Raw genomic sequence first — 56543 nt, forward strand, 5'->3', positions numbered from 1 at the left:
GCCGACGCCGCTGCTGCGCGCGAGGCCAACGAGGCCGACAAGCGCGAGAAGCTGGCGTCGGGCGTGCTCGGCCTCGACATGTACAAGATGCGCGAGCCGCTGGCGAAGGCCGGGCTCAAATACATCGATTGAGCATGACCGCGGCGTCCAACCCAAATCCTTCGAACCGATGGCATGTCGGGCTGATCGGCTACGGCGAGGTCGGCAAGATCCTCGCCGAGGATCTGCGCAAGGACGGCGTGCGCGTCTCGGCCTATGACGTCAAGCTGGCCGACTCGCGCGGCGACGCGATGCGTGGCCACGCCGACAGCATCGGCGTGACGCTGGCCGCATCGCATGCGGAGCTGGCGGCGGAGGCCGACTTCATCGTCTCCGCCGTGACCGCCAGCCAGGACGTGGCCGTCGCCGAGGCCTGCGCTGCAGCCATCAAGCCTGGCGCGTGGTTCCTCGACTTCAACTCGGCCTCGCCCGGCGCCAAGCAGCGCGCCGCCGCGCTGATCGACGGCGCCGGCGGCCGCTATGTCGAGGGCGCGGTCATGACCTCGGTGCCGCCCTATCGCATCAAGGTGCCGCTGCTGCTCGGCGGCGCGGGCGCGCGCGAGTTGGCGCCGCTGCTCAACGATCTCGGCTTCGCCGCCAAGCCTGCCAGCGACAAGCTCGGCGTCGCCTCGGCGACCAAGATGTGCCGCAGCATCATGATCAAGGGGCTCGAGGCGATGGTGATCGAGAGCTTCACCACCGCGCGCGCCTATGGCGTCGAGGACGCGGTGCTGGCTTCGCTGAAGGAAACATTCCCCGGCATCGACTGGGAGAAGCAGGGCGCCTATTTCTTTCAGCGCGTGATCGAGCATGGCCGCCGCCGCGCCGAGGAGGTGAGGGAGGTTGCCGAGACCGTGCGCGACATCGGGCTGACGCCGTGGTCGGCGGAAGGCACCGCCGAGCGCCAGGCCTGGGTCGCCGATCTCGCCGATGAGGGCCTGTTCGGTACGCGCGGCACCAAGGAATTCGCGCGCAGCCCGGACTGGCGCACCGAGGCCGATCGCATTCTCAACAAGATCAAGTCCAAGGAGTAGGGAACCTCATGGAGTTCCAGAAGACCCCGGGATGGCTCGATTGGTATGACGGCCCGTCGAAGCCGCGCTTCAAGGTGCCGGCCGGCAGTGTCGACGCGCACTGCCACGTGTTCGGCCCCGGCGCCGAATTCCCTTATGCGCCCGAGCGCAAATACACGCCCTGTGACGCCTCGAAGCATCAGCTCTATGCGTTGCGCGACCATCTCGGCTTCGCCCGCAACGTCGTGGTGCAGGCGACCTGCCACGGCGCCAACAACCGCGCCATGGTCGATGCGCTGGTGCATTCGAACGGCAAGGCCCGCGGCGTCGCCACCGTCAAGCGCAGCGTCGGCGACGCCGAGCTGCAGGCGATGCACGACGCCGGCGTGCGCGGCGTCCGCTTCAATTTCGTCAAGCGCCTCGTCGACTTCACGCCGAAGGACGAGCTGATCGAGATCGCCAACCGCATCAACAAGCTCGGCTGGCACGTCGTGATCTACTTCGAAGCCGTTGATCTGCCTGAGTTGTGGGACTTCTTCACGTCCCTGCCGACCACGGTCGTCGTCGACCACATGGGCCGTCCTGATGTGACCAAGCCGGTCGATGGTCCCGAGTTCGAGCTGTTCGTGAAGTTCATGCGCGAGCACGGCAACGTCTGGTCCAAGGTGAGCTGCCCGGAGCGTCTCTCGGTCAAGGGACCGCCGGCGCTGAATGGCGAGCAGAACGCCTATCGCGACGTGGTGCCGTTTGCGAAGCGCATCGTCGAGACCTTCCCGGATCGCGTGCTGTGGGGCACCGACTGGCCGCATCCGAACCTGAAGGACCACATGCCCGACGACGGCCTGCTGGTCGACTTCATTCCGCATATCGCCGTCACCGCGGAGCTGCAGCACAAGCTCCTGGTCGACAATCCGATGCGGCTGTACTGGCCCGACGAATCCTGAAGGAGGGAAGCGATGTCGCTCGACAAACCCTATACCGACGTTCCCGGCACGACCATCTTCGACGCGGACATGTCGCGGATGGGCTATCACCTCAACCAGTTCTGCATGTCGCTGATGAAGGCGGAGAACCGCGCCCGCTTCAAGGCCAATGAGCGCGCCTATCTCGACGAATGGCCGATGAGCGAGGAGCAGAAGCAGGCGGTGCTCGACCGCGACCTCAACCGCTGCATTGCGCTCGGCGGCAACATCTACTTTCTCGCCAAGATCGGCGCGACTGACGGCAAGAGCTTTCAGCAGATGGCCGGCAGCATGACCGGCATGACCGAAGACCAGTACCGCGAGATGATGATCAAGGGCGGCCGCTCGGTCGAGGGCAACCGCTACACCGGGGAGAAGAAGTAAATGGCCCATATCTCCGCAAGCGTCTTCACCTCGCACGTCCCGGCGATCGGCGCAGCCCTCGACCTCGGCAAGACCGGCGAGGATTATTGGAAGCCGGTCTTCGCCGGCTACGACTTCGCCAAGCAGTGGGAGAAGGAGCAGAAGCCGGACGTCGTATTCCTGGTCTTCAACGACCATGCGACCGCCTTCAGCCTGGACATGATTCCCACGTTCGCGATCGGCACCGCGGCTGAATATCAGCCGGCCGACGAGGGCTGGGGCCCGCGCCCGGTCCCCAAGGTGATCGGGCATCCGAAGCTCGCCGCGCACATCGCGCAGTCGGTGATCCAGGACGATTTCGACCTCACCATCGTCAACAAGATGGACGTCGATCACGGCCTCACCGTGCCGCTCAGCCTGATCTTCGGCCAGGTCGATGCCTGGCCGTGCCCGGTGATCCCGTTCGCCGTCAACGTCGTGCAATATCCGGTGCCGTCCGGCCGCCGCTGCTTCATGCTCGGCAAGGCGATCCGCAAGGCGATCGAGAGCTATGACGAGCCGCTCAACGTGCAGATCTGGGGCACCGGCGGCATGAGCCACCAGCTGCAGGGGCCGCGCGCCGGCCTGATCAATCGCGAATGGGACAACATGTTCCTGGACAAGCTGATCAACGATCCGGAAGGCCTGTCCAAGGTGCCGCATATCGAGTACGTCCGCGAGGCCGGCAGCGAGGGCATCGAGCTCGTGATGTGGCTGATCGCGCGCGGCGCCATGAGCGACGTCAACGAGACCAAGAAGGGCAACGCGCCGACCGTGCGTCACCGCTTCTATCATGTGCCGGCGAGCAACACGGCCGTCGGCCATCTGATCCTGGAGAACAACTGATATGGTCAAGACCATCAAGGTCGCGCTCGCCGGCGCCGGCGCCTTCGGCATCAAGCATCTCGACGGCATCAAGAACATCGACGGGGTCGAGGTGGTGTCGCTGGTCGGCCGCCGCTTCGACCAGACCAAGGAAGTCGCCGACAAATACGGCATCAAGCACGTCTCGACCGAGCTCGCCGACAGCCTCAAGCTGCCGGAGGTCGATGCCGTCATCCTCTGCACGCCGACCCAGATGCATGCGGCGCAGGCGATCGACTGCCTCAGGGCCGGCAAGCATGTCCAGGTCGAGATTCCGCTCGCCGACTCGCTGAAGGACGCGCAGCAGGTGGTGGAGCTGCAGAAGGAGACCAAGCTGGTCGCGATGTGCGGCCACACCCGCCGCTTCAATCCCAGCCACCAGTTCGTGCACAAGAAGATCAAGGCCGGCGAATTCCACATCCAGCAGATGGATGTGCAGACCTACTTCTTCCGCCGCACCAACATGAACGCGCTGGGCCAGCCACGCAGCTGGACCGACCATCTGCTGTGGCACCACGCCGCCCACACCGTCGACCTGTTCGCCTATCAGGCGGGCTCGCCGATCGTGAAGGCCAATGCGATCCAGGGTCCGATCCACCCGACCCTGGGCATCGCCATGGACATGTCGATCCAGCTCAAGGCCGCCAATGGCGCGATCTGCACGCTGTCGCTGTCGTTCAACAATGACGGCCCGCTCGGCACCTTCTTCCGCTACATCGGCGACACCGGCACCTACATTGCCCGCTACGACGATCTGGTGAACGGCAAGGAAGAGAAGATCGACGTCTCCAAGGTCGACGTCTCCATGAACGGGATCGAGCTGCAGGACCGCGAGTTCTTCGCCGCGATCCGCGAGGGCCGCGAGCCCAACGCCTCCGTGGCCCAGGTGCTGCCCTGCTACCAGGTGCTGCACGATCTCGACGTGCAGCTCGCCAAGGGCTGATACTTCTTCCCTCCTCGCGCGCGTTGCGCGTGAGGAGGTTTCTAAGATGGCGCAGATCTACGGCGCCTTGGACGGCTTCAGCTTCGGCAGCGTCGCGACGATCTTCTGCTTGCCGTCGACGATCTCGGCCAGGAAGCTCTCACGGTCGATGTCGCCGTTCTGGTCCCAGCTTGCCTCCATCAGCATGCCCGGCGCCTTGTCCGGCGTCAGCGTCAATCCCTTCATGGTGGCGCCGAAAGCGTGGCCGTCGAACTTGCCGATCATCTCGGTCACGTATTTGACGAGATAGACCGCGGTATAGCCCTTGATGCCGTTATGGTCGGGCCAGTAGCGGTAGCGCTCGTTGAACTTCTTCGCAAAGGCCTGGATGGCAGGAATGGGCGCATCCGCGCTCAGGCCGACATGGCCGCGCACGCCGTTGGCGGCGGGGCCTGCGAGCTCCACGACCTTCTGGCTGAGCAGCGTTGTCTCTCCGAACAGCGGCACCGACAATCCCTGACGTTTGGCCTCGATCAGGAAACGCGCGCTTTCTTCCTCGTTGGTGTAGACGAAGATCGCGTCGGCCTTGACGTTCTTCAGCTTGATGACGTCGGAGCCGAAATCGACCTGGCCCTGTTCGGTCGAGATGTCCGACACCACCTCGATGCCGCGGGCCTTCATCTCCTTGACGAAGCTGTCGCGGCCGCCTTTGCCGAAATCGTTGTTCACCCAGACCACCGCGACGGACTTCACGTTCAGCTGGTCATGCAGATAGTTGGCGATCTTCGGCATGCTGAACTGCTGGCCGAAGGCGGTGCGGAAGATCCAGGGATTGCCTTGCGTCGTGATATCGGCGGCCTCGGCGCCGACGATCTGCGGCACCTCGGCCTGCTGCGTCAGCGCCATGTTGACCTTGACCGAGCCCGAATAGATCGGCCCCAGCACTACATAGGGCTCGCGGTCGAGCACCTTCTGCACCTGGGCCCGGGAGACGCCGGGATTGCTCTGGGTGTCGAGGTGCTCGGTCGCAATCTTGCGGCCGAGAATGCCTCCGGCATTGTTGATCTCGTCGACCGCCAGGGCGACGCCATCGCGCCAGTTCGTGCCCGACACGGCTCCGGGGCCGGACAGCTCGACGACATCGGGAATGTAGACGGTGTTCTCTGCCCAGGCCAAACCCGCCCACAGTGCCATGGCGGCCGCCAAGCCGCTCAATCTTCCCAGATGCCTCATGACGTCCTCCCGATTGTTTTTTGCTTATGATGATGAACTTGCGGGTGCCTCTGCAAAACCCAGTAGTCGCGACGGCGTTCGCCATAGCAGCCGGTGCTGATCGTCCGGGTCCGGAAAGATCTCGGTAATGCCGGCCAGCAGCGGCCCGTAGTCGAGGCGTTCGGGCGCGCGCAGGAACGGCCAATCGGAGCCCCACACGCAGCGATCGAGCGTGAAGGCCTCGACCAGCGCGGCGATGAATGGCCACGTGTCGGCGTACGGATAGGGCTGGCGCGCGAATTTGTAGTAGCCGGACAGCTTCACATGCGCGTCGCGGTCGCGGCCGAGCGCGAGCAGGGCCTGGAAGGATGGGCGTCGCAGCCCATGCTCCACGGCAGGCCGGCCGCAGTGATCGAACACGAGGCGGACCGTCGACCGCTCGATGAGGGGCAGCAGGTCGAGCAACTGATCCTGCTCGACCTGGACCTGCAGAAACAGATCGAGGTCGGTCAGCTTGTCCAGCAGCGGCGCGGCGTCACGGTAATAGTCGGTGCCATGAAACGGCACGTTGAAGGCGACGCCGATGACGCCTGCGGCCTTCAACCGCTCCAGTTCTCCGATGTCGACGTCCTTCTCGACGACCGCGACGCCCTTGAACCTGCCATCTCCGAGCCTGAGCGTGTCGAGCAGGATGCGGCTGTCGGAGCCATAGCCGGAATTGGTTGCGACGATCAGCGCGTGCCGGACGTCGAAGACGTCGAGCACGCGAATGAGATGCGCGGCGGGCGCGATTTCCTGGCCGGTCGGACGATAGGGCGTATCCGGCGCGTAGGGGAAGCGCGCGGGATCGATGGCGTGGATGTGGCAATCGATCCTGGGGCCTGCCGGAAGTGCCATGGTCGAGCCCTCTCTGACCGACGTTCAGAACGTCGCCTGAACCGCCTTGATCAGTTCGGGCGTGACGTCGGGCAGCACGCCGAACCAGGCCTGGAAAGCGAGACGCGCCTGGTTGAGCAGCAGGCCGAGCCCGTTGACCGTCGTGCAGCCGCGCGCGCGCGCATCCGCGAGGAAGGGCGTTTCGAACGGTGTGTAGATCAGGTCTGCGACGAGCGTCTTCGCGGACAGCCGCCCCAGGTCGATCTCCAGTGCGGGCTTTCCGATCATGCCGCGATCGGTGCTGTTGATGAGCAGGGCGACATCGGCGACTGCCGCCGAACGATCATCCCACGCCACCGTGCTGATGGCCGTCCCGAATTCGGCTGCGATGGACTGCGCCTTCTCGGTGGTGCGGTTGCTGATGCGGATGTCGCGGGCGCCATTCTCCAGCAGCGCCACAACGACCGCGCGCGCTGCACCGCCGGCCCCTAGCAAGAGAACAGGGCCTTCGTCGGCGCGCCAGTTCGGCCTGGCATCGCGCAGGCTCTGGACAAAGCCGTTGCCGTCATTGTTGAAGCCGCTCAGCGTGCCATCCGCTTCGACCACGATCGTGTTCACGGCGCCGATGCGTCGTGCGGTGTCGTTGACCCGGTGCAGCAGCGGCATCGCCGTCTGCTTGTGCGGCATGGTCACGTTGCAGCCGCGGAATCCGAGCGCCACCAGCCCAGCCAGCGCATCCTTCAGCCGCTCCGGCTGAACCGCAAGCGGGACGTAGGCGCCGCGCAGGCCGTGCGCGTTGAGCCAGAAATTGTGGATCGTGGGCGAGCGGGAATGAGCGACGGGCATGCCGATGACGCCAGCCAATCCGAATCCATTCGCTTGCGACATGCTGCGCGATGACCTCCCTTTTCAGATATCGACCTGTTCCGGCCAATGTGAAACCGTCTTATGAGCAATGACGCGCACAGGCAATTGAAACATTCGGCCACAAATCCTTGTCGCAATGCAGCGCATCATGGCTCAACGTCCAGTTCATGGGCGTCGTCGCGTGACCCGCCCCCTGGGCAAAGCCAGGGGTGATTTCTATGATTGCGCAAGTCTGCCTCGACGACCGTCCGCCGGATACAAAGGATCGCCATTGACTGTCCAATCTCCGCCACCCGTGGCAACAGAAACCTTCACCGACGCGGCCGCCGCGGTGGCCCGGCTCGAAGAGATCTACGAGCGCAATACCGCTTTCCTGCGCGGCCATTTCGAGGCCTATGCCAACGGCGTCGTGCCGGCGACACGGATCCGCGCGACCTATCCCTTCGTGCGGCTGACCACCGCAAGTCACGCCCGGCTCGACTCGCGTCTCGCCTATGGCTTCGTCGCGGGGCCCGGCGTGCACGAGACCAGCGTCACGCGGCCGGACCTGTTCCGCTCGTACCTGACCAAGCAGATCCGTCTGTTGATCGAGAATCATGGCGTGCCGGTCGAGATCGGCGAGTCGGCCGAGCCGATCCCGGTGCATTTCGCCTACCGCCGCGACATCAACATCGAGACGGCGCTTCCGCACCACGAGAGCCCGCTGGTGACGCGCTCGCTGCGCGACGTGTTCGACGCTCCGGATCTCGCGACCATGGACGATGCGATCGCCGACGGCACGCTCGGACTGAAGCCCGGCATGCCCGAGCCGCTGTCGCTGTTTCGCGCCGCGCGCGTCGACTACTCGCTGCGCCGGCTCTATCACTATACGGGCACCGACCCGGACCATTTCCAGAACTTCGTGATCTTCACGAACTATCAGTTCTATGTCGACGCCTTCGCGGATTGGGGCCGCCAGCAACTGGCGGCCGGGCAGGGCGCAGCCGAGGCCTTCGTCGAGCCGGGCAACGTCATCACCCGCAATGCCCGTCTCGGCGGCGGCACCACCGGCTCCGCGCCGGCGCGCACGCCGCAGATGCCGGCGCTTCATCTCGTCGAGCCGGGGCACCAGGGCATCACGCTGATCAACATCGGTACCGGTCCGTCGAACGCGCGTAACGTCACCGACCACATCGCGGTGCTGCGGCCGCATGCCTGGCTGATGGTCGGCCACTGCGCGGGGCTGCGCAACACGCAGCGGCTCGGCGATTACGTGCTGGCGCACGGCTATGTCCGCGAGGACCATGTGCTCGACCAGGAATTGCCACCCTGGGTGCCGATCCCGGCGCTCGCCGAGGTGCAGGTCGCGCTCGAGGAGGCCGTGGAGACGGTCACCGGCTATTCCGGGTTCGAGCTGAAGCGGGTGATGCGCACGGGCACGGTGGCCAGCGTCGACAACCGCAATTGGGAAATCTCCGGCCCGGCCGTGATCCATCGCCTCTCGCAGTCGCGCGCCATCGCGCTCGACATGGAGTCGGCCACAATCGCCGCCAACGGCTATCGTTTCCGCGTGCCCTACGGCACCTTGCTCTGCGTCTCCGACAAGCCGCTGCATGGCGAGATCAAGCTCGCCGGCATGGCGAGCGACTTCTATCGCCAGCGTGTCGGCCAGCATCTCCAGATCGGGCTGAAGGCGCTGGAGCTCTTGAAGCATCAGGAGTCGGAGCGGCTGCATTCGCGCAAGCTGCGCAGCTTCGCGGAGGTGGCCTTCCAGTAGCGGCCTTTGGCCGCCTGGGATTAGCGACTCCGGCGCTCGTCGAAGGCCTGCCGGGCCTGCTCGACCTCCGGCATCTTGGCGATGGTCCAGGCATAGAGCGCGCGGAACGGGGGCTGCAGGGTACGGCCGAGCGGCGTGATCTCGTACTGAACCGCGACCGGCGAGTCCGCGATCACCTCGCGGGCGACGAGGCCGTTGCGCTCGAGCCGACGCAGGCATTGCGTCAGCGCCTTCTGGGTGACGCCCTCGAGCTGCTTCTTGATCGCGTTGAAGCGCAGTGGACCGGAGTCCAGCACGGCCAGCACCATCATCGACCATTTGTCGGCGATCTGGTCGATCAGCACCCGGCTCGGGCATTCCGACGAGAAGTGCTGCGGCTTGCAGCGGAGCGGGGCGGTCTGTGATGTCGATGCGGCGGTCACGACAGCAGTTTCCTCCGATATACCTGAGCGACTTCGGGTGCCTGATTGACTTCAGGTTTACGAAGTATACTGGAGCGGTTCCGAACGCAATGGAGCCCCCTGAATGTCCGACCTCGATACCAGCGTGCTGTTTCGTCCGTTTCGCCTGAAGTCGCTGGAGCTGAAGAACCGCATCGTCATGGCGCCGATGACCCGCAACGCCGCGCCGAACGGCGTTCCCGGCGAGGCCAACGCTGCCTATTACCGCCGCCGCGCCGAAGGTGGCGTGGGGCTGATCCTCACCGAGGGCACGGTCGTCAACCGCCCGGCCTCGCGCAACGAGCCCAATATTCCCTTCTTCCACGGCGATGCCGCGCTGGCCGGCTGGCAGAACGTGGCGAGCGCCGTGCACACCGCCGGCGGCCGCATCGCGCCACAGATCTGGCACACCGGCTCGACCAAGGGCATGAGCCGCTGGGAGCCCGATGCGCCGGTCGAGAGCCCATCCGGGCTGGTTGCGCCCGGCAAGCCGCGCGGCAACGCGATGACCGAGAACGACATCGCCGACACCGTTGCCGCATTCGCGCAAGCCGCGGCCGACGCCAAGCGCACGGGCTTCGACGCCGTCGAGATCCATGGTGCGCACGGCTATCTGGTCGACGAGTTCTTCTGGTCCGGCACCAACCAGCGCGAGGACCGCTATGGCGGCGCCACCATCAAGGAGCGCTCCCGCTTTGCCGGCGAGATCGTCGCCGCGATCCGCAAGGCGGTGGGTCCCGATTTCCCGATCATCCTGCGCGTCAGCCAGTGGAAGCAGCAGGACTATGCGGCGCGCCTCGCCGAGACGCCGGCGCTGATGGCCGACTGGCTGCAGCCGCTGGTCGCGGCCGGCGTCGACATCCTGCACTGCTCGCAGCGCCGCTTCTGGGAGCCGGAATTCCCGGACGTCGACGGCGAGAAGGGCCTGAACTTCGCCGGCTGGGCCAAGAAGATCACGGGCGCCGCGACCATCAGCGTCGGCTCGGTCGGCTTGTCCGATGAATTCTTCTCGGCCTTCGCCGGCAAGCCGTCGACGACGGCCGATCTCGATGCGCTGCTGGAGCGCATGGCCAGGGAGGAGTTCGACCTGATCGCGGTCGGCCGCGCGCTGATCAGCGATGCCGAATGGGTCGCCAAGATCAAGGCCGGCGACAAGGCGGGCCTGAAGGGCTTCAGCGCAGCGGATCTCGGCGCGCTGGTTTGAGCTGTTGTAGACCCATTGGTGCCCCTCGTCCGGCGTAAGCGGGGCGAGGGGGGCGTACCGTCAGCGAGGCGCGAGCGCGAGCCTGCCATTAGTCCTCGCGATGACTAATGCACCGTCAGCTCGAGATACATCGGGCTGCGGAAGGTCGAAGACGGCATCCAGGGCAGTTGCTCCTGGGTGCGGCGATAGTCCGGCACGACCTTGTGCAGCTCGTCGAACGCGATCTTGATCGCCATGCGCGCGATCGCCGATCCCAGACAGGCGTGCACGCCGCCGCCGAAGCCGAGATGGCCGCGTGGCTTGCGCCTGATGTCATAAACATCCGGATTGGGAAACTGCCGCTCGTCGCGGTTGGCGGAGCCGTAGGCGAGGCAGACGAAATCGCCCTCGCGCATGGTCTGGCCGTGCAGGGTGACGTCCTTCTGCAGGCAGCGGCGGAAGCGCTGCGCCGAGGTGTTGTAGCGCAGTGACTCTTCCACGGCGTCCGCCATCAGGTCGGGATTGGCGACGACCGCCCGGCGCGCCTCCGCGTGATCGGCGAGATTATACGCCAGCATCGTCATGAAACCGCCGAGCGACTCGATGCCGGCCATGATCAGCGTGGTCGTCGTCAGCAGCACCTCGCGCTCGTCGAGCTTGTCGCCGTCGATCTCGGCCATGCTGAAGTGCGAGATCAGGTCGTTCTGCGGCCGCGCGCGGCGCTCCGCGATGATGCCGGCCGCATAGTCCTGCATCCAGTTGTAGGCTGCGATGTGCTGCGGTCCCTTGGCGCGGCTCACCGGATCGCTCTGCACCATCAGCACCGCCTTGTCGCGCACCGTCTGCTCGTCGCCGAGCGGCAGGCCGAGCGCGGCGAACAACACGCGCACGGTGAATTTCGACGAGAATGCCTCGATGAAGTCGAACCGGTCCTGGCCGCGCAGCGCCTCGGCGCAGTCGCGCGCGATGTCGCGGATCGGGCCTGACAGGCTCTCCAGATTGCGCTTCATGAAGGCATGCTGGACGAGGCCGCGCAGCCGGTCGTGGCGCGGCGGGTCGGTGGTGCCGAGCGTCGCGCCGGCACGGTTCGGCAGCTCGGTCATCAGGTTGCCCTTGGCCGACGAATAGGTCTGCCAGTTCGTTCCGGCCGCCGCCACATCGGCATAGCGCGACAGGATCCACACCTGGGCCTGCGGGCTCCAGAAGCAGGGGTGTTCGTCGCGCAGCGTCTTGTAGAACGGGAACGGGTCGGCATCGACCGCAGGCGAATACGGGTCGAACGCGAACATCTTGGGCCTCCTCTCCATTGAGTGTGGTCGTTGTTGTTCTTTTCATTGATCTAGCCGAGCCGTGGCCGCGGCGTGAGACACGAAAGCCGGCCAAGACTTGTACTTTTCCGACATTCAGGGTTAGCTCTCGCTCATGCCCCGCTTTCGCACCAAGCCGTCGATCCCCGCGTTCGCGCTGTACGGCGAAGCGTCGGCCGCGCAGCCGGACATGCTGCATGTCGAGCCGATCCAGGTGCGCAGCAAGCTGTATCGCTGGGAGATCGAGGCGCACACCCATCAGGGCCTGCACCAGATCCTCTGGGTCGGCTCCGGCCCGGCCGAGATCGCCTTGGACGAAAGCCGCGAGCGCTGTGCCGGCCCGGTCGCCGTGATCATTCCCCCCGGCGTCGTCCATGCCTTCCGCTTCTCGCGCGACACTGACGGCTATGTGCTGACGTTCAATCCGCGGGCGGTGGTCGAGGGCGACGTCCCGGCGACCGGCGAGGCGCTGCGCGACTTGTTTGCAGCGCCGCAAATCCTGCATCTGGAGCCGCAAGCCGTTGCGACGCGGCGCATCGCCGCGCTGTTCGTCGACCTCGCCGACGAGTTCGCCGCCGCCGATTCCGCGGCCTCGCCGGTTCCGCACTGGCTCGGTCGCTCGATCGTGTGGCGGCTGGCGCAGCAGAGCGCGCGGCAGTCGCAAGGCGCGCGGCGCGGCAGCGGGCATGCCGCGCTGTTCACCCGCTTCATCGTGCTGGTCGAGGCGCATCACCGCGATCACTGGTCGGTGGCGCGCTACGCCGACGAACTCGGCATGACGCCGGAGCGGCTCAATCGGTTGACGCGGGCCGAGACCGGTCAGTCCGCGCTCGACATCGTGCATGCGCGGCTCGCGCGCGAGGCGTGCCGGCGGCTCACCTATATTGCGGCGCCGGTGTCGAAGCTGGCGTTCGAGCTCGGTTTCAAGGACCCGGCCTATTTCTGCCGCTTCTTCAAGCGGCACACCGGGGCGAGCCCGCGCGACTATCGGCGTGCGATGGGCGTCGGAGACGACGCGGCGCCGCCGGCAGGCTGATCGGCGCCGCCCCATGCCATTGCAGCGTTCGTTGTGCATCGCGGCATGGTGTCGGAAAAGTGCAAGAGAATGCCGCGTCCATCCAAGTGATCCCTGCGCATTCCTTGCTAAAATCCGCGACTGAAAAGCATACCCAACAAGCCTGCGTCTGCGAATCCGGGAGAACACGCCCATGAAAGTCCAAGTCTGCATCATCGGCGGAGGCCCGTCGGGCCTGATGCTGTCGCAGCTCCTGCATCTGCAGGGCATCGATACGATCATCCTGGAGAAATCCAGCCGCGACTACGTGCTGTCGCGCATCCGTGCCGGCGTGCTCGAGCACGGCTTTGCCGAGCTGATGCGCGAGGCGCAGTGCGGCGAGCGCATGGACCGCGAGGGCGAGATCCATCACGGTTTCTACATAGCCCATGACGGCAAGCTCGATCGCGTCGACCTGCACAAATATTCCGGCGGCAACTCGGTGATGGTCTATGGCCAGACCGAGTTGACGCGCGATCTCTACGAGGCCCGCGACAAGCTCGGCGGCAAGGTCGTGCACAACGCGGCCGACGTGACGCCGCACGACATCGCTTCCGACAAGCCCTTCGTCACCTACCGTCAGGACGAGGAGGTCGTCCGCATCGACTGCGACTACATCATCGGCGCCGACGGCTTTCATGGCGTCAGCCGCAAGTCGATCCCGCACGACAAGCTGACCGAATACGAGCGGGTGTACCCGTTCGGCTGGCTCGGCGTGCTGTCGCGCACCAAGCCGGTGTCGCCGGAGCTGATCTATGCCAAGCACGAGCGCGGCTTCGCGCTGTGCTCGCTGCGCTCGCAGGTGCTGAGCCGGTACTATGTCCAGGTGCCGCTCACCGACAAGGTCGAGGACTGGAGCGACGACGCGTTCTGGGAGGAGCTGAAGCGCCGGCTGCCGGCGGAGATCGCTGGCCGTCTGATGACCGGGCCCTCGATCGAGAAGAGCATCGCGCCGCTGCGCAGCTTCGTCGCCGAGCCGATGCGCTACGGCAGGCTGTTCCTGGCCGGCGACGCCGCCCATATCGTGCCGCCGACCGGCGCGCGCGGGCTGAACTCGGCTGCGTCCGACATCTACTATCTCTATCATGCGCTGCTCGACCACTACAAGAAAGGCGACGATCGCGGCATCGACGGCTACTCGCAGCGGGCGCTGGCGCGGATCTGGAAGGCGCAGCGCTTCTCCTGGTGGATGACGACGCTCTTGCATCGTTTCCCCGACCGGCTGTCCTACGACGACAGACTGCAGGACACTGAGCTCGCCTATCTGTTCTCGTCCGAGGCCGCGCAGCGGTCGCTGGCAGAGAACTATGTCGGGCTGCCGTTTTGAGCGGGGTCATCGCGACGCGTTTCGCCTGCGCTGCTTGATGGCATCACGCATCGATAGCCTCGCTGTGGTTCCGGCGAACGCCGGGACCCATACCCAGGGAGCGGTTTGAGGCAGGCTGGCGATTGGCTTTGTGCCCATCCGCCTGCGGCTGCTTCGGCTGGTGCAACTTCGCTCAGCTCGAGATGGAGGGGGCAGACGATCGGGGACGCGCTGTCGGGATTGGCGCCGGCTGCCTCAGTCTGTCGGCTTCCCCGCCCGCCCTCAAAAATGAGTTGCGTACCTCAAAAACCGCGCTATGGTCCTCAACCCAAAGGGGAGGAGCATGAACGCGCCGCTGACATTGCGGGATATTGCGCGGCAGGCGGGCGTGAGCCTCGCCACTGTGGATCGCGTGCTGCACAACCGGCCGGGCGTGCGCCCGGATACGGTGCGACGCGTCAAGGACGCGATGGAGCGCAGCGCGTTCCAGCCGCATGCGGCGGCCTCCGAACTCGCCCGTGCCCGCGCGCGGCGCTTTGCCTTCGTGATGCCGTCCGGCGCCAATCCCTTCATGCAGCAGATTCAGGCGCATCTCGGCGATCTGACGAGCTGGATGGCCGCGCGCCGGCTCACGGTCGATGTGGTCACGACGGACGTGTTCGATGCGGCCGTGCTGGCCGCGAAGCTCGAGCAGCTCGTCGGTCAGGTCGACGGCGTCGCGGTGGTGGCGCTCGATCATCCGAGCGTGCGCGCGGCGATCAACGATCTCGTCGAGTCCGGCGCCAAGGTGGTGACGCTGGTGTCGGACGTGCCGTCGTCGCGACGGCATCACTATGTCGGCATCGACAACATCGCCGCCGGCCGCACCGCGGGCGCGCTGGTCGGACGCTTCGCCGGCGGCAAGGCGGGGCGGGTCGCGATCATGGCCGGCTCGCAAAGCCTGCGCGATCATGCCGAGCGCATCTTCGGCTTCGGCCAGGTCCTCGCGGCGGAGTTTCGGCAACTTGAGGTTTTGCCGGTCGCTGAGGGGCATGACGTGGACGATCGCTCAGAGCACCTCATGCGCAAGCTGCTGACCGAGCATCGTGACATCGTCGGGCTCTACAATGTCGGCGCTGGCACGGCCGGCGTCGCCAAGGCGCTGACCGAGTCGGGGCGCGCCGACGACATCGTGTTCGTCGGCCACGACGTGACGGCACTGACGCGCAAGCTGCTGTTGAACGGCGTGATGGACGCGGCGATTTCGCAGAACCCGGGACACGAGGCGCGCTCCGCGGTGCGCGTGCTCCTGGCGCTGGCGCGCGGCGAGCCGATCCTGAGCGAACAGGAGACGATCCGCATCGACATCGTGATGCGGGACAATCTGCCGTGAGCGGATGGCCGCGATGACGCGGTCGGCCCGAACACGGAATGAGAAACGACCGAGGCGCTGGTTTCGAGGCGACGCAGATCGCCGAGGCGCCTGGCGGTCCGTGTGGGAGGAGTGGAGTCGTGTTTCTCGGACTGGATGTCGGCACATCCGGCGTGAAGGCCGTGCTGGAGGACGAGACGGGCGCGCTGATCGCGAGCGCCGCGCGGCCGCTGGCGCTGTCGCATCCGCAGCCGCTGTGGTCCGAGCAGAATCCGGATCACTGGGTCGAGGCCGTCATCGGCGCGGTCGATGATCTCGCGCGGGAGCGTCCGCGCGAGACCGCTGCCGTCAGCGGCATCGGCCTGTCCGGCCAGATGCACGGCGCGACCTTGCTGAACCGCGCCGGTCGGCCGCTGCGGCCGGCGATCCTGTGGAATGACGGCCGCTCGCAGGCCGAATGCGCCGAGCTCGAACGCCGCTGTCCCGAACTGCATGCCATCGCCGGCAACCTCGCGATGCCCGGCTTCACCGCGCCGAAGCTCGTCTGGGTGGCGAAGCACGAGCCGAAGATCTTTGCCGAGGTCGCGAAGGTGCTGCTGCCGAAGGCCTATGTGCGCTATCGGCTGTCCGGCGAGATGGTCGAGGACATGTCGGATGCGGCCGGCACCCTGTGGCTCGATGTCGGCGCGCGGCGCTGGTCGGAGAAACTGCTGGCGGCGACCGGGCTCGGTCTCGATCACATGCCGCGCCTCGTCGAGGGCAATGAGCGCAGTGCCGCGTTGTCGCCCGAGCTGGCGCGGCGCTGGGGCATGGGCGCTGACGTCGTGATCGCGGGCGGCGCCGGCGACAACGCGGCGAGCGCAATCGGGCTCGGCGCCATCACGCCCGGCGATGCCTTCCTGTCGCTCGGCACATCAGGCGTGCTGTTCCGGGTGACCGACCGCTTCGCGCCAGCGCCGGAAGCGGCCGTGCATGCGTTCTGCCATGCGCTCGGCGGTCTCTGGCATCAGATGGGCGTGATGCTGTCGGCCGCGGCCTCGCTGGCGTGGCTGGCGCGCCTTCTCGAGACGCCGGAAGCCGCACTGCTGGCGCCGCTCGGTATCAGCGTCGAACGTCCGAGCCCGGTGCAGTTCCTGCCTTATCTCGACGGCGAGCGCACGCCGCACAACGATGCCCATGCCGCCGGCGCCTTGGTCGGCCTGCGCAGCGCCGCCGGCCGCGGTGATCTCGTGCAGGCGGTGCTGGAGGGCGTGGCGTTTGCCTCACGCGACATGTTCGCCGCGCTCGCGCGCAGCGCGCAGCCGATCACAGAGCTCGATCTCGTCGGCGGCGGCTCGCGCTCTTTGTTGTGGGCGCAGATCATGGCCGACGTGCTTGGCGTCACCGTGCACCGGGTCGAGGAGGGCGAGGTCGGCGCCGCCATCGGCGCCGCGCGGCTCGGCCGTCTTGCCGCGACCGGCGCAGCACCGGCCGATGTCTGCCGCAAGCCGCAGCGGCTGCAGAGTTTCGAACCCCGCGCGCCGCAGCGCGCGGCATATGACGCCGCCTACGCGCAATGGCGCAAGCTCTTTCCTGCTCTCAAGGAGTAACGTCGTGAACGTCCAGGCCCCCTTCTTCCAGACCGGCGCGACCGTCAGCTATGGCGGGCCCGAGTCACGCAGCCCGCTGTCGTTCCGCTGGTACGACAAGGATCGCGTCATCCGCGGCAAGCGGATGGAGGATCATCTGCGCTTCGCGGTCTGCTACTGGCATTCGTTCTGCTGGCCGGGCAGCGATCCGTTCGGCGGCGAGACCTTCCTGCGGCCGTGGCAGCATGGCGACGACGCGATGGCGATGGCGCGGGCCAAGGCCGACGTGGCGTTCGAATTGTTCCGGCTGCTCGACGTGCCGTTCTTCACCTTCCACGACGTCGACGCCGCGCCGGAAGGCGCGACGCTGAAGGAGTCGGTCGCCAATCTCAACGCCATCGCCGACCTGTTCGAGCAGAAGATGGCGTCTGCCAAGGTGCGGCTGCTGTGGGGCACCGCCAACCTGTTCTCACATCGCCGCTACATGGCGGGCGCCGCGACCAATCCGGATCCGGACGTGTTCACCTACGCGGCGGGACAGGTGCGTGCCGCACTCGAGGTGACGCATCGTCTCGGCGGCGCCAACTACGTGCTGTGGGGCGGCCGCGAGGGCTACGAGACCTTGCTCAACACCGACATGAAGCGCGAGCTCGATCAGCTCGGCCGCTTCGTCGCGCTGGTCGTCGAGCACAAGCACAAGATCGGCTTCAAGGGCCCGCTGCTGATCGAGCCGAAGCCGAAGGAGCCGACCAAGCACCAGTATGATTTCGACGTCGCCACCTGCTACGGCTTCCTGCGGCGCTATGACCTTTTGAACGACGTCAAGCTCAATATCGAGCAGAACCACGCCATCCTCGCCGGCCATTCGTTCCAGCACGAGATCGCGCTGGCGCAGGCGCTCGGCGTGTTCGGCTCCCTCGACATCAACCGCGGCGACGATCTGCTCGGCTGGGACACCGACCAGTTCGCGATGAACGTGCCGGAGCTGGCGCTGGTGTTCCACGACATGCTCAAGGGCGGCGGCTTCACCACGGGCGGGCTGAATTTCGACGCCAAGATCCGCCGGCAGTCGATCGATCCGGATGACCTGCTGCACGCCCATGTCGGCTCGATGGATGCCTGCGCGCGGGCGCTGATCGCCGCCGACGAGATGCTGACCGACAGTGCGCTGACCGCGCCGCTGGCGCGGCGCTACGCCGGCTGGGACGGCGACGAGGGGCAGGCGATCCTCGCCGGCCGCCGCTCGCTCGCCGAGCTCGCCGACCGCGCCGTCAACACCGGCCTCGATCCGCAGCCGCGGTCCGGCCGGCAGGAATATCTCGAAAGCGTGGTGAACCGCTATGTCTGACGACAGCAGCCTGCGCACGATGACGAATGACGCTGAGCGCGCCGTGATGAGCACCGCCGCGCAGCCGGTCCTTGAGCTGAAGGGCATCGGCAAGCAGTTCGGCGCGATCCGCGCGCTGCAGGGCGTGGATCTTTCGATCGGCTCCGGCGAGGTCGTCGGCCTGATGGGCGATAACGGCGCCGGCAAGTCCACGCTGGTGCGGATCATCGCCGGCAATTTTCCGCCGAGCCAGGGCACGATCCATTTCGGCGGCCGCGAGGTGCATTTCCATCGCCCGATGGATTCGCGCAGCGTCGGCATCGAGGTCGTGTACCAGGACCTGGCGCTCGCCAACAACCTCACGGCAGCGGCCAACGTGTTTCTCGGCCGCGAGCTGAAGCGCAATTTCGGCCCGCTGGCGCTGCTCGACCACAAGGGCATGGAGGCGCGCGCGCTGGAGCTGTTTCGCGAGCTGCGCTCCGAGACGCGGCCGCACGATCTCGTCAAGGACATGTCGGGCGGCCAGCGCCAGGCGGTGGCGATCGCGCGGACGCGGCTGTCCAACGCCAGACTGGTGATGATGGACGAGCCGACCGCGGCGATCTCGGTGCGCCAGGTCGAGCAGGTGCTGAGCCTGATCCATCGCCTGAAGGAACAGGGTATCGCCGTCATCCTGATCTCGCACCGCATGCCTGACATCTTCGCGGTGTGCGATCGCGTCGTGGTGATGCGCCGCGGCGAGAAGAAGGCCGACAAGCCGGTCGGCGAGACCAGCCCCGAGGAAGTGACCGCGCTGATCACTGGCGCCAAGGAGGCGGCGTGATGTCCGTTCCATCCGAGACCAGCTCCGCCGGCACCGACGTCACCTTCACCAATGTGGGCGTCATCAGATGGTGGCACCGCGGCGTGTTCGCCTCGCAGACGGCCTACGTCACGCTGGCGCTCATCGCCCTCATCATCGTGATGAGCTTCGCCAGTCCCTATTTTCTGACCGAAGGCAATCTGCAGAACGTCGCCAAGAACTTCTCCTTCATCGCCATCGCGACGCTCGGCATCACCTTCGTCATCATTACCGGCGGCATCGACCTGTCGGTCGGCTCGATGATGTGTTTCGCGGCGATGATCACCTCGATGGTGATGACGACGCTATCGACGCCGGGGATGCCGCTGTCGTCGCTATTCGTGCATCTCGCCGCGGACGGCAAGACCGTGGTCGCGAACGTGCCCGGCCTGATCCTGATCGTCTCGGTGCTGGCAGGCCTGGCGGTTTCGCTGGTGGTCGGCCTGATCAACGGCGTCTGCATCGCCTTGCTCGGGCTGTCGCCGTTTGTGACCACGCTCGGCATGCTGTCGATCGTGCGCGGCCTCAGCTACGTGATCTCGAACGGCAAGGGCAGCTTCCCCGGCGGCCCCGACGCCGATTATTTCTATGCGCTGACGCAGGGCGATGTGTACGGCGTGCCTGCGCCCTTCATCTATCTCATCGTGCTGGCGCTGGTGATGGCGCTGGTGCTGCACCACACCGCGTTCGGCCGCCACGTGTTCGCGATCGGCGGCAACGAGAAAGCCGCGGAGCTCACCGGCGTCTCCGTGCCCCGGGTGAAGATCGAGGTCTATGTGATCGGCGCGCTTGCCGCCGGCCTGCAGGGCATCATCATCTCGGGCTGGCTCGGATCGGCGCCCGCGAACATGGCGACGTCCTACGAGCTCAACGTGATCGCCGCGGCCGTGATCGGCGGCGCCAACCTCGCCGGTGGTCTCGGCGGTCCGCTCGGCGCCATCGTCGGCTGCGTCCTGCTTGAGGTGATCCGTAACGGGCTGGTGCTGGCGCAGGTCAACTCCTACTGGCAGCAGACCCTGGTCGGCGTGATCATCATCGCCGCCGTGCTTGTGGATCGTATCCGCGCGCGCCTGCTGTGACGAATACTGGCCGGGGTGACAATCGCGTCTATCCTCACCCGGAACAGACAATGATCAGGGATAGACATGGAGGAGGGAAACCCATGAAGAAGCTGCTCTATGCGGTCGCATCGCTCGCGATTTTGATGGCCCCGGCGCAGGCCGAGACCAAATACCGCTTCGCCATCGTGCCGAAGGCGATGAACAATCCGTTCTTCGACGTCGCGCGCGACGGCTGTCTGAAGCGCGCCAAGGAGCTCGGCAATGTCGAGTGCATCTACAAGGGCCCGGTCGAGCACGAGCCGGCCACGCAGGCGCAGATCATCCAGGACTTCATCACCCAGAAGGTCGACGGCCTCGCCATCTCGGTCGCCGACGTTCCATCGATGACGAAATCGATCGAGGCGGCGACGGCGGCCGGCATTCCCGTCATCACCTTCGACGCCGATGCGCCGGGCTCGAAGCGCATTGCCTATATCGGTACCAACAACAAGGACTTCGGCCTCGCGCTCGGCAAGCAGCTCCGCGAGCTCCGGCCTGAGGGCGGCAAGTACGCCGTCGTCTCCGGCGGTCCCGGCGCCAAGAACCTTGCCGAGCGCGTCGACGGCGTGCGCGAGGCGCTGAAGGGCTCGAAGTGGACGGAAGTGGCGGGCTCGCCGACCTTCTGCAACGACGATCCCGCGCTCGCCGTGCAGCAGATGGCCGATCTGCGCACCGCGACGCCGGATCTCGGCGCCATCGTGCCGATCGGCGGCTGGCCGATGTTCGCGCCCGAGGGCTACAAGGCCTTCGTCAACAAGAACCGCAAGGACATCGACGCTGGCAAGCTGACGCTGGTCGTTGCCGATACGCTGAAGATGCAGCTCGAGCTGCTGCGCGACGGCTATTCCAACGCGCTGACCGGCCAGCGTCCGTTCGAGATGGGCGAGAAGGCGATGGACACGCTGCTCGCGATCAAGAAGGGCGAGAAGGTGCCGGAGGTGATCTACACCGGCCTCGACCTCGTCACCAAGGACAACGTCGCCAAGCTTTTGAACTGAGTTCCTCCCGGGGAAAACCTGGCGGTCCGGCAACCGGCTTCGGCCGGCGGCTGGGCCGCCCTTTTTTGCTTGGAGATGCTTTTGGTACCCACGGACTGGACATGACGGTTGTGATCAATCGAAACGCTGCGGCGTACTGGATGCCCTGCTTGCGCAGGCAATGACGACAGAGGCTGGAGCGGCCGCCTGCACTCGACTACGGGCACAATTGACAGACGGAAATGTCTGACTTAAGTCAGGCATTATGCTCGACCCCATCTCCCGCGTCCGCCGCTTCAACCGCGCCGTCACCTCGGAGGTCGGCGCGCTCGACACCTCGTTCCTCGGGCGCGGTCGGCCGCTCGGGGCGGCCCGCGTGCTCAATGCAATCGGTCATGGCCGCAGCGACGTGGCCGAGCTGCGCGACTATCTCGCACTCGATTCCGGGCTGATGAGCCGGCTGCTGCGCAGCCTGGAGGAGGAGGGGCTGGTGATGACCAGGCCGCATCCCGACGACGCGCGCCGCCGCATCGCCAGGCTCACAGCCGCCGGGCGGCGCGAATTCGAGGCCTATGAGACGCTCTCCAACGCTCAGGCCGAATCGATGCTGGCGCGTCACGGGCAGCCCGAAGCGCTCTTGGCGGCGATGGACCTGGTCGCGGCCGCGCTGGGACGCAGCCGCATCGCCATCGACGAGGTTGATCCGCGCGGCGAGCAGTCGCGCTACTGCCTCGGCGAGTACTACGCCGAGCTGTCGCGGCGCTTCGAACGCGGCTTCGATGTGTCGCTGTCGCGCGATCCCGATGCCTTGGACATGATGGCGCCGCGCGGGGCTTTCTTCGTGGCGTTGTCCGACGGCCTGCCGCTCGGCTGTGTCGGGCTGAAGGGCAGCGGCGGCGATGTCGCCGAGATCAAGCGGCTCTGGGTCGCGCCCGCCGCGCGCGGCCTCGGCCTCGGCCGCCGCCTGATGGATGCGGCCGAAGAGGCTGCCCGCACGCTCTCGATCAGCATTCTTCGCCTCGACACCAACAGCGCGCTCGCCGAGGCCGTCCAGCTCTATCGCCGCGCCGGCTGGACGGAGATCGACCGCTTCAACGACGATCCCTATCCGGACCTGTTCTTCGAGAAGCAGCTCTAAGATTGATCTCGCGCGGCGCCTGCGCCCCGCCGTTCTCCAGTCCAGCCACGGACCAGATCGCCCTGGTCGGCGTTAAGCGATGAGCAACTGGTAGGGTGGTGGAATGCGGGCCTTCGGGGGAGCTTGCGACGGAAGGGCGCGCCTTGAGTCCGATTCGTTGCCCGATCCTGCCCCAATTGCGGCGAGGGGGGCCCGATGACATGAGGACGCGCCTTCGCCTCACTTCACCCCAAGACATGATCGAGCGTATAGATCGTCCTGCGCCGATCGCGCCGGCGGAACAGCAATAACGAATTGGGATAGGGCATGGTGACACGATCCACGGCGGCTCAGAACCTTGCAGCGATGCGGCGTCGGGGAGCGGTCCTGATGACTGTCGCGGCCGCCACCGTGCTGGCTCTGCAAGGTTCCGAGGCCCGCGCGCGACAGGCACGTCCGGCGCCGGTGATCGAGGCGACGGCGCCGCGTGCGCATGGCGATCCGATCATGGCGATCGTGTCGATCAAGACCCAGAAGGTGACGTTCTACGACGCCGATGGCTGGATATGGCGCGCACCGGTGTCGACCGGCGTCTCCGGCCGCGAGACGCCGGCCGGCGTGTTCGCCATCATCGAGAAGGACAAGGACCACCACTCGACTCTTTACGACGATGCCTGGATGCCGAACATGCAGCGCATCACCTGGAACGGGGTGGCGCTGCATGGCGGGCCGCTGCCCGGCTATGCCGCCTCGCATGGCTGCGTCCGCATGCCCTACGGCTTTGCCGAGAAGCTGTTCGACCGGACCTGGATCGGCATGCGGGTGATCATCGCGCCGGGTGACCCGGCGCCCGTCGAGTTCTCCCATCCCGCCCTGTTCGCGCCGAATGCGCAGGCGCTCGCCGCGGTGCCCTCGCGGGCCGCGACGCTCGGCCGCGAGGCCGAGGACGCCGCCAGGAGCGCCGACGAGGCCAAGGCGGCGGCTGCCGCGGCCGATCGCGAGGCCAAGGCTCTGAAGGCGTCCTTGCGCAAGCTGGAGCAGGCCAAGGCGCGCGCCGAGGCCGAGCTCAAATTCACCGACAGGAAGCTGGCCGCCGCCAAGACCGATCAGGCCAGGACGCTGGCCGAGGATGCGAAGCAGAAGGCCGCCGCCAAGGCGACCGACGCGGCAGCGCAGCTCGAGGCCGCGAAGTCGGACGCGACCGCGAAGCTCGCTGCGGCGACCTCGACCAAGGATGCCGCCAAGGCGGCGGCGGCCAGGAAGGCCGATGCGAGCAAGGCTGCGACGGACGCCAGGCTCGCGACCGAGCCGGTCTCGGTCTATATCAGCCGTTCGACGCAGATGCTCTATGTCAGGCGCAACACGCACAAGCCGGCCCCCGATGGCGGCGGCGAGGTGTTCGACACCTCGATCGAAGCGCCGGTGACCATCCGCGATCCCGACCGGCCGATCGGAACGCATGTGTTCACCGCGGTGGCGCAGAACGGCGCGGAGCTGCGCTGGACGGCGGTGACCATCGACGACGGCGACACCGCCAAGGACGCGCTCGACCGCATCACCATTCCGAAGGACGTGCTCGACCGGATCGCGCCGACGGCCGTGCCGCGCTCCTCGATCATCGTCTCGGACGAGCCGCTGTCGAGCGAGACCAATTACCGGACCGAGTTCGTCGCGGTGCTGAGCAACCAGCCGCAGGGCGGCTTCATCACGCGCCGGCCGACGACCAATGTCGACGTCGTCGCCAGCGGGGACGAATATGACGACGGCTTCGGCAGCTTCTTCCAGCGCAGCTGGGATGGCCAGCCCGTCGCGGCGCCGCGCCGCCGCGGTCCGCCTCCGACCTACTACCGGCCGATGCAGCCGGGCTGGTGGTGACCAGCCGGGCTGATGCCTGACCGCGATTCGCGGGTCAGGCCGGATGACGCTTCAAATCAGTTGCGACCTGCGGGGATGACGCCGGGCCACTGCATCAAGAAAGGCTGCGGCTCGTGCTGCGCCTCGGTCGCGCGCGCCACGCGCCTGACACGGTGAGGCCTGCGGGAGATCGAGCTGGTCGCCTCGCGAGCGGTCTCGATGCGCGTCAACTGCTGACGCATCTCGCCGGTGGAGGTCCGGAGCTGCTCGATGGTCATGTCGCTGTTCGCGGCCGCGGTGCGCAGCCCGCTCAGCTCGGTTGCCGCATCTTCCTGGGCGCCGCGGAGGCGGATCGTCTGGCGCTTCAGCAGCGCGAGATCGGATTCGATCTTGTCGGCCGTATCGCGGCGGCGCGCCTCGGTCTCGTCGGCGGCGGTGCGCAAGACGGCCAGGCCCGTTTCGGCCGTGGTGAGGCTGGCGCGCAATTGCAGAAGCTCGCCGGAGGTGTCGCTTTGGCGGTCGCGCAGCTGGGCGGTCTCGGCCTTGAGCTGCGCCAGCTCCGAGGTCAGCGTGGCGACGCGGCTCTCGAGCGAAGGCGCTCCGGTGCCGAAGGAGAAGCTGTTGGCGCCGCCGCTGCTCCACCACATCGCACCGGCGCTGGCTACGAGCGCCAGGCTCAGGACAATTCGTAGAGAGGCCGTGCCGCTGCTCGGCGGGGCGTCCGGCGTCTTGGTGGATCTGCGCATCGACGGGTCTCCGGGATTTGATGGAGACAATTATGATCATATTAAGGTTGCCAATGTTCTAAGCGCGCGGCTCCGGCGGAACATTTCATCCACGTAGTTTTGCGGGAATGGGCTCTCGCAGCCTCGAGTTGTGAGCATGACCGGCGGCGCTCAGGAGTGCCGATGCAGGGACGGCGATGATCCGGCCCGGATCGCTGGCATGCAAATCGGATCCGTCGGAAAAGGCTTCGTGCGTCCTCGGGATCGTGATCTAAATCGCGCATGTCCGACATTCCGCCCCCCGCCGCACCGCCGGCATTCGACGTGCTCGCCGAGGCCATCGGGCAGCGCCGCTCGGTCTATGGCCATATCAGCGGGCTCAGGATGGATCGCTTCGCGCCCGGCGAAGCCTGGTCGACCCTGCCTTATCGTCCCGTGTTCGTCGGTGACAGCGAAACCGGGGTGATCCATGGCGGCGTCGTCACCGCGATGCTCGACGAGAGCTGCGGCATGGCGGTGCAGCTTGCGCTCGACGGCAGCCGGGCGATCGCCACGCTCGATCTGCGCATCGACTATCAGAAGCCGGCGACCCCCGGTCTCGACATCAAGGCCCATGCGGTCTGCTTCCGCGTCACGCGCTCGATCGCGTTCGTGCGCGCCACCGCCTATCAGGAGGAGGAGACCGCACCGGTCGCCACCGCGACCGCCTGCTTCATGATTGGCGCCAACCGCACCAACATGCTGACCGACCGGGCGGCCTTCGACGGCGCGCCACCGCCGCTCGACGCCCCGGACGATCCGGCGGGGCCGTTTCCCACCAGTCCGTTCGCGCGCTGCCTCGGCATCCGCTTCGCCGAGAACGACACGCTGGTGATGCCCTTCTCGCGTCGTATCATCGGCAATCCCGTGCTGCCTGCGATCCATGGCGGCATGACCGGTGCGTTTCTCGAGACCGCAGCGATCGTCACCGTGATGCGCGAGCTCGGCGCCACGGCGCCGCCGAAGCCGGTCGGCCTCACCATCAACTATCTGAGGTCGGGCCGCGCGCTCGACACCGTCGCATCGGCGTCGATCGTCAAGCAGGGACGCCGCGTCGTCGCCTTCGAGGCCCGCGCCTGGCAGGACGATGCGACGAAGCCGATCGCCACCGCCTTCGGCCATTTCATGCTACGACCGGCGCCAGGGCAGGAGCAGGATTGAGGGAGACCGGGTCGCGAGACACGATCAGGCCTTGCGCAGGATCTTGTCCATTGCCTTTCCCCGCGCCAGCTCATCGACCAGCTTGTCCAAGTAGCGGATCTCCCGCATCGTCGGTTCCTCGAGATCCTCCACGCGGACGCCGCAGATCATGCCCTTGATCAGGGTCCGCGCCGGATTCATCGCTGGCGCCTGTGCGAAGAAGGTCTCGAAGTCCGTCTGACGCTCCAACCGGATCTCAAGCTCGCTTTGGCCATAGCCCGTCAGCCAGCAGATCACCTGATCGACCTCTGCCTTGGTGCGTCCCTTCTTCTCGGCCTTCGCGACGTACAATCGGTACACGCTCGCGAAGCTCGTCGTGTAGATGCGGTGTTTTGCCATGCTGACTCCATCGGATCGTAGGCGAGGCATGTCGGGTCTGCGAGGGGCGACGGCACGGCACGAGCGCGTGCTTCATGTCCGCGTTTCGGATCGTCGGACAGCACGTTCGTTCGCACATGTCGGAAACGGACGCTAGCCCGGCAGGAACATCGGAAACGACACCCCGAGCGACCACGCCAGGATCATGCCGAGACCGAGGCCTTCGGCCATCGGCGAGCAGGTCCTGCGACCGACACAGCCGCCGATCAGTCCGAACACGATGAAGAACAGCACGATCACGGGGATGATGATGAGCAGGAAGAACAGCCGCTTGAGGTCGAGCGCGACTGCCCCGCCCAACGAGGCCAGGAAGGCGGTGCGGATCCACACGGTGCGCCATAGCGCGGCGTGGCCGCCCCTGTTGGCGATGCAGTCCGCCAGCATGTAGGGCACCGCGCCCATTGCGATCGCTGCGATGATCGGCAGGCGCGCCGCGATCGGCATGAACGAGGCGACGTAGCGGTCGAGCGCGCCACCGAAGCCGCAGATGCCGTAGGCGGCCAGCGCCAGCGCCGCGAGCCAGGCCACGCGGCCGAAGTGAACGCCCTGCGCGCGTAGCAGCGTGAGCGACAGCGTGCCGTACACGAAGAGATGTACGGCGAGGTAGTCGGCGATCAGAACGGGCAGGAAGCGGGTCTCGACGAACCTCAGGACGATCGGTGTCGTCACCGCCGGCACCAGCGTGGCGATCGCAAGACTGTGCAGCGGAATTGTCGGCGGCGGCGCATCACCCTTCGGCAGCAGTTCGGCCAAGGGCCACGCCAGCAGCACGATGCCGGCGAGCAGCAGCGCGACCGCACCGCCAGTCGAAGCGACCGGGCCGCTGCTGGCGCGGCCGAACGCCCGATCGAGCCAGTCGCGCGCCTCGCGCAGTGCGGTCGTCGAATACAGCACGCTGACGTGTTCGACTCCGGGCGCGACGACGGCGCGGCGTCCGCCATTTGCGGCGGGATCGCCCACGGTGTCGCCCTCGCGCGCGGCGGGATCGGCGAGCCGGAGGTTGCGCAGCGCATCCCGGCGCAGGGCCGCCTCCCATTCGCCTGTGATGATCAGCAGATTGCGCGGCGCGCTCGCCGTGACGGCCTCGGAAAACATCGAGATCGCCACCGTCGCCCTGACACGCGGATCGGCCCGCGCCTGGCGGACGATGATGTCGGAAGCCATCGAGTGTCCGAGCAGGGCCACCCGGTCGTCATTCTCCGGCAGGGACAGCGCGGCGTCGGCGACGCGACCGATCTCGCTCATCAGCTCCTTCGTCGTGCCGTCGATGCGCGTGACGTTGCCCGACATCGGCGTCGGATTGCGGCCATGCCCCTCGAAGTCGAACGAGACCGCGACATAGCCCGCGCGCGCCAATGTCAGCGCATAGGCCTCCATGAACTGGCGTGAGCCCGCAAAGCCGTGGGCAATGACGACCACGGGCGCCGCAGCCGCGTCGTCGCGCCGATAGACGGTGATGGGGGTGGTGCCTGCCTGCAGCGGGGTGATCGTGATGCCCGCGCGCTCGGCTTCGAGGCGCCAGATCCCGGCGACGCAGAGCGCGAGGCCGGCAAGCGCTGCGGCCAGCAGGGCTGCCCCGCGCAAACCGATGGCGTCTCGTCTGCGCGGCGCAGCGTCCATGATCGGCTCCGTTTGCAGCCGAAACTAGCGCAGGAATTGGTGCGGTAACAGCGACGGCGCAGGCGAGCGGCACCGGCGCAATCGAACGAAACGCACGCCGCTTCGTTGACAACGCCGCCGGAGCGATATTCGGTGACCCCCGTTCAGCGGCGACAAGGAGGATGCATGAAACCGGAAGTCATCTGCCTGATGGCGTCGAGCGTCGACGGCCGGACCCTGCCGAGCCGCTGGCGTCCGAAGGGATCGGGCGATCTGTTCGAGCAGGTGCATGACAAGCTCGGCGGCGACGCCTGGCTGATCGGCCGCGTCACCGGCCAGGAATTCGCCAAGGGCTCGGCCTATCCGGCCGAGACGACGGAGCGATTCCCGCGCACCCATTGGATCGCGCGCCGCGATGCCAAGGCCTACGGCATCGTGCTCGATCCCCATGGCAAGATCTGCTGGGGTCGCTCCGACATCGGCGGCGATCCGATCGTCGTCGTGCTGACCGAGGCCGTGTCGGATGCGCATCTTTCGGGACTGCGCGGCGAGGGCGTGTCGTACATCTTCGCCGGCCAGGCGAAGCTCGATCTTTCGCGCGTGCTCGAGATCGTCGCGCAGGAGCTCGGCGTGAAACGCCTGCTGCTCGAAGGCGGTGGCGGTGCCAACGGCGCGTTCCTTCGCGCGGGCCTGGTCGACGAGTTCAACCTCGTTCTGTGTCCGGCGGTGGATGGCGCCAAGGGGGCGCCCAGCGTGTTCGATTCGACGGAAGCCGAGTCCGGCGAGCGTGCCCCGATCACGGCAATGACGCTCGAAAGCAGCACGGCGCTGGAGGGCGGCGCGCTGTGGCTGCGCTACAAGATCACCAACGGCTCGGCCTTGCCGGCCCAGGCAAGTCATGGCTGAGCGGCGAATGCACATCATCATCGTCGGGGCCGGTGCCGCGGGCCTGATGGCGGCGCGCGAACTGGCCCGCGCAGGCCAGCAGGTGACGCTGCTGGAGGCGCGCAACCGCTGCGGCGGGAGAATCCATCCGCTGCCTGCAAGCAGGTTCGGATATCGCGCGGATGCCGGTGCGGAATTCATCCATGGCGAGGCGCCCGTCACCCACGCGCTGATGGCCGAGGCGGGGCTCACCTCGACGCCGGTCGATGGCGCGCGCTGGTACGTGACGGATGGCGCGTTCTCGCGCGAGGATCCCGCTGATCGGCAGATGCGCCAGTTGCACCGCGTGGCGCGTCAGCTCGACGAGGATATGACCGTGACGGCGCTGCTCGATCGGCATTTCGCCGGCGCGGAGTTTGCCGCCCTGCGCAAGTCGGTCTTGGGGATGGTGCAGGGCTATGACGCGGCCGATCCCGGTCGTGCCAGCGTGTTCGCGCTGCGCGACGAATGGATGGGCGGCGACCGCGGCGCTCAGGCGCGCATCGTCGGCGGCTACGCGGCGCTGCTCTATCATCTCCTGGCGGAGTGCCGGGTGCATGGCGTGGCGATGCTGCTCGAGGCGGTGGTCCGCGCGGTGGAGAGCTCCGATGATGGTGTCGTCGTGCGCTTGGCTGACGGCCGTGCGCAGCGCGGCGATCTCGTCATCCTGACCGTGCCGCTGCCGCTGCTGCGAACCATCGCGCTGCCGCCGGCCATGCGCCCGCAATTGGCCGCAGCCGAAACCATCGGCTTCGGCAACGTCATCAAGCTGCTGCTTCGCTTCGAGCGTCGCTGGTGGCGAGAGGCCCGGACCGAGGACCTTTCCGACATGCTGTTCGTGCTGTCCGATGCCGACGTGCCGGTGTGGTGGACGCAGCATCCGAACGATGACGCGGTGCTGACCGGCTGGCTCGCCGGGCCGCCGGCCGGCGCCTTCGCCGCGTGCGACGAGGCCGCGCTGATCGAAAACGGGCTTTCGGCGCTCGCAAACATCTTCTCACAGCCCGTGTGCTTGCTGAAGCAGCAGCTCGTCGCGTCGCATGTCACGGATTGGGCGAAGGATCCGTTCGCGCGCGGGGCCTATTCCTATGCGACGCTGACATCCCACGAGGCGCAGGATACGCTTTCGCGTCGGGATGGCGGACGGGTGCTGATCTCCGGCGAAGCGCTGTATCGCGGACGCGACATGGGAACGGTCGAGGCGGCGCTGGCGAGTGGGCAACAAACGGCGCGGCGCATCTTCTCGATGTGATCGAGCCGTGTTCGACACGTTGCGCCGGTGCGCCCACGGCGCTAGCATTCGCCGGTCACCATGGAGAGGATCACCATGCTCGACCACGTCGGCTTCCCTGTCTCCGACTTCGCCCGCGCCAAGGCGTTCTATGCGGCCGCCCTGGCGCCGCTCGGCTATGTCCTGATGATGGAGATCACCGACGCGCAGACCGGCGGCCATGGTGATCATGCCGGCTTCGGCGACGGCCGTCCGGATTTCTGGATCGGCACCGGCGGGACGGCCGCGACCTCGACGCATGTCGCGTTCCACGCCAAGGATCGCGCCACGGTCGATGCGTTCTATCAAGCGGCGATCGCCGCAGGCGGAATGGACAACGGCGCGCCTGGACTGCGGCCGCATTATCACGAGAACTATTACGGCGCGTTCGTGCGCGACGCCGACGGCAACAACATCGAGGCGGTGTGCCACGCGCCGGCGTGAGGGCCGCTCACCCCTCGGGATGAGTCAGGCCATCACCGGCATGTGCTCGGCGGCCGCGGCCAAGCTCGGCGCGACCACGATCTCGAGCTGCTGGCGCAGCCAGCGGTGCATCGGATCTTCGTGGTGTCGCAAGTGCCAGACCATGTACATCGGCATCGCCGGGCAGGGGACGGGCACCGGCGCCACCGCCAGGCCGCGCAGCATGTAGGCGCGCAGCAGGCTCGGCAGGGTCGCGATCATGCGGCTGCCGCGCAGGAACGGGCCGATGCCGCCGAAGCCCGGCACCTGCGCCGCGAACCGCCTGACTAGGCCGCGCTCGGCGAGGACCTCGTCGATGTCGAGGCGGCGCCGCGGCTCGTACAGTACCGTGACGTGGTCGCTGGCGAGATAGTCCTCCAGGCTCTGCGGCGGCTCGCGCTGGCTCGCATCGTAGAACACGCGATAGCTGTCCTCGAACAGCCGCTTCTGCAGGATGTCGCTGCCCTCGGGCGGGCGCGGCGTGATGATGAGCTGACAGTGCTCTTCGCGCAGCATCTCCGGCGTCGGTGCGCCGGAAGGGATCACGCGCAGGCTGAGGCCCGGCGCCTGCGCGCGGGCGTAACGGAGCAGGGACGGCAGCAGCAGGTCGCGCTGCAGATCATTGGCCGCGATCGTCACCTGCGCGGAGATTTTCGCCGGCTCGAACGCAGCGGTGTGCGAGAAGCTCCGGAGATCGTCGAGCAGCGCGCGGGCGCGCAGCGCCAGGAGCTGCGCATGCGCGGTCGGCACGATGCCGCGGCCGGACTTCACGAACAGCGGATCTCCGGTGATCGTGCGCAGCTTGTCGAGCAGATGGCTGACGGCCGACTGCGTGACTCCGAGCCGCTGCGCCGCGCGGGTGACCGAGCCTTCCTCGATGACGGCGAGCAGGAGCTGCAGCAGGTGGCCGTCGAGGTCCAAATGATCGAATTGGCTCATGGATCGGATCGGTCGCGCGGCCTTTATTGACGTTGTCTGTCGGCGATACTGGCGGGCACGAACGGCGCCGCGTTTGATCCAGATCAAGCGCGGCCGTCCGAAACACGCCCAGGGGAGGCTCAGATGTCCACCACGTCAGCCCGGCAGCCCGTGCCCGGCACCACCATCTTCGACGGCGAGCAGGCCCGCAAAGGCTACGCCCTCAACAAGATGTGCTACTCGTTCAACGATGCCGCCAACCGCAAGGCGTTCGTCGCCGACGAGGACGGCTATTGCGCCAAATACGGCCTCAATGCACAGCAGCGCGCGGCGATCAGGAACCGCAACGTGCTGGAGCTGATCGAGGCCGGCGGCAACGCCTACTACCTCGCCAAGTTCGCCGGCATCTTCGGGCTCGACATGCAGGACATCGGCGCGCAGCAGACCGGGCTGACGAAAGAGCAGTTCAAGGCCAAGCTTCTGGCGGCGAGGGGGTAATCGTCATGGCAAAGATCGTCGGTTGCATCACCACCTCGCACGTTCCGGCCATTGGCGGCGCGATCGCCAAGGGCCTGCAGCAGGATCCGTATTGGAAACCGTTCTTCGACGGCTTCCCGCATGTCCGCGAGTGGCTCGCCAAGGTCAAACCGGATGTGGTCGTGCTCGTCTATAACGACCATGGCCTCAACTTCTTCCTCGACAAGATGCCGACCTTCGCGGTCGGCGCGGCCGACAGCTACAGCAATGCCGACGAGGGCTGGGGCATTCCGCAGACCGCGCCGTTCAAGGGTGACAGCGAATTGTCCTGGCATTTGATCGAGCATCTGGTGAAGGAGGATTTCGACCTCACCACCTGCCAGGAGATGGTGGTCGATCACGCCTTCACGCTGCCGATGGCGCTGTGCTGGCCCGATCAGAAATGGCCGGTGCGGGTGGTGCCCGTGGTCGTCAACACGGTGCAGGCGCCGCTGCCGTCGGCCGCGCGCTGCTACAAGCTCGGCCAGGCGCTGGCGCGGGCGATTCAATCCTGGCCGAAGGACGAGCGCGTCGTCGTGATGGGGACCGGCGGCCTGTCGCATCAGCTCGACGGCGAGCGCGCCGGCTTCATCAACAAGGATTTCGACGAGAAGTTCATGGCCAGCATGGTCGACGATCCCGCCTGGGCGACGAAGTATTCGACCACCGAGCTGGTCGAGCTGTCGGGCACCCAGGGCGTCGAATTGCTGAACTGGATGGTGGCGCGCGGCACGCTGCCGGAGAAGGTCCGCAAGGAGCACGCCAACTATCATATCCCGATCTCCAACACGGCGACGGGACTGATGGTGCTGGAGCCGGTGTAGGGCCCCTGCGAGAGTCTTTTTCGGAAGGCGACGACTGAGAGTCGTCTGCCAACGACGATCACGCGGTATGGGTCTCGGCTCAAGGCCGGGACGACACGGGTGGGCTTGGATAGGCCGCGCCCCACCACTGCTGTCGTCCCGGCGAACGCCGGACCCATACCGCGGATGCTATCGAGGGATGTGGCTGTCAGTGGCTCCCTTCGACCGACTTCCGTGCGGTTGCCCTTACCCCGACCCTCTCGCCGTGAAGAACGGTTGAGAGGGAACGCAGCGTCTGGGCGGCGCGAACACGGATATCAATTCCGGCTGCCACGGCTCCGCTCCTGGCTGATGTTGATGTCAGCTCGCGGTGCCCTCGTCGCCCTGGATATCGGCGATGGCGCGGGTGAGGATGTCGCTGACACGCTTCGCTTCCGCGTCGCTCCAGCCCTGCCGGTGCATCTTGAGCGCCATCTTTAGCGTCTGCACGCTCTGCAGCACCGGCTCCGGCGGGCGCATGCCGCCCATGGTGCGGGCCATGATGCGCAGCCGGCTCAGCAGGCCATCGATGGCGGCTTCATCCTCTTTCAGTGCCTGACGGCCGGCGTCGGTGATCGCGAACAGCTTCTTGCCGCCCTCGGCCGATGCCGCTTCGATCTGGCCCATGTCCTCGAGCAGATTGAGGATCGGATAGACCGAGCCCGGGCTCGGCGAGTACGCCCCGCCGACCAACTGTTCGACCGCCTTGATCAGCTCATAGCCATGGCGCGGCTTCTCACCGATCAGCCACAGCAGCAGGCTGCGCAGATCGCCGGGACCGAAGAAGCGGCCGCCGCCGCCACGCCCGAACTCCTCGCGACCGCCGCGGCGGCCACGCTCGAACAGGCCGGCCGCCCGCGGGCCGAACCCGCCGCCGCGCCCGCCCATGCGCATCTCCTCGCAGGCTTCGTCGAAGCCACGCCGTCCATGACGTCCGCGATGTCCCCAGCCGCGCTCTTGGTTGTCGTCGTCTCTGCGGGAGGGGCCAAACGTCCAATGATGATGTCTCATACGATATGATCTCCGTTTCGTACGAACGATATATCGTTTATAGGTTTCGTTTGTCAACCGTGACCGATGCAGGTTTCCGAATCTGCAAATAACGCGTTGATTTCACGCGATTTATGGGATTGCCTCGGTCACGCGACCCGCGACCTCGTGCGCCGTGCCGCGATGCGCAATCAGCGCATAGGCGACGGGGACCACGAACAGCGTGAACAGGGTGCCGATCGCGAGTCCGGTCGCGATCACGAGCCCCATGTTGAAGCGGGACACCGCGCCGGCGCCGCTCGCGGTGATCAGCGGGATCACGCCGAGCACCATCGCCGCCGTGGTCATCAGGATCGGCCGCAGGCGGACGGTGGCCGCCGCGATGATCGCCTCGGTGCGGTCCTTGCCCTGTTCGCGCAGCTCGTTCGCGACCTCGACCATCAGGATGCCGTGCTTGCTGACGAGGCCCATCAGGGTGACCAAGCCGACCTGGGTGTAGATGTTGATGCTGGCGCCGCCGACGCCGAGGCTGATGAAGATCAGCGCGCCCGCCAGCGACATCGGCACCGACACGAGGATGATGATCGGATCGACGAAGCTGTTGAACAAGGCGGCGAGCGCCAGGAAGATGATGATCAGCGCGAACACGAAGGTGGTGACGAAGCCGCCGGATTCCTGCTCGAGCTGTCGCGACGCGCCGCCATAGTCGATCGAGTAACCCGATGGCAGCGACTTCGCGATCTCCTTCAAGGTGGCGAGCGCGTCGCCCATCGCGATGCCCGGCATCGCCACGCCGGAGATGGTCGCCGCGTTGATCTGCTGGAAGTGATTGAGCGACTCAGGGATTGTCTTGTGCTCGAGCCGGGCCACGGTCGACAGCGGCACCATGGCATTGCCGCTGGTGCGGATCGAATAGTCGAGCAACTGACTGTCGGTGAGGCGGTCGTTCTGCCGGACCTGGGGGATCACCTTGTAGGAGCGGCCCTCCAGGCTGAAATAGTCGAGATAATTGCCGCCCAGCATGGTCGCGAGCGCGCCGCCGAGATCGCTCATCTTGAGGCCGAGATCGGCGGCCTTGTCGCGATCGAACACCACGGTGGTCTGCGGCTTGTCGATCTTCAGATCGCTGTCGAGGAAGATGAATCGGCCGCTCGCCAGCGCCTTGGCCATGAAATCGCGCGACACGTCGTTGAGCTCGCCGAACGCGCCGGTGGTGCCGATCACGAACTGGACCGGCAGGCCGTTGCTGCCCGGCAGCGGCGAGGGCTGGAACGCCACCGAGCGGGCGCCGGCGATGCCGTTCAGGAGCTGCTGGAATTCCGGCTGCAGGGTCTTGGTCGTCGCATTGCGCTGATCCCAGGGCTTGAGCACCCAGCCGCCGATCACCTGCGTCGAGGTGTCGATCTGGAACACGGTGCGCGTCTCCGGCCGCTGGGCAATCAGGCCGTACAGCTGCTGGCCGTAGAACTGGCGCTGCTCGAGCGTGGCCGAGGGCGCCGAATTCGTCAGCGACAGCACGATGCCCTGGTCCTCGTCCGGCGCGAGCTCGCTGGTGGAGCTGACATAGAGCCAGGGGATCATCGCCAGCAGCAGCAGCGCGAACACCACGACCACCGGCTTGGTCGCGAACACGCTTTCGAGCCCGCGGCGATAGCCCTGTGCGAGCCGTTCGAGCACGTGGTCGATCGCACGCACCAGCCGCGCCTCGACCGTGGTGGCGTCGCGCTCGGTCCGGCGCAGCAGCCAGGCGCAGTTCATCGGCGAAAGCGTCAGCGCGATCACCGCCGAGACGGTGACGGCGCCGGCGAGCGTGAAGGCGAATTCGGTGAACAGGGCGCCGGTGAGGCCGCCCTGGAAGCCGACGGGCACGTAGACCGCGATCAGCACCACGGTCATCGCGATGATCGGGCTCGCCAGCGCGCGCGCCGACTGGATGGCAGCCTCGACCGGCGGCACACCCTCGTCGATCAGGCGGTGCACGCTCTCGACGACGATGATGGCGTCGTCGACGACCAGGCCGATCGCGAGCACCAGCGCCAGCAAGGTCAGCAGGTTGATGGAGAAGCCCATCAGCAGCATCAGGCCGAAGGTGCCGATCAGCGACAGCGGAATGGCGATCACCGGGATCAGCACCGAGCGCCACGATCCCAGGAACATGAAGACGACGACAATTACGATCCCGATCGCCTCCACCAGCGTATGGATCACCTCGTCGATGGACGAGTTCACGAAATCGGTGGAGTCGTACAGGATCTCGCTGGTGATGCCGTTCGGCAGCTGTCGCTGCAGCTCCGGATAAACGACCTTCACGCCGTTGATGACGTCGAGCAGGTTCGCCGTTGGCGCCACCTGGATGCCGATGTAGACCGCGGTCTTGCCGTTGAAGCGCGTCGCGCTGTCGTAGTCGTCATTGCCGAGCGTGACATTGGCGACATCGCGCAGGCGGATGATGGCGCCATTGACCTGCTTGACGACGAGATTGCGGTATTGCTCCAGCGAATGCAGGTTGGTCGCGGCGGCGAGATCGACCTGCACGAGGCGGCCCTTGGTGGTACCGAGCCCGGAGATGTAGTCGTTGCCCGACAGTGCCGTCGACACGTCGGTTGCCGTCAGGCCATAGGCCGCAAGCTTGTCGGGGTCGAGCCAGGCGCGCAGCGCGAATTTCTTGGCGCCGAGCAGTTCGGCGGTCTGCACCCCGGAGACCGCCTGCAGCTTCGGCTGTACCACGCGGGTGAGGTAGTCGGTGATCTGGTTCGGCGCCAGCACGTCGCTGGCGAAGCCGATATACATCGAGTCGATGGTCTGCCCGACCTTCAAGGTCAGGGTCGGCTGCTGCGTGCCTGTCGGCAGCTGGTTCAGCACCGAGTTCACCTTGGCGTTGATCTCGGTCATCGCCTTGCCGGAATCGTAGTTGAGCCGCAGGTTCACGGTGATGGTGCTGCTGCCGGTGACGCTGGTCGACGTCATGTAGTCGATGCCGTTGGCCTGGGCGATCGCATTTTCCAGCGGCGTGGTGATGAAGCCGGCGATGATGTCGCTATCGGCGCCGGCATAGGCCGTGCTCACCGTGACGATCGCGTTCTGCGTGCGCGGATATTGCAGGATGGCGAGCGTCGTCATCGAACGCAGGCCGAGCACGAGAATAAGGGCGCTGACCACGAGCGCCAGCACCGGCCGGCGGATGAAGATGTCTGTGAAACGCATAGTGATGACTCTGATGGTGCGGGCTGGCCGGATTATTGGTCGACGACATCCGGCGCGGCTTCCGCGACCGGCACGTGCGAATTGTCGATTCTCACCGGGCTGCCGTTGCGCAGCTTGATCTGTCCCGCGATCACCACCGTCTCGCCCGGCTTGATGCCGTCGGTGATCGCGATCCGGTCGCCCTTGGCCGGCTTGCTCTTCACGAACGTCTGCCGCGCCTTGCCCTCGCCGTCCTTCAGATCGTCGACCACGTAGACAAGATCGCCATAGGGATTGCTGACGATCGCTGTCAGCGGCAGCGTGACGAGCTGTTCGGGCTTGCCGGTCGCGATCTCGACCTTGGCGAACATGCCCGGCAGCAACCGCGTCGCATCGTTGTGCAGCGTGGCACGAATCTGGACGTTGCGGCTCGTCGAATCGACCTTGGCGTTGATCGCCGAGATCTGACCGGTGAAGCGTTCGCCGGGGTAGGCGTCGACGGCGATTCCGACGTCCTGGCCGATCCGGATGTCGGCGAGCGACTGCTGCGGCAGATAGAAATCGACGAAGATCGGATCGAGGCTCTGCAGGGTGACAATGGTGGTGCCGGCGCCGAGATACTGCCCGAGATCGACGGCGCGGATGCCGAGCCGGCCGGCGAAGGGCGCCTTCAGGGTCTTCTGCTCGACGATCGCCTTCTGCTGCGTCACGAGAGCCTGCGCGTTCTTCAGGTTGGCGCGGTCGCTGTCGAGCGTGGCCTGGCTGACCGCGTTGAACTTGATCTGCTCCTCGTCGCGCTTGACGACGATGGCATAGTTCTCGGCAGTCGCCTGCAGCGACTGCAGCTTGGCGACGTCATCGGTCGCGACCAGCTGCAGCAATTGCTGGCCGGCTTCGACGGTGTCGCCCGAATTGAACTGGATGCCCTGCACGATGCCTGCGGCCTGCAGCGCCAGATCGGCGCCGTTGACGGCGCGCAGCGAACCGACCGCGGTGAGGTTGGAGCGCCATGCTGCGGTCGCCGCAACGACCGTCGAGATCGTCTGCGGCGGGTTGGCCATGGCGCCGATCGCCTTGGCGATCATGATGCCCTTGAAGGTCTGAAAGCCGTAGAGGCCGCCGAACAGCACCGCCATGGCGGCCAGCATGATCGTCATGCGTTTCTTCATTACATTGCTTCCTGGGTCGTACGATTGGGACCGGCGAAGTAGCCGGGATTGGCGCGGGGCAGCGCCGCCGGGGTCTCGTCCTGGCGATTCCACCAGCCGCCGCCGAGCGCCTGGAACAGCGCCGCGGTGTCGGTGAAGCGCGTGGCCTGCGACTTGATGCGGGAGACGCGTGCGTTGAGATAGGATTGCTGCGCGTTGATGACGTTGGCGTAGGGCACCGCGCCGCTCCTGAACTGCTCGACCGCCATGGCGAGACTGTCGGCGGTGGCCTTCTCGGCGGCGGCCTGGGCCTTCAGCGCCTCGGCGTCGTACTGGATGGCGCGCAGCGAATCCGCGACATTCTGGAACGCCGTGATGACGGTGCTCTTGTAGAGCGACAGATCCTGCTCGAAGGTGGCGACGTCCGCCTCCTTGGTGTGATACAGCGTGCCGCCGTCGAGCAGCTTCTGGCTGACGCTCGAGGCCGCATCCCACACGATGGTCGTCGGCGAGAACAGCCGGCCCGGTCCGCTTGCGCCGTAGCTGCCCGACAGCGTCACCTGCGGCAGCAGATTGGCGACGCCGACGCCGACCGTCGCTGTGGCCTGGTGCAGCGTGGCCTCGGCCTGCCGGATGTCGGGACGCTGCCGGACGAGCGAGGAGGGCAGTGACATCGGCAGTTTGCGCGGCAGCCGCAGCTCCGCGAGGGTCACATGCTCGCCGCGATCCTGGCTCGGCAGCCGGCCGAGATAGGCCATCAGTTGATTGCGTTGCTGTGCGAGTTGCTTCTGCAGCGGCGCCAAGGTCGCCTTGGCCTGCGCCAGCGTTGCTTCCTGCGCCAGCACGTCGGATTTGGAGATGGCGCCGACGTCAAACTGGTGTTGGATCCGGCCAAGCTGGTCGGTCTCCGCCTTGATGATCTCCTCCGTCGCGGCAATCTGATCGCGCAACGAGGCGTCGCTGATCGCGGCGGTGACGACATTGGCGGTCAGCGACAGATACGTCGCTTCCATCTTGAAGGCCTGGTAGTCGGCCTGCGCCTGCAGCGCCTCCACCTGGCGACGCGTGCCGCCCCATAGGTCGAGCGCGTAGCTGACGCTCACCGACGTGCCATAGAGCGTGTACAGCGAGGTCTGACCAGGCCATTGTCCCTGCTGCGTGCTGGAGGCCTGCGTACGCTCGGCCGAGCCGCTCGCGCTCAGCTGCGGAAACAGCGCGCCCTGCTGCGATAGCGCGTTCTCGCGCGCAGCACGCAGCGCCAATTGTGCGGCTTCGATGTCCGGGTGGTTGCGAATCGCCTCCTCGACGAAGGCGTTGATCTGCCGGGAATGAAACAGCGCCCACCAAGTGCCGGGCAGATCGCCTCCGGGCGCGAAGCTCTGCACATTGCCGCCCGGTGTCGAGGCGCCGGCGGTCGCGGCGAGCCGACGTTCGGCCACATAACCAGTTGCGGCCGGCGCGTCGGGAGACATGAAGTCCGGACCGACGGCGCAGGACGCGAGCAGCATGCTGCAGCCGAGGAGGCCGAGCCGCAAGGGCAGCGCGCTGCATCTCGGGACCAGCCCCAAACAGGCATGAAACATTTTGACATCATCGGACATAAAACTAAACCGTTTCGTTTTCTGTCGCCGACGATGCGTGGCGGTTCCGGCCTAGTCAAGTCACGTTGATGACAAAGCGAGCTTGCTCACAGCTTCACGTCTCGCGCACCGCTGCGCGGCGCCGGCGCTCGTCTGCATCGGGACGCGGGCATGACAGCTCCGAGACGAACGCCGAGAACGCGCCGCTGCCCTTCCCGCGGTGGCGGGCAGCTGCGTCGTTTCTCACAATGATCGAAAAAGCGTCGTCGCGCCCACATTGTCCACGGCAGGCCCGAGCGAAGCAGCGCGTGCAGATCGCGCTGGAAGCCGGCCCGCGGTGCGAGCCGGCGTCTGCAACGTAGCGCCGGTCAGGATGGCATCGAGGATGCGACCACCGGCTTCGCCGGCACGTCGCGCACGCGGCTCGGGCGCCGCAGCCGGCGTTGCGTCCAGATCAGCAGGCCAGTGACCAGCAGCGCGAACAGCGCGACCGAGATCAGAACGTTGGCCGCGCTGCCGATCAGAGACCAGTTGCCTTCATGCAGCAGGCGCGGCCAGTTGCGCGGCAACGCGGAGAGCCCGTCGGACGTGACGGCATAGGCCCTGAGCTCATCGCCCTCGATGATGCGCGCCATCATCCGTCCGCCGCGATTGCCGATCGAGTTCACCGACGACAGGTCGTGGTCCTTGGCGACGATGCTGACGGCGTCAGGCAGCGAGACGCGCTTGGCTGCGGCAGGAGGAGTGCCGCCTGCGAAGGTCAGGCCGAGCTCGAGGCAGAGTCCAGTGAGCGGGCTGAGCAAAATCAGCGGCAGCGTGAACCAGGCCGTGCCCTTGTGCCAGCCGGACAGCGTGTTGCGCAGCCGCGGCAGTCCCATCAGAATGCCGATGATCATGATGCTGATCATGGCGATGGTCGAGATCAGGGTGAGGCCGGGGATTCCGATCAGATGCTCGTGGGTCCTGCGCGCCCACGAGAAGACGCTGGGCATCGCCGGCTTTTCGACGGCGGCACCGGTTGTCATGTCGACCTCGGCGCCCGGCGCCCCCTGCAAGGTCAGATGCTGCGTGGAGGCGTCGATCGACAGACCGCGTGCCTTGCCGTCGGGATCGTATTGCTTGATCAGCGCGACCACGCGCGCCGGATCGACGCTTTGCGGCTTGACGGCGGCGACCTGCGCCATCGGCTCGAAGGAGAGGATCAGCCCGGTCACGATGATGACAAGCAATGGCAGCGCAAAGACGAGGCTGATCCAACGGTGAAGTTTGAGCAGAAGCTGCTTGTTCATGATCGTCTCCGATTGATCGTCTCGCACGCGGTATCATGCGGGACCGTTGTCCGCAGGCGTCTGCTCCGTGAACGTTTCTGATCGTTCTCGCTGGACGACGCCGGGATATCAACCTGTCGTCCGCCGCGCTTCATTAGCTGAGCGCAGCAGCGAGACGAAGGAGATAACTATTAATTTTAGGTCATGCGCCGTTTGATCGGCATCAATGCGGCAGAGGTCGTTTCAGGACTGCTGGGATGATGTCAATTTGTATCAGATGCCGTCTTGCGGCCATCGAGCACCTCGCGCAGGCATGTCGCGTCCAAGCCGTTCTCCCACTTCGCGATGACGATGGTGGCGACTGCATTGCCTATCAGGTTGGTCGGCGTCAGCCCCTGCGACATCAGGCGATGGATGCCGAGCACCAGCGCGACGCTGGCGACCGGAATCGTACCGGTCGCGGCGAGCGTGGCGGCCAGCACGACGAAGGCGGCGCCCGCGATGCCGGCCGCGCCCTTCGACGTCACCAGCAGGATCAGCAGCAGCCCGATCTGGTGGCTGATGTCGAGATGCGTGTTGGTCGCCTGCGCCAGAAACACCGCGGCGGTCGCGAGGTAGAGGCAGGTGCCGTCGAGATTGAACGAATAGCCGGTGGGGATGACGAGACCGACGATGCTGCGTTCGCAGCCAGCGGCTTCGAGCTTCGCCAGCATGCGCGGCAGCACGGTCTCCGATGACGTGGTGGCGATGCAGACCAGCACCTCGTCCCTGATGTAGCGGATCAGCTTCCACAGGCTGAAGCCGGTGAAGGCGGCAATCGGGCCGAGCACGGCGGCGATGAAGATCAGGCAGGTGAGATAGAAGCTGCCGAGCAGCAGGCCGAGCTTGGCCAGCGAGCCCAGACCGAACTTGCCGACGGTGAAGGCGATGGCCCCGAATGCGCCCAGCGGCGCTGCCCACATCACGATCCGAACGACACCGAAGATCATCCGGCCGGCGACATCGATCACGTCCGTCACCGGCTTGGCGCGGTCGCCGAGCCAGATCAGCGCAAAGCCGCACATGACCGAGATGAACAGCACCTGCAGGATATTGCCCTCGGCAAAGGCGCCAACGAAGGTCTGCGGGATGATGTTGAGCAGGAACGGCACGAAGCCGACCGCAGCGGTCTGCTTGACATAGGGCTCGATCGTCGCGGAGTTGATCGTCGCCGGGTCGACGTTCATGCCGACGCCGGGCTGAAACAGGTTCACCGCGGTCAAGCCGATGATCAGCGCCAGCGTCGTGACGGCCTCGAAATAGATCAGCGCCTTGATCGCGACGCGGCCGACCTTGGCCATGTCGGCCATGTGGGCAATGCCGTTGACCACCGTGCAGAAGATGATCGGCGCGATCAGCATCCGGATCGCCTTGATGAAGGCGTCGCCGAGCGGCTGCATCTGGGCGCCCAGATCCGGCTTGATGGCACCGAGCAGGATGCCCGCTGCCATCGCGATCATGACCTGGACCCAAAGCTCCTTCCACCAGCCGCGGCGGGCGCCTGCCTTGCTGTCGGCGGTGAGGGTCGTGGTGGTCATGATCGGTCCTGTTGCTGAAGGGGCGAATTCGCAGCTGGCGGTGACTCAGCTCTTGGACTCGAACTTGAACAGCCGTTCGGGATTGCTGACAAGCAGCTTTCGCTGCATGGCCGGATCCGGGGCGTAGAGTGGGATCAGATCGACCAGATCGCCGTCATTGGGCATGATCTTGACGTTCGGATGCGGCCAGTCGGTGCCCCAGATGACGCGATCCGGCGCGTTGTCGATCAGCTTGCGGGCGAACGGGACCGCGTCGTGGAACGGGGGGCCGGAGGCCGAAGCGCGCTCGGGACCGGTGATCTTGATCCAGCACTTGTCGTCGCTCGCCTGCAGGTCGAGCAGCGCCTTGAACCCGGCATCGTCGATCCCCTTGGCGGCGCTGATCGTGCCCATGTGGTCGATCACATAGGTGACCGGCAGCGCCTTCAGGATCGGCACGAATTCCTGGATCGTCCCGGCCTCGAGATAAACGTCAACGTGCCAGCCGATCGCCGCGACGCGGTCCACCAGGGTGCGGAAGACGTTCATGTCGCCGACGCCGCCGAGGCGGCGGAGGAAGGCGAACCGGCAGGCGCAGATGCCGGCCTTGCCGAGCGCCGCGAGGTCGGCATCGGACATCGCCGCGTTGATGTTGGCGACGCCCTTGTAGTTGCCGTTGCTCTGCGCGATCGCATCGGTCACGACCCGATTGTCGGTGCCGTGGACGGTGGCGTTGACGATGACGGCGCGCTCGACGCCGATCTTGGCGTGCAGCGCCTGGAACATCTCCAGCGATGCGTCGGGCGGCGTGTAGGGGCGAGTGGGCGAGAATGGATAGGTCGCGGCCGGCCCGAAGATGTGGGTGTGGGTATCGACGCTGCCCGGTGGCGCCCTGAAGCTCGGGGTCTTCGGTGCCGGATCCGGGCCGGCGATGCTGGGGATCTTGGCCTCGTCGGCGGAGAGGGCAGGGCCTCCGAGCACGCTCGCCGCTCCCAGTCCGGCCATGGTGGCCAGCAGGTCTCGTCTCAACATCAGAGCGTCCTCCTCGGGATGGCCGCGGTCACAGGCAGGCGCTGCCCGCCAGGCTCCGGCATCGTTCGTGTTTGCTATCGTCACGCCACGAAGGAGAGGTCGGGCGACCTCTCAACGTGGCGTCGTGATCATGGGGGGTCCGGCTCCCGAGCCGGCGGATCGCTGTGATCCCAGTTGTTCCTGATCGAGGATCTTGCAGCCTCTGCAGCATGACAAGAAGCATTGGGTGAACGGTCAGTTCGCTGGGTTGGACAATGCTCTGCAGTCCAACTGCCAACGTTGCCGAGACCCTCCGTTCGAGCTGCGTTGCAGCGCGTCTGGGCGAGATGGGCTGCTCTTCAACCAGTCTGCGAGAAGGCAGCCCGAGCGCGCCGATCCGCGGAATTGTTCGTGCGGCGGAAAGGTGAGTTGTGTCAAAGCCATGGCGTGCGTTCTGGTCATGCGCCGGCAGCTTCAAGCGCCGTTGTGAAGACCGCATGCGCAATGCTATGCGACAGCAAAGAGAGGCGTGCGGCCGCCGAGACGCCGCGCGCTGTCAGCGCACAACAACTTCGGGCAAAGGAAACACCATGGTCGACGCGCTCATCATCGATGCCTGCAGAACGCCGCGCGGTATTGGCAAGGCCGGCAAGGGCGCGCTCGCCGGGCTGCACCCGCAGCATCTCGGCGCCACCGTGCTGCGTGCGCTGGCCGACCGCACCGGCATCAATACCGGCGATGTCGACGACATCATCTGGGGCTGCTCGTCGCAGCGCGGACCGCAGAGCGGCGATCTCGGCCGCATGTCGGCGCTCGACGCCGGCTACGACATCCGCGCCTCGGGCGTCACGCTCGATCGCTTCTGCGGCTCCGGCATCACCAGCGTCAACATCGCCGCGGCCTCGATCATGGCCGGGCAGGAGGACCTCGTCGTCGCCGGCGGCTGCGAGATGATGTCGATGGACGGTCGGCGCGGCGAGGGGCCGCTGATGATGGATGCCGGCAATCTGCATCTGCGCGCGCTGCATCCGCAGTCGCATCAGGGCGTCTGCGCCGATGCCATCGCCACCATGGAAGGCATCACCCGCGCCGACGTCGACGCGCTCGGGCTGGAGAGCCAGAAGCGCGCGGCGGCTGCGATCGCTGCCGGCCATTTCAAGAAGAGTCTGGTGCCGGTGCATCGCGAGGACGGCAGCGTCGCGCTCGACCACGAGGAATACCCCCGGCCGCAGACCACGGCCGAGGCGCTGGCCGCGCTGAAGCCGGCGTTTCCGGCGATCGCCGACTACGCGCTGGACGAGAAGGGCACGACGTATCGCAACCTGATCCTGCAGCGCTATCCCGGCCTCGAGATCGAATTCGTGCATCACGCCGGCAACTCCTCGGGCGTGGTCGACGGTGCGGCGGCGATCCTGCTGGCGTCGCCGTCCTATGCCAAGGCCCATGGCCTGAAGCCGCGGGCACGCGTCGTGGCGATGGCCAATATGGGCGACGACCCGACCCTGATGCTGAACGCCCCGGTGCCGGCGACGCGCAAGGTGCTGGCCAAGGCCGGGCTCAAGCTTGATGACATCGACCTGTTCGAGATCAACGAGGCGTTCGCCGTCGTCGCCGAGAAGTATATCCGCGACCTCGAGCTCGACCGCGCCAAGGTCAATGTGAACGGCGGCTCGATCGCGCTGGGACATCCGATCGGCGCCACCGGTTCCATCCTGATCGGGACGCTGCTCGACGAGCTCGAGCGGCGCGATCTCAAGCGCGGCCTGGTCACGATGTGCGCGGCCGGTGGCATGGCACCCGCGATCATCATCGAGCGGATCTGAACGGGACATCTCCTCGATTTGAGTTGCGCGCGCCCGTTGCGGAGTCTCCCGTGGCGGGCGCCGTTGTTTTGCACCTGGGCCGCTTGTGACCTCGGCGGTGCCGCGCAGTTGAGGCGCAGGATCGCGCGAGCCGCGGCGGTTCCAGTTTCCGGACCAGTCAACCACGTTTCGATCGGACAGGAATTCGCGCTTGTTCCGCTAGTTGCGACAGGTTATTGCCACGGCGAGGCCTCATCGTAGAAGAAATGGCTCTCTGTGCTGTCGACGCTGTCGCATATCATCGATCGCAAGGCTTCGAACCGGGTGGTCACGCGGCTGCGGGCTTTGCTGCGCAGCAACGAGTTCTACCTGATACCGCTGGCGCTGGTGATCGGCGTTGCGACGGGTGCGATCGTGACGGTGATGAGCCTGATCGCGCAGGTCGCGCATGTGGTCATCTACGGCATTCCGATCGATGTCCGGCTCAGCGCTCATACCTCGGTCAACCCGGCCGTCGCCCTGATCGCGCCCGCCTGCGGCGGCCTTGCGCTCGGCATCATGGAATGGCTGCGGCGGCGCTGGAAGATTGCGGCCGCGGTCGACCCCGTCGAGGCCAATGCGCTGCGCGGCGGACGGCTGTCGATGCGCGACAGCATCGTGGTGAGCGGCCAGACCCTGGTCTCCAACGGCTCCGGCGCGTCGGTCGGGCTCGAGGCCGGCTACACCCAGATCGGCGCCGGCGTCGCCTCGCTGCTTGGGCAGTATCTCACGCTCCGCCGCAACGATATGCGCCTCATCCTCGGCTGCGGTGCGGCCGCCGCCATTGCGGCCGCTTTCGGCGCGCCGATCACGGGGGCGTTCTATGCCTATGAGCTGATCGTCGGCGTCTACTCCGTCGGCAGCGCGGCGCCGATCCTGGCGGCCTCGCTGGCGGGTGCGCTGACCTCGCAATATCTCGCCGGCGCGCCGTATTCGCTGGAGGTCGCCAAGGTCGGCGCGGTCGGCTTCGAGCAATACATCGCGCTGTTCGTGCTGGCGCTCCTCGTCGCCGGCATCGGCATCGTGGTGATGCGTGCCTCGCCGGCGGTCGAGCGGCTGTTCGTCCGCATTCCGGTGTGGCTGCGCCCGGTGATCGGCGGGGTCTGTGTCGGCGCCATGGCGATCGTGACGCCGCAGGTGCTGGCGGCAGGCCACGGCGCAATGCTGCTCGACCTGCATCGCGAGATGGCGGTCGGCATGATCGCCACCATCATCGTGCTCAAGCTCGCCGCCTGCCTGATCTCGCTGGCCTCGGGCTTCCGCGGCGGTCTGTTCTTCGCCTCGCTGTTCGTCGGCAGCCTGCTCGGCAAGCTGTTTGCGGGACTGCTCGCGCTGGCCGGCCTCGGGCTCGCGATCGACCCGCTGGTGGCGATGCTCACCGGCATGGCGACGCTCGGTGTCGCCATCGTCGGCGGGCCGCTGACGATGTCGTTCCTGGTGCTGGAGATGACCCGCAGCGTCGACGTCACGGCCGTCGTGCTGGGCGCTTGCATCGTGACGTCGGTGTGCGTCCGCGTCCTGTTCGGCCACTCGTTCTCGACCTGGCGCCTGCATCTGCGCGGCGAGACCATCCGCAGCGCCAATGACGTCGGCTGGCTGCGCAACCTCACGGTCGAGCGGCTGATGCGCTCCGACGTCGCCAAGGTGCCGACCACGACCAGCATCGCGGCCTGCCGGCGCGAGTTCGCGCTGGGCACGCGCCAGGCCGTGGTGGTGGTGAACAACAGCGACGATTATTGCGGGCTGGTCTCCTTGCCCGATCTGTTCTCGGGCGAATTGGACTCCATCGCCGATGAGATCCAGGTGGTCGAGCTTGCCAAATATTTCGACGTCGCGCTGTTGCCCGAAATGAACGTCAAGACGGCGATGAAGATCTTCGACGATTCCGGCGCGGAAGAGCTGGCGGTGCTGGAATCGGAGAACAGCCGCAAGGTGATCGGCTTCCTGACCGAGTCCTTCGCGCGCCGCCGCTATGTCGAGGAGATCGACCAGGCGACGCGCGGCGTGCTCGGGGCGCTGTCGTGATCGCGTCCCGCCGCCGCGACACGTGATCGCCGGTCCTCGACCGGGGTAGACTGCCGGCCGTTCGAGACGCGTGAGGACCGCATGACGAGACTGATCAGCACGGCTGTCGTGGCGACCTTGAGCGCGCTGGCGGCGACCACCGCCGCAGCCGAACCTGTTGTGCTGAAAGGCAAGGACGCGTTCGGCAGTTGGCAGGGTGATGCACCTGGCACAATCAGGCTGATCCGTCCCGAAGACCTGCCCAAACCGGGGGCGACGGCGTCCGCAGCCAACGTCTCCCGCGTGATGCAACGACCGGCCTCCGCCGTGCCGAAGGTCATCGACGGTTTCAAGATCGCGCTGTTTGCCGAGGGGCTGAGCGGGCCGCGCATCCTCCGCACCGCGCCGAATGGCGACATCTTCGTTGCCGAGACCCGGGCAGGGCGCGTCCGCGTGCTGCGTCCGAGCGAGGACGGCAGCAAGGTCGCGTCGAGCGAGATCTTCGCCGACCGTCTCGGCCATCCCTTCGGCATCGCCTTCTACCCGAGCAGCGATCCGCAATGGATCTATGTCGCGAGCACCGAGCGCGTCATGCGCTTTCCCTATCGAGCCGGCGACATGAAGGCGCAGGGGCCGCTGCAGGTCGTCGTGCCCGATCTGCCGGCCGGCTACGGCCATTCGACGCGCGATATCGTCTTCACCAGGGACGACAAGCGCATGCTGGTGTCGGTCGGCTCCACCGGCAATGTCGGCGAAGCGCTGGGAGAGCCAGCCGGCGGAGTCAGTGCCTGGATCAAGGCGCACCCGCTCGGCGCGGCCTGGGGCGGGGAGGCCGACCGTGCCAGCGTGCTGGCGTTCGATCCCGACGGCAAGAACCGCAGCCTGTTCGCCACCGGCATCCGCAACTGCGTCGGCCTCGCCATCCAGTCCGCGACCGGAACGCCGTGGTGCTCGACCAACGAACGCGACGGGCTCGGCGACGATCTGGTGCCGGATTATGTCACGCGGGTGAAGGAGGGCGGCTTCTATGGCTGGCCCTGGTACTACATCGGCGACAACCCCGACCCGCGCCATGCCGGCGAGCGCCCCGACCTGAAGGGCAGGATCACCGTGCCCGACGTGCTGCTGCAGCCGCATTCGGCCTCGCTCGGTCTGACATTCTACGACGGCAATCTGTTTCCGCCGGAGTATCGCGGCGATGCCTTCGCGGCCGAGCACGGCTCGTGGAACCGGTCCAAGCGCACCGGCTACAAGGTGATCCGGGTCAGGCTCAAGGACGGCGTGCCCACCGGCGAATACGAGGATTTCGTCACCGGATTCGTCGTCAACGATCGCGAGGTCTGGGGCCGGCCGGTCGGCGTCACCGTGGCGCGCGACGGCAGCCTGCTCATCTCCGAAGACGGCAACAGCACGATCTGGCGCGTGAGCCGCTGAGCGGATCTTTGCGGCGCAGGAACCTCTCGATCCGGTGTGGGTTGGGAGCGCGGATGAATGCCGGATGAGCGTATGAACATCTTCGATCCGCAAGGGCCGATCGCCGCCGCCGAGCAGACGATCCTGATCGATTCCGTCATCATCATGCTGGCGATCATCGTGCCGACATCGATCGCGGTGCTCGCTTTCGCGTTCTGGTTCCGCAGCTCCAACACCAGGGCGCGCTACCGGCCGGACTTCGCCTATTCGGGCGCGGTCGAGCTCGTGGTGTGGTCGATCCCCGCGCTCACCGTCATCCTGCTCGGCGGCGTCGCCTGGATCGGCTCGCACCAGCTCGACCCGGGCAAGCCCGTCGACGGCACTGGGCTTCCGATCCGCGTCCAGGCGGTGTCGCTCGACTGGAAGTGGCTGTTCATCTATCCCGACCAGCGCATCGCCACCGTCAACAGCCTGACCGTCCCGATCGGCGCGCCACTGCGCTTCGAGCTGACATCCGGCAGCGTCATGACGGCCTTCTTCATCCCGCAGCTCGGCGGCATGATCTACACCATGAACGGCATGGTCACGCGGCTGAACCTGCGCGGAGATCATGTCGGGACCTACAAGGGCTTGGCCTCGCATTTCAGCGGCGACGGTTTTCCCGACATGATGTTCGACACCAACGTCGTCTCGCAGCCCGACTTCGCCAACTGGGTGACGAATGCTGCCAGGAGCGGCCAGGTGCTCGACGAGGCGGGCTACAAGGAGCTCGCGGCGCAGTCCGTCGAGACCCGCCCGAAGACCTACCGGCTCGCGGATCCCGAGTTGTTCGGCAACATCGCCAGCCAGAAGATCCCTCCGGCGCCGGGACCGCAGCTCAGCGAGAACCAGTCGCGGCCGGAAGGCGGAACGGCGCATGCCCACTGAAGTCGTCGCAAAGGGAGTGGGCCGATGTCGGTGACCACCGTCGCTCAGGCGCCTGCCTATGCCGATCCGCATCAACTGCGTGCCGCCGAGCATCCCGGGCCGGCGCCGAAACGGATCGTGACCGGATTCGGCTTCTGGATATTCCTGCTCTCCGACATCGTGATGTTCTCGTGCTTCTTCGCGAGCTTCGCGGTGCTGTCGGGTGCGACCGCCGGCGGTCCGGGCGGCGCCGAACTGTTCGACGTCCGCAACGTCGCGGTCGAGACCGCTTTGCTGCTGCTGTCGAGCTTCACCTGCGGCATGGCGAGCATTGCCGCCGAGCGCCACAACCAGCTCTGGTTCCAGGTCGCGATGGCCGTCACCGGCCTGCTCGGCGCCGGCTTCCTGCTGCTCGAGGTCCGAGAGTTCGTCGACCTCGTCGGCCGCGGCGACGGGCCGAGCCGCAGCGCCTTCCTGTCGGCGTTCTTCACTCTGGTCGGCTGCCATGGCCTGCACGTCGCGGCTGGCATCCTGTGGCTGCTGACCATGATGGCGCAGGTGGTCGCCAAGGGCTTCCGCGCCGACATCGAGCGTCGCATCCTGTGCTTCGCGCTGTTCTGGCACGCGCTCGACATCATCTGGGTCGCGGTGTTCTCCGTGGTCTATCTGCTCGGGAGTGCGACATGACCGATCAAGCGCCCGCGGAATTCGATCTCGCGCCCGGCGAGCAGCAGCATGGCAGCCTGCGTTCCCGCGTCCTGTTCTATGTCGCCGGCCTCGGTCTCGCGATCCTGCTGACGGCGACGTCGTTCTTCGTCGCCGGCACCGACCTCGTCTGGCAGCCATCGATCCCGGTCGCGATCATCGTCCTGGCGATCGCCCAGATGGGGGTGCACCTGGTGTTCTTCCTGCACATCACCACCGGGCCCGACAACACCAACAACGTGCTGGCGCTGGCCTTCGGGCTGCTGATCGTGTTTCTCGTCGTCGGCGGCTCGCTGTGGATCATGGCGAACCTCAACCACAACATGATGCCGATGGATCAGCTGCTGCAGATGCAGCACTGAGCGTCGTTGCGGCAATCCAGGGGCCGCGCGACAGCTCTCGATTGCTTCGTCGTGCCGACTCGTCGACCGTCCGATCTCACTTCTTCGGCGCGCGGCAGTTGAATGCACGGCGGAAGCCGGCGGCGCGTGCATCGTCCTCCGAGCAGAACCAGCGGTCGGGCTCGGTGGTCGCGGGATAGCTCGGGCAGCCCTGCAGATGGTAGATGCCGATGTTGCCGGTGACGCGGGCGCGCACCGCGAACTTCCCCTTGATGCTGCAGCCCGGCGGCGCGCTCGGCGCGTCCGGGAACAGCACCGCACGGATCTCGCGGTCGCGGTCGGCGCGGCAGGCCGCGCCGACCAGGGCGCCGTCCTTCTTGTCGGCGCGGAACTCGGCTGGGGCGACGAAACATCCCTTCCACAGCCCGCGCACCGCCTCCTTGGCCGCGGCGACATCGTCCTTGGCGCGATACTTGATCGCCGGATCCGCGCTCATGGCGTAGCCCGCGCGCGCGACCTGTTGGTTCAGGCTGACCTTGTCGCCGTCGATGGTGCAGAGGCCGATCCTGCGCGTCTTGAGCGGCTTGTCGGGGCCGAGATCGTCGCAGCGCACCGAGCGGCCGCCGATCAGCTTGCCAAGCTGCTCGCGTGCCTCGACGCCGCAGCTCCAGGAATCGGCGTGATCGTCGATGCAGAGCTGGTCGACCTCCGGCGCATCGATGCCGTCGAGCCGGAACACCGTGTCGCCGAGCTGGATCGTGTCGCCGCTGCGTACCGTGGCGCTCGCCGCCAACGATGCGCCGGTCATGTCGGCTCCCAGCACCATGGCCCCACACAACGACAACAGCCGGTCTCGCAGCCGCATGCTTCCTCCCGCAATCAGATTCATCAAATACCCAGCCGTAGTCCTATCACAGCGCGCGTGAGTCTCGCCAAGGACGGCGCGGAACGGCGCCGCCGGATCGCCACCTTGCGCGGGGGGCGGCTGCTACCCATCTGACCGGGCGAAGGAAATCTTGCCATGTTGGACTTTACCTCCGATCTCGCCGGCGATGCGCTGTCGCCGGCGCGCGCGTCTGATGCTGCGCCGGCCGACGACCGCGCGCTGCTGGACGCCTATTCCAATGCCGTCATCGACGTCACCGAGCGGGTCGGCCCTGCGGTCGTGCGCGTCGAAACCGGCCCCAGGGCTGGGTCGACCGCCGGCTCCCGCGCCGAGCGCGGCGGGCTCGGCTCGGGCATCGTGATCTCGCCCGACGGTCTCGTGCTGACCAACAGCCATGTCGTCGGCTCCTCCAAGAGCATCCGGCTGCGCGACGTCGAGGGCATCGTCACCGACGCTCAGGTGCTCGGCGTCGATCCCGACACCGATCTCGCCTTGCTGCGCGCCAATCACGCGCGCGACCTGCGCTACGCCGCGCTCGGCAACTCCAAGAGCCTGCGCCGCGGCCAGCTCGTGGTCGCGATCGGCAATCCGCTCGGCTTCGAATCCACGGTGACGGCTGGCGTGGTCTCGGCGCTCGGCCGCTCGATCCGCTCGGTCTCGGGTCGCATGATCGAGGACGTCATCCAGACCGATGCGGCGCTCAACCCAGGCAATTCCGGCGGGGCGCTGGTGTCGTCGGCCGCCGAGGTGATCGGCATCAACACCGCCATCATCCAGGGCGCGCAGGGCATCTGCTTTGCGGTCGCCAGCAATACCGCGCAGTTCGTGCTGTCGGAGATCATCCGCCACGGCTACGTCCGCCGCGCCTATATCGGCGTGTCCGGGCAGACCGCGCCGGTGCCGCGGCGACATGCGTTGCTCGCCGGCGTCGAGAACAAGATGGGCGCGCTGTTGATGCAGATCGAGCCGGACGGGCCCGCGGCCCGCGCCGGCCTGTTGCCGGGCGACGTCGCGATCAAGCTCGACGGCGTCGACATCAACGGCGTCGACGACCTGATCCGCGTGCTCGACCGCGACCGCATCGGCCGTACCGTGCCGATGGACGTGCTGCGGCTGGGCCGCCTGCGCGGCATCGACATCCACCCGGTCGAGCGCAGGCCGGCGGCACGGCAGGCGTCGTGAGATATCGAAAGCCATAAACACCGCGGTCGTCCCGGCGAACGCTGCCGGCTTGTCCGGGACGACAGCAGAAGGTCTGGCGGGATTTTACGTTTCAAACAGCCAACGGATGAGGGACATGTCATCGCATTCTCGCGGCGTAGCACGCCCGAGTCCTGCGATCAGTCCGTCCCTCGCAACTCATGCAGAGGGCGCAGGGAATGCCGGGTGAAGGCCTCACCCATGGCCCGCCTGCGAAAAGAATGCAGGCGGCAGGTACCACAGGCAAAGCCGAAACACGCCGGCATTCCCTGCGCGATGGTCTTCACGCTTATACGCAGTCTCCCTGGTGCACCGGGCTTGTTGGCCACCATTCGCGGCAACGCTTGCGCATTGCGCGGGACACCAGCATCGGGGTGTCAGGACGCTGCGACTTCACGTCCACGACAGATCGTTCGTCCGCGCCCTCGTTACCGAAGACGCTGCGATCTCTCGCGGCCATCGCTTCCCACCTCGCGTGTCGTGACGATCGCGCGCAACGCCCCTCTGCATGAGGCGGGACACGCATAGACAATCACGATTTCCGTAAAAGCGCAAGAAATTGATTTTTATCTGAAATGTCGCCCGATCAGCCGGTACCGGGGGCGAAGCCGTTGCCGGACGATTGATGACGAGAAAAACCCGAGTCGGCTGTTGAACGGGAAGGCCGACCAGGCTTGCGCCCTTGAAAATCCGATCAACATAAAACGTCGAGCGGCAATAAAAGTTAGATAACTAACCGAAACTCGGGATAGTGGAACGGAGAGCTTCAGGTCGGCAGAAGCCACGAAGCATCTGCTCATCTAGGCTTACTCCGAGTGCTTCTCCCTCTTGGCACATTACTCTCACGGAACGCCCGAAGCTGGCGCGACTAAGCTCCGCATCCTCCAGAGGAATCAGTGTTTGATCGGGATTTAGCGGATCTGAGAACAACTGTATCCGCTTCGGTGCCACGAAACGACGGGCATCAAGGATCCGTTTCGAGACCGCGGCGGGTTCCGTCACTAGGCTCCCGTCGCTCCGCCATTGCCCGAACGACGTGAATTTCGGATTGAGTACATTGGTATCGATCTCACCATAGGGGCGGGCTAGATCAGTCTTGGTTTGAAATAGATGCCAATTGCCTGAATTGTAAAATTCTGCTGTGCGCCAATAAGCGACAGAAGCCGAAAGCCAATAGTACATATCCCACTGTTCTTCTGCGAGGATTTCGCAGGTTTTTCCGCAGCCGTAGACACCGATTTTGCGACCAGATTTGGCTACTTCTTTTTGCGCGTACTGAAAATACTGATTTATCGCCAGAATATTTTTCTCACGGTCGCCGCTCGCTAGGTCAAAATCCGCGCCAAAGTAGATAGCGCTCCCTTCGGGCTGCTTCATGTTGTCAGCATTCTTCACTGCGTCGCGCACGTCATAAATTTTCTTGGTGGGCTCTTGAAAAGTTCGGCCACTCCCGCCGCTAAAATACTGGAATACAGTTGCGACGGCGATCCTCTGGTCTTCAAGCGCATTTAGTTCCGCTTTGGATAGAACTGCGTTCTGATAAGGGCCGTGATCCAAATTTTCGAGGCGTGTATAAAACCGGATCACTGTAGTGACGCCGGCGTCTGCTACCCGCTTGGCGGATCTGGTAAGATTCTTGCTGGCATCAATGATGCGTATGTCGGTTTGATTTGAGGTCCTACAAGTCGCTTCAGCGCGAGCCATCGAAGGGAAGACACCGATCGTAGCGCCTATACACATGCCAGACAGAAATTGTCGACGCTCCATAGCGTGTCCTCGTCATTCTATAGACAATACCCATACATCAGGCTGCCGGGCCTGAGGTGCGGCGTCGTTTGCTATTTCATGAGCAGCACTAGTTTGTTGGGATATAAATTCCTCGCCGAGGTGGGCGATATGGAGATCGCCCGTCTCGTGACGCTCACTAATGCTTCCTATCCTTATTCCACAAAGAAGCGTTCGCTATCCCCGCCGGGGCCGCAAAAGCTCTTCAGCGAGCCCTTGCTGATAGTACCGCTTTTGACTGACACATCGCCCCCGCGCATTTTTCTAACACGATAGTCAAAACGCATCTGAACGTTACAAGTGGTCCTCACCTGCCACCTGTAGCAAATCTCCTCTGAGCGAAAAGGATTGTCCGTATCAGCGGGAGTGATCTGATCTTCGAGATAGCTTGCAATAACCGAACAGTCGCCGACCCGTACCCTGTCTTCGGCTAACGAAAAAGTGGTAGACGCAACGAGTATTAAGGCGATTAGTGCGTTTCTCATCGCTTAGACTCCATGCAAAATGTTATTCGTTCTATTCGAGCATGCATGCGCAGTTACAAAGCAACCGCGGCCAGAAACGTCATCTGGCCGCCGGGCGCCATATTAATTCCGTACATTTCGGGTTGAGAAAGTGGATGGTAGTCCGGACTGCCGGGCCACGGATCGAGCACGCCCACTTGCTGGGGAGCCGGACCCATTGGACTCATAACATAGTTGAAATCGACTATGACCATTGCGTGGTGAGTGTTGCAGTACAAGACGGGTCGGTCGTTCGCCAGTTCGTTGATAATGAAGTTATTACTGATGGCCATAATGCCGTCAGTCGGATCGTAGGCTGCGCTGATGCTCGCCTGGAAAGACTGGCCGCTGTCGTCTACCCACGGCGCACTGAGTGCTTGCGCTATGGCGAGCGGCGTTCCAGCGGGTTTGCATGCGAGGCCGCCAAATACTTTGGCTACGATTTTCTTTTGATCGGTACGATGTCCGTGCGCCGCAAAGATCATTGCTGTGGAGGCTGCCCAGCACCATTCAGGACATTCCTGTTTAATGATTTGCGGCTTGGCAACGTAGGCGCGCTGCAAGGTGCCAACGCTGTCTTTCATGGCCAAAAGTTTGGAGCTCGAAATCGCGACTGCGCCAGCGCCTGTTAGTAATGACCTTCGACTAATTAGCCTCATGCAATCCCCCTTGAGCCCGCCCAGTGCGAAAGTTTAGAAGTATACCGAAAGGTTGTAAATGTTACAAACATATATTAATGAAGGAGGCTGCTAAATAGCGCCGCCAATTTTCACGCTTTGTCACTGTCCAATTGACCGATCCCCTGTAGTGGCAACTCTCAAGGCGTCATCCGGCAGTGGCGTCTGACTGCCCGGTGACAACGGCCGCGACTCGGGCTCCCTGATAAAGTTCAGATTGCAGCGCGCAGCACCGTTGTTCTGATGTCCGCTTCGGGACGATTTCGTTGAAAAAGTCAGCAGTTGCGACGCAGAGATATCGGTGATTCAGTCTGTCTAGTGGGCAGGACTGAAGG

The 56543-nt window shown here is 65.9% G+C and carries 50 protein-coding genes (1 of these 50 only partly in view); 31 read left to right on the forward strand and 19 right to left on the reverse strand.

The window, feature by feature from the left end; genetic code table 11:
- The 6 genes in view from ligK to ACQR03_RS23950 are tightly spaced (at most 12 nt apart) and all read left to right on the forward strand, a layout consistent with a single transcriptional unit that may run on beyond the window.
- Positions 1-132 carry the end of a 4-carboxy-4-hydroxy-2-oxoadipate aldolase/oxaloacetate decarboxylase gene (ligK, locus tag ACQR03_RS23925; RefSeq protein WP_011925385.1) on the forward strand. 564 nt of this gene lie to the left of the window's left edge, so 132 of the gene's 696 nt are visible here — the last part of the coding sequence; its start codon lies off the left edge, out of view; its stop codon occupies positions 130-132.
- A gap of 2 nt (positions 133-134) precedes the next feature.
- Positions 135-1073, forward strand: coding sequence for an NAD(P)-dependent oxidoreductase (locus tag ACQR03_RS23930; RefSeq protein ID WP_316193341.1), 939 nt, complete (start codon positions 135-137; stop codon positions 1071-1073).
- Positions 1074-1081: 8 nt separating this feature from the next.
- Positions 1082-1996 carry an amidohydrolase family protein gene (locus tag ACQR03_RS23935; RefSeq protein WP_434841949.1) on the forward strand — a complete coding sequence of 305 codons (915 nt, stop codon included), beginning with the start codon at positions 1082-1084 and terminating at the stop codon, positions 1994-1996.
- 12 nt (positions 1997-2008) lie between these two features.
- Positions 2009-2398 carry a protocatechuate 4,5-dioxygenase subunit alpha gene (gene ligA / locus ACQR03_RS23940; protein ID WP_257168873.1) on the forward strand — a complete coding sequence of 130 codons (390 nt, stop codon included), beginning with the start codon at positions 2009-2011 and terminating at the stop codon, positions 2396-2398.
- Positions 2399-3262, forward strand: coding sequence for a class III extradiol dioxygenase subunit beta (locus ACQR03_RS23945; RefSeq protein WP_315715633.1), 864 nt, complete (start codon positions 2399-2401; stop codon positions 3260-3262).
- Position 3263: 1 nt separating this feature from the next.
- Entirely contained in the window at positions 3264-4223 is a 960-nt protein-coding gene (locus ACQR03_RS23950) for a Gfo/Idh/MocA family oxidoreductase (RefSeq protein WP_434841950.1), read from the forward strand.
- 57 nt (positions 4224-4280) lie between these two features.
- Here the strand turns inward: ACQR03_RS23950 and ACQR03_RS23955 are convergent, their stop codons facing one another.
- The 3 genes from ACQR03_RS23955 to ACQR03_RS23965 are packed head-to-tail and all read right to left on the reverse strand — an operon-like array spanning position 4281 to position 7178.
- Positions 4281-5435: an ABC transporter substrate-binding protein gene (locus ACQR03_RS23955; protein ID WP_316194528.1), complete on the reverse strand. Its 1155-nt coding sequence runs from the start codon at positions 5433-5435 to the stop codon at positions 4281-4283.
- Positions 5436-5459: 24 nt separating this feature from the next.
- A complete protein-coding gene (locus ACQR03_RS23960) occupies positions 5460-6311 on the reverse strand; it encodes an amidohydrolase family protein (RefSeq protein ID WP_434841951.1) in 852 nt (283 codons plus the stop codon).
- Positions 6312-6335: 24 nt separating this feature from the next.
- The gene (locus tag ACQR03_RS23965) at positions 6336-7178 is read right to left on the reverse strand and encodes a shikimate dehydrogenase (protein ID WP_434841952.1); all 843 of its coding nucleotides are present in this window, start codon (positions 7176-7178) and stop codon (positions 6336-6338) included.
- 250 nt (positions 7179-7428) lie between these two features.
- Here ACQR03_RS23965 and ACQR03_RS23970 point away from each other — a divergent pair, with 250 nt between their 5' ends.
- The gene (locus ACQR03_RS23970) at positions 7429-8913 is read left to right on the forward strand and encodes an AMP nucleosidase (protein ID WP_434841953.1); all 1485 of its coding nucleotides are present in this window, start codon (positions 7429-7431) and stop codon (positions 8911-8913) included.
- Positions 8914-8933: 20 nt separating this feature from the next.
- Here the strand turns inward: ACQR03_RS23970 and ACQR03_RS23975 are convergent, their stop codons facing one another.
- Entirely contained in the window at positions 8934-9257 is a 324-nt protein-coding gene (locus tag ACQR03_RS23975; protein ID WP_409977936.1) for a winged helix-turn-helix transcriptional regulator, read from the reverse strand.
- A 181-nt stretch (positions 9258-9438) separates the two neighbouring features.
- On the opposite strand from ACQR03_RS23975, the gene ACQR03_RS23980 reads away from it, so the two are divergent.
- The gene (locus ACQR03_RS23980) at positions 9439-10557 is read left to right on the forward strand and encodes an NADH:flavin oxidoreductase (protein ID WP_315715640.1); all 1119 of its coding nucleotides are present in this window, start codon (positions 9439-9441) and stop codon (positions 10555-10557) included.
- Between the two features lie 104 nt (positions 10558-10661).
- Here the strand turns inward: ACQR03_RS23980 and ACQR03_RS23985 are convergent, their stop codons facing one another.
- Positions 10662-11825, reverse strand: a complete 1164-nt coding sequence (locus ACQR03_RS23985) for a cytochrome P450 (RefSeq protein WP_315767959.1) — start codon at positions 11823-11825, stop codon at positions 10662-10664.
- A gap of 133 nt (positions 11826-11958) precedes the next feature.
- Here ACQR03_RS23985 and ACQR03_RS23990 point away from each other — a divergent pair, with 133 nt between their 5' ends.
- From ACQR03_RS23990 to ACQR03_RS24035, 10 genes are all read left to right on the forward strand, one after another.
- Positions 11959-12879, forward strand: coding sequence for a helix-turn-helix domain-containing protein (locus tag ACQR03_RS23990; protein ID WP_316202527.1), 921 nt, complete (start codon positions 11959-11961; stop codon positions 12877-12879).
- A 172-nt stretch (positions 12880-13051) separates the two neighbouring features.
- Entirely contained in the window at positions 13052-14224 is a 1173-nt protein-coding gene (gene pobA, locus ACQR03_RS23995; protein WP_434841954.1) for a 4-hydroxybenzoate 3-monooxygenase, read from the forward strand.
- A 322-nt stretch (positions 14225-14546) separates the two neighbouring features.
- The gene (locus tag ACQR03_RS24000) at positions 14547-15575 is read left to right on the forward strand and encodes a LacI family DNA-binding transcriptional regulator (RefSeq protein ID WP_315826457.1); all 1029 of its coding nucleotides are present in this window, start codon (positions 14547-14549) and stop codon (positions 15573-15575) included.
- Positions 15576-15694: 119 nt separating this feature from the next.
- Entirely contained in the window at positions 15695-17143 is a 1449-nt protein-coding gene (gene xylB, locus ACQR03_RS24005) for a xylulokinase (RefSeq protein ID WP_434841955.1), read from the forward strand.
- Between the two features lie 4 nt (positions 17144-17147).
- A complete protein-coding gene (xylA, locus tag ACQR03_RS24010; protein ID WP_434841956.1) occupies positions 17148-18470 on the forward strand; it encodes a xylose isomerase in 1323 nt (440 codons plus the stop codon).
- Between the two features lie 46 nt (positions 18471-18516).
- Positions 18517-19272 carry an ATP-binding cassette domain-containing protein gene (locus tag ACQR03_RS24015; protein WP_315715808.1) on the forward strand — a complete coding sequence of 252 codons (756 nt, stop codon included), beginning with the start codon at positions 18517-18519 and terminating at the stop codon, positions 19270-19272.
- A complete protein-coding gene (locus ACQR03_RS24020) occupies positions 19272-20369 on the forward strand; it encodes an ABC transporter permease (RefSeq protein ID WP_315751980.1) in 1098 nt (365 codons plus the stop codon). The genes ACQR03_RS24015 and ACQR03_RS24020 overlap by 1 nt, the downstream gene beginning before the upstream one ends.
- 83 nt (positions 20370-20452) lie before the next feature.
- The gene (locus ACQR03_RS24025) at positions 20453-21388 is read left to right on the forward strand and encodes a sugar-binding protein (RefSeq protein WP_315715648.1); all 936 of its coding nucleotides are present in this window, start codon (positions 20453-20455) and stop codon (positions 21386-21388) included.
- 244 nt (positions 21389-21632) lie between these two features.
- On the forward strand, positions 21633-22505 hold the full coding sequence (locus ACQR03_RS24030) for a bifunctional helix-turn-helix transcriptional regulator/GNAT family N-acetyltransferase (protein ID WP_315715649.1): 873 nt from the start codon (positions 21633-21635) through the stop codon (positions 22503-22505).
- A 306-nt stretch (positions 22506-22811) separates the two neighbouring features.
- Entirely contained in the window at positions 22812-24359 is a 1548-nt protein-coding gene (locus ACQR03_RS24035) for a L,D-transpeptidase (protein WP_434841957.1), read from the forward strand.
- Between the two features lie 56 nt (positions 24360-24415).
- On the opposite strand, the gene ACQR03_RS24040 is transcribed toward ACQR03_RS24035, so the two are convergent.
- Entirely contained in the window at positions 24416-25084 is a 669-nt protein-coding gene (locus ACQR03_RS24040; RefSeq protein ID WP_315715652.1) for a hypothetical protein, read from the reverse strand.
- A gap of 261 nt (positions 25085-25345) precedes the next feature.
- Here ACQR03_RS24040 and ACQR03_RS24045 point away from each other — a divergent pair, with 261 nt between their 5' ends.
- Positions 25346-26263, forward strand: coding sequence for a PaaI family thioesterase (locus ACQR03_RS24045; protein ID WP_434841958.1), 918 nt, complete (start codon positions 25346-25348; stop codon positions 26261-26263).
- A gap of 24 nt (positions 26264-26287) precedes the next feature.
- Here ACQR03_RS24045 and ACQR03_RS24050 read toward each other — a convergent pair whose 3' ends face one another.
- Together ACQR03_RS24050 and ACQR03_RS24055 are read right to left on the reverse strand one after the other, a co-directional pair.
- On the reverse strand, positions 26288-26641 hold the full coding sequence (locus ACQR03_RS24050; RefSeq protein WP_434841959.1) for a DUF2200 domain-containing protein: 354 nt from the start codon (positions 26639-26641) through the stop codon (positions 26288-26290).
- 132 nt (positions 26642-26773) lie between these two features.
- On the reverse strand, positions 26774-28300 hold the full coding sequence (locus ACQR03_RS24055; RefSeq protein ID WP_434841960.1) for an alpha/beta fold hydrolase: 1527 nt from the start codon (positions 28298-28300) through the stop codon (positions 26774-26776).
- Between the two features lie 165 nt (positions 28301-28465).
- Here ACQR03_RS24055 and ACQR03_RS24060 point away from each other — a divergent pair, with 165 nt between their 5' ends.
- From ACQR03_RS24060 to ACQR03_RS24070, 3 genes are all read left to right on the forward strand, one after another.
- Positions 28466-29185, forward strand: coding sequence for a RibD family protein (locus ACQR03_RS24060; RefSeq protein ID WP_316194533.1), 720 nt, complete (start codon positions 28466-28468; stop codon positions 29183-29185).
- Positions 29178-30455: a flavin monoamine oxidase family protein gene (locus ACQR03_RS24065; RefSeq protein WP_316202532.1), complete on the forward strand. Its 1278-nt coding sequence runs from the start codon at positions 29178-29180 to the stop codon at positions 30453-30455. The genes ACQR03_RS24060 and ACQR03_RS24065 overlap by 8 nt, the downstream gene beginning before the upstream one ends.
- A 75-nt stretch (positions 30456-30530) precedes the next feature.
- Positions 30531-30917, forward strand: a complete 387-nt coding sequence (locus tag ACQR03_RS24070; protein WP_315715658.1) for a VOC family protein — start codon at positions 30531-30533, stop codon at positions 30915-30917.
- Positions 30918-30941: 24 nt separating this feature from the next.
- Here ACQR03_RS24070 and ACQR03_RS24075 read toward each other — a convergent pair whose 3' ends face one another.
- Positions 30942-31874 (reverse strand): LysR family transcriptional regulator, encoded by a 933-nt coding sequence (locus ACQR03_RS24075; RefSeq protein ID WP_315715659.1) that lies wholly within the window; start codon positions 31872-31874, stop codon positions 30942-30944.
- Between the two features lie 123 nt (positions 31875-31997).
- Between ACQR03_RS24075 and ACQR03_RS24080 the strand changes: the two genes are divergently transcribed.
- A complete protein-coding gene (locus tag ACQR03_RS24080) occupies positions 31998-32351 on the forward strand; it encodes a protocatechuate 4,5-dioxygenase subunit alpha (protein WP_315751972.1) in 354 nt (117 codons plus the stop codon).
- A gap of 5 nt (positions 32352-32356) precedes the next feature.
- Positions 32357-33193: a class III extradiol dioxygenase family protein gene (locus ACQR03_RS24085; RefSeq protein WP_315751971.1), complete on the forward strand. Its 837-nt coding sequence runs from the start codon at positions 32357-32359 to the stop codon at positions 33191-33193.
- Positions 33194-33532: 339 nt separating this feature from the next.
- Here ACQR03_RS24085 and ACQR03_RS24090 read toward each other — a convergent pair whose 3' ends face one another.
- From ACQR03_RS24090 to ACQR03_RS24120, 7 genes are all read right to left on the reverse strand, one after another.
- On the reverse strand, positions 33533-34222 hold the full coding sequence (locus tag ACQR03_RS24090; RefSeq protein ID WP_315715662.1) for a PadR family transcriptional regulator: 690 nt from the start codon (positions 34220-34222) through the stop codon (positions 33533-33535).
- Between the two features lie 111 nt (positions 34223-34333).
- Positions 34334-37405, reverse strand: coding sequence for an efflux RND transporter permease subunit (locus ACQR03_RS24095; RefSeq protein ID WP_434841961.1), 3072 nt, complete (start codon positions 37403-37405; stop codon positions 34334-34336).
- A gap of 32 nt (positions 37406-37437) precedes the next feature.
- On the reverse strand, positions 37438-38553 hold the full coding sequence (locus tag ACQR03_RS24100; protein ID WP_316170643.1) for an efflux RND transporter periplasmic adaptor subunit: 1116 nt from the start codon (positions 38551-38553) through the stop codon (positions 37438-37440).
- Positions 38553-40115, reverse strand: a complete 1563-nt coding sequence (locus ACQR03_RS24105; RefSeq protein ID WP_316170642.1) for an efflux transporter outer membrane subunit — start codon at positions 40113-40115, stop codon at positions 38553-38555. The genes ACQR03_RS24100 and ACQR03_RS24105 overlap by 1 nt, the downstream gene beginning before the upstream one ends.
- 365 nt (positions 40116-40480) lie before the next feature.
- On the reverse strand, positions 40481-41401 hold the full coding sequence (locus ACQR03_RS24110; RefSeq protein ID WP_315715666.1) for a PepSY-associated TM helix domain-containing protein: 921 nt from the start codon (positions 41399-41401) through the stop codon (positions 40481-40483).
- Positions 41402-41643: 242 nt separating this feature from the next.
- On the reverse strand, positions 41644-42957 hold the full coding sequence (gene dctA / locus ACQR03_RS24115; RefSeq protein ID WP_315715667.1) for a C4-dicarboxylate transporter DctA: 1314 nt from the start codon (positions 42955-42957) through the stop codon (positions 41644-41646).
- 45 nt (positions 42958-43002) lie between these two features.
- Entirely contained in the window at positions 43003-43968 is a 966-nt protein-coding gene (locus ACQR03_RS24120) for an amidohydrolase family protein (protein ID WP_434841962.1), read from the reverse strand.
- 569 nt (positions 43969-44537) lie between these two features.
- Between ACQR03_RS24120 and ACQR03_RS24125 the strand changes: the two genes are divergently transcribed.
- From ACQR03_RS24125 to cyoD, 6 genes are all read left to right on the forward strand, one after another.
- Positions 44538-45770 carry an acetyl-CoA C-acetyltransferase gene (locus ACQR03_RS24125; RefSeq protein WP_434841963.1) on the forward strand — a complete coding sequence of 411 codons (1233 nt, stop codon included), beginning with the start codon at positions 44538-44540 and terminating at the stop codon, positions 45768-45770.
- 255 nt (positions 45771-46025) lie between these two features.
- Complete coding sequence (locus tag ACQR03_RS24130; RefSeq protein WP_315826439.1) at positions 46026-47813, forward strand: chloride channel protein; 1788 nt, start codon at positions 46026-46028, stop codon at positions 47811-47813.
- Between the two features lie 81 nt (positions 47814-47894).
- Positions 47895-49226 carry a PQQ-dependent sugar dehydrogenase gene (locus ACQR03_RS24135; RefSeq protein ID WP_434841964.1) on the forward strand — a complete coding sequence of 444 codons (1332 nt, stop codon included), beginning with the start codon at positions 47895-47897 and terminating at the stop codon, positions 49224-49226.
- A gap of 72 nt (positions 49227-49298) precedes the next feature.
- Positions 49299-50132, forward strand: a complete 834-nt coding sequence (locus ACQR03_RS24140) for a COX aromatic rich motif-containing protein (RefSeq protein ID WP_316185377.1) — start codon at positions 49299-49301, stop codon at positions 50130-50132.
- A gap of 24 nt (positions 50133-50156) precedes the next feature.
- Positions 50157-50798 (forward strand): cytochrome o ubiquinol oxidase subunit III, encoded by a 642-nt coding sequence (gene cyoC, locus ACQR03_RS24145; protein WP_315715672.1) that lies wholly within the window; start codon positions 50157-50159, stop codon positions 50796-50798.
- On the forward strand, positions 50795-51178 hold the full coding sequence (gene cyoD / locus ACQR03_RS24150; protein ID WP_316193333.1) for a cytochrome o ubiquinol oxidase subunit IV: 384 nt from the start codon (positions 50795-50797) through the stop codon (positions 51176-51178). The genes cyoC and cyoD overlap by 4 nt, the downstream gene beginning before the upstream one ends.
- A 76-nt stretch (positions 51179-51254) precedes the next feature.
- Here cyoD and ACQR03_RS24155 read toward each other — a convergent pair whose 3' ends face one another.
- Positions 51255-52022 (reverse strand): thermonuclease family protein, encoded by a 768-nt coding sequence (locus tag ACQR03_RS24155; RefSeq protein ID WP_409998655.1) that lies wholly within the window; start codon positions 52020-52022, stop codon positions 51255-51257.
- A 156-nt stretch (positions 52023-52178) separates the two neighbouring features.
- Here ACQR03_RS24155 and ACQR03_RS24160 point away from each other — a divergent pair, with 156 nt between their 5' ends.
- A complete protein-coding gene (locus tag ACQR03_RS24160) occupies positions 52179-53225 on the forward strand; it encodes a S1C family serine protease (RefSeq protein ID WP_434841965.1) in 1047 nt (348 codons plus the stop codon).
- A 750-nt stretch (positions 53226-53975) separates the two neighbouring features.
- Here the strand turns inward: ACQR03_RS24160 and ACQR03_RS24165 are convergent.
- Positions 53976-55010, reverse strand: a complete 1035-nt coding sequence (locus ACQR03_RS24165; RefSeq protein ID WP_434841966.1) for a glycoside hydrolase domain-containing protein — start codon at positions 55008-55010, stop codon at positions 53976-53978.
- Positions 55011-55566: 556 nt separating this feature from the next.
- Positions 55567-56115, reverse strand: coding sequence for a hypothetical protein (locus tag ACQR03_RS24170; protein WP_315751958.1), 549 nt, complete (start codon positions 56113-56115; stop codon positions 55567-55569).
- Positions 56116-56543 lie beyond the last annotated feature (428 nt).

This window comes from Bradyrhizobium sp. HKCCYLS3070 (genome assembly GCF_051167575.1).
Classification (GTDB): Bacteria; Pseudomonadota; Alphaproteobacteria; order Rhizobiales; family Xanthobacteraceae; genus Bradyrhizobium.

Excerpts from the sequence above, each read along its gene's own strand:
- ACQR03_RS24065 (WP_316202532.1), top strand. The coding sequence starts at position 29,178 with ATGGCTGAGCGGCGAATGCACATCATCATCGTCGGGGCCGGTGCCGCG.
- ACQR03_RS24160 (WP_434841965.1), top strand. The coding sequence starts at position 52,179 with ATGTTGGACTTTACCTCCGATCTCGCCGGCGATGCGCTGTCGCCGGCG.
- ACQR03_RS24050 (WP_434841959.1), bottom strand. The coding sequence starts at position 26,641 with ATGGCAAAACACCGCATCTACACGACGAGCTTCGCGAGCGTGTACCGA.
- cyoC (WP_315715672.1), top strand. The coding sequence starts at position 50,157 with ATGTCGGTGACCACCGTCGCTCAGGCGCCTGCCTATGCCGATCCGCAT.
- ACQR03_RS24055 (WP_434841960.1), bottom strand. The coding sequence starts at position 28,300 with ATGGACGCTGCGCCGCGCAGACGAGACGCCATCGGTTTGCGCGGGGCA.
- ACQR03_RS23950 (WP_434841950.1), top strand. The coding sequence starts at position 3,264 with ATGGTCAAGACCATCAAGGTCGCGCTCGCCGGCGCCGGCGCCTTCGGC.
- ACQR03_RS24060 (WP_316194533.1), top strand. The coding sequence starts at position 28,466 with ATGAAACCGGAAGTCATCTGCCTGATGGCGTCGAGCGTCGACGGCCGG.
- ACQR03_RS24090 (WP_315715662.1), bottom strand. The coding sequence starts at position 34,222 with ATGAGACATCATCATTGGACGTTTGGCCCCTCCCGCAGAGACGACGAC.
- ACQR03_RS24110 (WP_315715666.1), bottom strand. The coding sequence starts at position 41,401 with ATGAACAAGCAGCTTCTGCTCAAACTTCACCGTTGGATCAGCCTCGTC.
- ACQR03_RS23965 (WP_434841952.1), bottom strand. The coding sequence starts at position 7,178 with ATGTCGCAAGCGAATGGATTCGGATTGGCTGGCGTCATCGGCATGCCC.
- ACQR03_RS23990 (WP_316202527.1), top strand. The coding sequence starts at position 11,959 with ATGCCCCGCTTTCGCACCAAGCCGTCGATCCCCGCGTTCGCGCTGTAC.
- ACQR03_RS24030 (WP_315715649.1), top strand. The coding sequence starts at position 21,633 with ATGCTCGACCCCATCTCCCGCGTCCGCCGCTTCAACCGCGCCGTCACC.
- ACQR03_RS24170 (WP_315751958.1), bottom strand. The coding sequence starts at position 56,115 with ATGAAAGACAGCGTTGGCACCTTGCAGCGCGCCTACGTTGCCAAGCCG.
- dctA (WP_315715667.1), bottom strand. The coding sequence starts at position 42,957 with ATGACCACCACGACCCTCACCGCCGACAGCAAGGCAGGCGCCCGCCGC.
- ACQR03_RS24015 (WP_315715808.1), top strand. The coding sequence starts at position 18,517 with ATGAGCACCGCCGCGCAGCCGGTCCTTGAGCTGAAGGGCATCGGCAAG.
- ACQR03_RS24135 (WP_434841964.1), top strand. The coding sequence starts at position 47,895 with ATGACGAGACTGATCAGCACGGCTGTCGTGGCGACCTTGAGCGCGCTG.
- ACQR03_RS23980 (WP_315715640.1), top strand. The coding sequence starts at position 9,439 with ATGTCCGACCTCGATACCAGCGTGCTGTTTCGTCCGTTTCGCCTGAAG.
- ACQR03_RS24140 (WP_316185377.1), top strand. The coding sequence starts at position 49,299 with ATGAACATCTTCGATCCGCAAGGGCCGATCGCCGCCGCCGAGCAGACG.
- ACQR03_RS23985 (WP_315767959.1), bottom strand. The coding sequence starts at position 11,825 with ATGTTCGCGTTCGACCCGTATTCGCCTGCGGTCGATGCCGACCCGTTC.
- ACQR03_RS24080 (WP_315751972.1), top strand. The coding sequence starts at position 31,998 with ATGTCCACCACGTCAGCCCGGCAGCCCGTGCCCGGCACCACCATCTTC.
- ACQR03_RS24045 (WP_434841958.1), top strand. The coding sequence starts at position 25,346 with ATGTCCGACATTCCGCCCCCCGCCGCACCGCCGGCATTCGACGTGCTC.
- ACQR03_RS24070 (WP_315715658.1), top strand. The coding sequence starts at position 30,531 with ATGCTCGACCACGTCGGCTTCCCTGTCTCCGACTTCGCCCGCGCCAAG.
- ACQR03_RS24155 (WP_409998655.1), bottom strand. The coding sequence starts at position 52,022 with ATGCGGCTGCGAGACCGGCTGTTGTCGTTGTGTGGGGCCATGGTGCTG.
- ACQR03_RS23955 (WP_316194528.1), bottom strand. The coding sequence starts at position 5,435 with ATGAGGCATCTGGGAAGATTGAGCGGCTTGGCGGCCGCCATGGCACTG.
- ACQR03_RS23930 (WP_316193341.1), top strand. The coding sequence starts at position 135 with ATGACCGCGGCGTCCAACCCAAATCCTTCGAACCGATGGCATGTCGGG.
- ligA (WP_257168873.1), top strand. The coding sequence starts at position 2,009 with ATGTCGCTCGACAAACCCTATACCGACGTTCCCGGCACGACCATCTTC.
- ACQR03_RS24095 (WP_434841961.1), bottom strand. The coding sequence starts at position 37,405 with ATGCGTTTCACAGACATCTTCATCCGCCGGCCGGTGCTGGCGCTCGTG.
- ACQR03_RS24120 (WP_434841962.1), bottom strand. The coding sequence starts at position 43,968 with ATGTTGAGACGAGACCTGCTGGCCACCATGGCCGGACTGGGAGCGGCG.
- pobA (WP_434841954.1), top strand. The coding sequence starts at position 13,052 with ATGAAAGTCCAAGTCTGCATCATCGGCGGAGGCCCGTCGGGCCTGATG.
- ACQR03_RS24085 (WP_315751971.1), top strand. The coding sequence starts at position 32,357 with ATGGCAAAGATCGTCGGTTGCATCACCACCTCGCACGTTCCGGCCATT.
- ACQR03_RS24025 (WP_315715648.1), top strand. The coding sequence starts at position 20,453 with ATGAAGAAGCTGCTCTATGCGGTCGCATCGCTCGCGATTTTGATGGCC.
- ACQR03_RS24165 (WP_434841966.1), bottom strand. The coding sequence starts at position 55,010 with ATGGAGCGTCGACAATTTCTGTCTGGCATGTGTATAGGCGCTACGATC.
- ACQR03_RS24000 (WP_315826457.1), top strand. The coding sequence starts at position 14,547 with ATGAACGCGCCGCTGACATTGCGGGATATTGCGCGGCAGGCGGGCGTG.
- ACQR03_RS24100 (WP_316170643.1), bottom strand. The coding sequence starts at position 38,553 with ATGAAGAAACGCATGACGATCATGCTGGCCGCCATGGCGGTGCTGTTC.
- ACQR03_RS24075 (WP_315715659.1), bottom strand. The coding sequence starts at position 31,874 with ATGAGCCAATTCGATCATTTGGACCTCGACGGCCACCTGCTGCAGCTC.
- cyoD (WP_316193333.1), top strand. The coding sequence starts at position 50,795 with ATGACCGATCAAGCGCCCGCGGAATTCGATCTCGCGCCCGGCGAGCAG.
- ACQR03_RS23945 (WP_315715633.1), top strand. The coding sequence starts at position 2,399 with ATGGCCCATATCTCCGCAAGCGTCTTCACCTCGCACGTCCCGGCGATC.
- ACQR03_RS24020 (WP_315751980.1), top strand. The coding sequence starts at position 19,272 with ATGTCCGTTCCATCCGAGACCAGCTCCGCCGGCACCGACGTCACCTTC.
- ACQR03_RS24105 (WP_316170642.1), bottom strand. The coding sequence starts at position 40,115 with ATGTTTCATGCCTGTTTGGGGCTGGTCCCGAGATGCAGCGCGCTGCCC.
- ACQR03_RS23935 (WP_434841949.1), top strand. The coding sequence starts at position 1,082 with ATGGAGTTCCAGAAGACCCCGGGATGGCTCGATTGGTATGACGGCCCG.
- ACQR03_RS24040 (WP_315715652.1), bottom strand. The coding sequence starts at position 25,084 with ATGCGCAGATCCACCAAGACGCCGGACGCCCCGCCGAGCAGCGGCACG.
- ACQR03_RS24035 (WP_434841957.1), top strand. The coding sequence starts at position 22,812 with ATGGTGACACGATCCACGGCGGCTCAGAACCTTGCAGCGATGCGGCGT.
- ACQR03_RS23960 (WP_434841951.1), bottom strand. The coding sequence starts at position 6,311 with ATGGCACTTCCGGCAGGCCCCAGGATCGATTGCCACATCCACGCCATC.
- ACQR03_RS24125 (WP_434841963.1), top strand. The coding sequence starts at position 44,538 with ATGGTCGACGCGCTCATCATCGATGCCTGCAGAACGCCGCGCGGTATT.